This is a genomic window from Pseudomonas sp. 13B_2.1_Bac1 (genome assembly GCF_025466155.1).
Lineage (GTDB): Bacteria > Pseudomonadota > Gammaproteobacteria > Pseudomonadales > Pseudomonadaceae > Aquipseudomonas > Aquipseudomonas aylmerensis.
This window is the reverse complement of record NZ_JANLOH010000068.1, coordinates 1-57,671: the sequence shown is the minus strand read 5'-3', so window position 1 is coordinate 57,671 and position 57,671 is coordinate 1. Positions and strand designations below refer to the sequence as shown.

At 64.5% G+C, this 57,671-nt stretch carries 20 protein-coding genes (1 of these 20 running past the window's edge); 12 read left to right on the top strand and 8 right to left on the bottom strand.

The window, feature by feature from the left end:
• The 5 genes from fmdA to NTD80_RS16390 form a co-directional block, all read left to right on the top strand.
• On the top strand, positions 1-860 hold the 3' portion of the coding sequence (gene fmdA, locus NTD80_RS16410) for a formamidase (protein ID WP_262134308.1). 370 nt of this gene lie to the left of the window's left edge; only the last 860 of its 1,230 coding nucleotides appear in the window; its start codon lies beyond the left edge, outside the window; it ends in the stop codon at positions 858-860.
• A 2-nt stretch (positions 861-862) separates the two neighbouring features.
• Positions 863-1,210, top strand: coding sequence for an FmdB family zinc ribbon protein (locus NTD80_RS16405; protein ID WP_262134307.1), 348 nt, complete (start codon positions 863-865; stop codon positions 1,208-1,210).
• Between the two features lie 10 nt (positions 1,211-1,220).
• Positions 1,221-2,264 (top strand): aliphatic amidase, encoded by a 1,044-nt coding sequence (locus NTD80_RS16400; RefSeq protein WP_262134306.1) that lies wholly within the window; start codon positions 1,221-1,223, stop codon positions 2,262-2,264.
• 3 nt (positions 2,265-2,267) lie between these two features.
• The gene (locus tag NTD80_RS16395) at positions 2,268-3,227 is read left to right on the top strand and encodes an AAA family ATPase (protein WP_262134305.1); all 960 of its coding nucleotides are present in this window, start codon (positions 2,268-2,270) and stop codon (positions 3,225-3,227) included.
• 70 nt (positions 3,228-3,297) lie between these two features.
• Positions 3,298-4,653: an MATE family efflux transporter gene (locus NTD80_RS16390; protein WP_262134304.1), complete on the top strand. Its 1,356-nt coding sequence runs from the start codon at positions 3,298-3,300 to the stop codon at positions 4,651-4,653.
• On the opposite strand, the gene NTD80_RS16385 is transcribed toward NTD80_RS16390, so the two are convergent.
• Positions 4,637-5,221 (bottom strand): TetR/AcrR family transcriptional regulator, encoded by a 585-nt coding sequence (locus tag NTD80_RS16385; RefSeq protein ID WP_262134303.1) that lies wholly within the window; start codon positions 5,219-5,221, stop codon positions 4,637-4,639. The genes NTD80_RS16390 and NTD80_RS16385 overlap by 17 nt on opposite strands.
• Positions 5,222-5,363: 142 nt before the next feature.
• Here NTD80_RS16385 and NTD80_RS16380 point away from each other — a divergent pair, with 142 nt between their 5' ends.
• From NTD80_RS16380 to NTD80_RS16365, 4 genes are all read left to right on the top strand, one after another.
• Positions 5,364-6,536 (top strand): MFS transporter, encoded by a 1,173-nt coding sequence (locus tag NTD80_RS16380; RefSeq protein WP_262134302.1) that lies wholly within the window; start codon positions 5,364-5,366, stop codon positions 6,534-6,536.
• Positions 6,537-6,783: 247 nt separating this feature from the next.
• Positions 6,784-20,865 carry a non-ribosomal peptide synthase/polyketide synthase gene (locus NTD80_RS16375; protein ID WP_262134301.1) on the top strand — a complete coding sequence of 4,694 codons (14,082 nt, stop codon included), beginning with the start codon at positions 6,784-6,786 and terminating at the stop codon, positions 20,863-20,865.
• Between the two features lie 3 nt (positions 20,866-20,868).
• Entirely contained in the window at positions 20,869-28,650 is a 7,782-nt protein-coding gene (locus tag NTD80_RS16370; RefSeq protein WP_262134300.1) for a non-ribosomal peptide synthetase, read from the top strand.
• Between the two features lie 10 nt (positions 28,651-28,660).
• Positions 28,661-43,621: a non-ribosomal peptide synthase/polyketide synthase gene (locus NTD80_RS16365; RefSeq protein WP_262134299.1), complete on the top strand. Its 14,961-nt coding sequence runs from the start codon at positions 28,661-28,663 to the stop codon at positions 43,619-43,621.
• Positions 43,622-43,774: 153 nt separating this feature from the next.
• Here the strand turns inward: NTD80_RS16365 and NTD80_RS16360 are convergent, their stop codons facing one another.
• Both NTD80_RS16360 and NTD80_RS16355 read right to left on the bottom strand, forming a co-directional pair.
• Entirely contained in the window at positions 43,775-46,216 is a 2,442-nt protein-coding gene (locus tag NTD80_RS16360) for a TonB-dependent siderophore receptor (protein ID WP_262134298.1), read from the bottom strand.
• Positions 46,217-46,315: 99 nt separating this feature from the next.
• Positions 46,316-47,968: a cyclic peptide export ABC transporter gene (locus NTD80_RS16355; RefSeq protein WP_262134297.1), complete on the bottom strand. Its 1,653-nt coding sequence runs from the start codon at positions 47,966-47,968 to the stop codon at positions 46,316-46,318.
• Positions 47,969-48,167: 199 nt separating this feature from the next.
• On the opposite strand from NTD80_RS16355, the gene NTD80_RS16350 reads away from it, so the two are divergent.
• Positions 48,168-48,998 (top strand): N(5)-hydroxyornithine transformylase PvdF, encoded by an 831-nt coding sequence (locus tag NTD80_RS16350; RefSeq protein WP_106804291.1) that lies wholly within the window; start codon positions 48,168-48,170, stop codon positions 48,996-48,998.
• A gap of 488 nt (positions 48,999-49,486) precedes the next feature.
• On the opposite strand, the gene NTD80_RS16345 is transcribed toward NTD80_RS16350, so the two are convergent.
• From NTD80_RS16345 to pvdM, 3 genes are read right to left on the bottom strand one after another with little or no spacing between them, the layout of a single operon-like run.
• Positions 49,487-50,359 carry a formylglycine-generating enzyme family protein gene (locus NTD80_RS16345; protein WP_106804290.1) on the bottom strand — a complete coding sequence of 291 codons (873 nt, stop codon included), beginning with the start codon at positions 50,357-50,359 and terminating at the stop codon, positions 49,487-49,489.
• Positions 50,360-50,393: 34 nt separating this feature from the next.
• On the bottom strand, positions 50,394-51,665 hold the full coding sequence (locus tag NTD80_RS16340) for an aminotransferase class V-fold PLP-dependent enzyme (protein ID WP_262134296.1): 1,272 nt from the start codon (positions 51,663-51,665) through the stop codon (positions 50,394-50,396).
• A gap of 18 nt (positions 51,666-51,683) precedes the next feature.
• The gene (gene pvdM / locus NTD80_RS16335; protein WP_262134295.1) at positions 51,684-53,033 is read right to left on the bottom strand and encodes a pyoverdine-tailoring dipeptidase-like protein PvdM; all 1,350 of its coding nucleotides are present in this window, start codon (positions 53,031-53,033) and stop codon (positions 51,684-51,686) included.
• Positions 53,034-53,175: 142 nt separating this feature from the next.
• On the opposite strand from pvdM, the gene NTD80_RS16330 reads away from it, so the two are divergent.
• A complete protein-coding gene (locus tag NTD80_RS16330; protein ID WP_262134293.1) occupies positions 53,176-54,807 on the top strand; it encodes a PvdJ/PvdD/PvdP-like protein in 1,632 nt (543 codons plus the stop codon).
• Between the two features lie 196 nt (positions 54,808-55,003).
• On the opposite strand, the gene NTD80_RS16325 is transcribed toward NTD80_RS16330, so the two are convergent.
• Together NTD80_RS16325 and NTD80_RS16320 are read right to left on the bottom strand one after the other, a co-directional pair.
• Positions 55,004-55,675 carry a helix-turn-helix transcriptional regulator gene (locus tag NTD80_RS16325; protein WP_262134292.1) on the bottom strand — a complete coding sequence of 224 codons (672 nt, stop codon included), beginning with the start codon at positions 55,673-55,675 and terminating at the stop codon, positions 55,004-55,006.
• Between the two features lie 111 nt (positions 55,676-55,786).
• On the bottom strand, positions 55,787-57,031 hold the full coding sequence (locus NTD80_RS16320) for a methionine gamma-lyase (RefSeq protein ID WP_262134291.1): 1,245 nt from the start codon (positions 57,029-57,031) through the stop codon (positions 55,787-55,789).
• 123 nt (positions 57,032-57,154) lie between these two features.
• Here NTD80_RS16320 and NTD80_RS16315 point away from each other — a divergent pair, with 123 nt between their 5' ends.
• A complete protein-coding gene (locus NTD80_RS16315) occupies positions 57,155-57,625 on the top strand; it encodes an Lrp/AsnC family transcriptional regulator (RefSeq protein ID WP_065910374.1) in 471 nt (156 codons plus the stop codon).
• The last annotated feature ends 46 nt before the right edge of the window (positions 57,626-57,671 follow it).

Genomic DNA, 57,671 nt, shown 5'->3' with positions numbered 1-57,671 from the left:
CACAAAAAGCTATCTGGGATTTCAAGGGCATGTTCACCAGCTCGCGGCACATTCCGGGGGTGAATTTCGCCGGCCTGATCCACCCCGGCCTGATCGGCTGCCTGCCTGACCCGGTGATGCTCGCCGACTGGAACCGCCGCGAGCAGGAACTGATCGACACCAACCCGACCCGCGTGCCACCGCTGGCCAACGCACCGTTGGCCGACACCGCCCATATGGGCAAGCTCAAGGGCCAGGCCCGTGACGATGCCGCCGCCACCGGTGCTCGCACGGTGCCGCCGCGCGAGCATGGCGGTAACTGCGATATCAAGGACCTGTCACGCGGCTCGAAGATCTTCTTCCCGGTCTACGTCAACGGCGCCGGGCTGTCGGTGGGGGACTTGCACTTCAGCCAGGGCGACGGCGAAATCACCTTTTGCGGCGCCATCGAAATGGCCGGCTGGGTGCACATGAAAGTCGAGCTGATCAAGGGTGGCATGGCCAAGTACGGCATCAAGAACCCGGTCTTCAAGCCGAGCCCGATCACGCCGAACTACAAGAACTACCTGATCTTCGAAGGCATCTCGGTCGACGAGCAGGGCCAGCAGCACTACCTGGACGTCAACGTCGCCTACCGTCAGGCGTGCCTGAATGCGATCAACTACCTGACCAAGTTCGGCTACTCGCCGGCCCAGGGCTATGCGTTGCTCGGTTCGGCGCCGGTGCAGGGACACATCAGCGGCGTGGTCGACATCCCGAATGCCTGCGCGACCCTGTGGTTGCCCACGGAGATCTTCGAGTTCGATATCAACCCCAACGCCAACGGCCCGACGCGCTTCCTCGACGGCAGCATCGACCTGCCCATCGCCCCGGACCTGTAGCCATGCCGACCTACGAATACGCCTGCGACACCTGCGGCACCTTCACCCAGCTGCGGCCGATTGCCCAGCGCCACGCGCCCAGCCAGTGCCCGTACTGTGCCGGGCCCGGCGGGCAGCTGTTGGTGTCGGCGCCGGCCCTGCAAACGCTGTCGGCCAACCAACGCCAGGCCATCGCCGGCAACGAGCGCAGCGCCCACGCGCCGCAGACTGTCGGCGAATACCAGGAAAGTCGCCGGCACCCGGCGGGTTGCAGTTGCTGCGGCACCAGTAAGGCGGTGCTGCCGAGCAAGGCCAACCCGCTGGGCCTCAAGACCAAGACCGGCCCCCGGCCGTGGATGATCAGTCACTAGGAGAGTTGCAATGCGCCATGGCGACATTTCCAGCAGCCCGGACACCGTCGGTGTAGCGGTGGTGAACTACAAGATGCCGCGCCTGCACAGCAAGGCCGACGTCATCGACAACGCCAGGAAGATCGCCGACATCATTGTCGGCATAAAACAGGGCCTGCCGGGCATGGACCTGGTGGTGTTCCCGGAATACAGCACCATGGGCATCATGTACGACCACGACGAGATGATGGCCACCGCCGCAAGCATCCCCGGTGAGGAGACCGCGATTTTCTCGGCGGCGTGCCGCCAGGCCAACACCTGGGGCGTGTTCTCCCTGACCGGCGAGCGCCACGAGGAGCATCCGCACAAGGCGCCCTACAACACCCTGGTGCTGATCAATAATCTCGGCGAGATCGTGCAGCGCTATCGCAAGTGCATTCCCTGGTGCCCCATCGAGGGCTGGTATCCGGGCGATCGCACTTATGTGTGCGAAGGCCCCAAGGGCATGAAGATCAGCCTGATCATCTGCGACGACGGCAACTACCCGGAGATCTGGCGCGATTGTGCAATGAAGGGCGCGGAGTTGATCGTGCGTTGCCAGGGCTATATGTACCCGGCCAAGGAGCAACAGGTGCAGATGTCCAAGAGCATGGCCTGGGCCAACAACTGCTATGTGGCGGTGGCGAATGCGGCAGGGTTCGACGGGGTGTATTCGTACTTCGGCCACTCGGCGATCATCGGTTTCGACGGGCGCACCCTGGGCGAGTGCGGCGAGGAGGAGATGGGCATCCAGTACGCCCAGCTGTCGGTTTCGCAGATCCGCGATGCGCGGGCCAATGACCAGTCGCAGAACCACCTGTTCAAGCTGTTGCACCGTGGCTACACCGGCATGCACGCCTCGGGCGATGGCGACAAGGGCGTGGCCGACTGCCCCTTCGAGTTCTACCGCACCTGGGTGCTGGATGCGCAAAAGGCCCAGGAGAACGTGGAGAAAATCACCCGCAGCACGGTGGGTGTCGCCGAATGCCCGGTGGGGCAATTGCCCCATGGCGGTAAAGAACAGACGCAGGGGTAGGGCATGCGTTTTACCTTCGAGCCGAGCCAGGTCATGGCGTTGCTGCGCAGTCGCATCGTCGGCCAGCAGGCGGCGCTGGCCCAGGTGGAAAGCTTGCTCAAGGTGGTCAAGGCCGACATCGGCGAGCGTGACCGGCCGCTCAGCGTCAACCTGTTCATGGGGCCGACCGGTGTCGGCAAGACCGAAATCGTGCGCCTGCTGGCCCAGGCGCTGCACGGGCGCGCCGACGGTTTTTGCCGCATCGACATGCACACCCTGGCCCAGGAGCATTACGCCGCCGCACTGACTGGCGCACCGCCGGGCTATGTGGGCAGCAAGGAAGGCATCAGCCTGTTCAACAGTGAATTGATTCAGGGCACCTACAGTCGACCCGGCATCGTGCTGTTCGACGAATTGGAAAAGGCCAGCCAGGAAGTCGTGCGCAGCCTGCTCGGCATTCTCGAAAACGGCCAGCTGACCCTGGCCGGTGGCACGCGCACCCTGGACTTTCGCAACAGCTTGATCTTCATGACCAGCAACATCGGCGCGCAACAGGCGCGCCGGCATCGCCAGCGCTTTGCCCAGGGCTGGCGGCGGGTGCTGCGGGTGTTTGCGCGTGGCGAGGCGGCGGTGCTGGAAGAGGCACTGCACGGGCATTTCGAGCCGGAGTTTCTCAATCGCATCGACCGCATCCTCGTGTTCGAGCCCATCGACGCCCAGTGGTTGGAGGCTTTGCTGGACGTGGAGTTGAACAAACTCAATCAACGCCTCGCGGCGCAGCAGCGCTCATTGAGCGTGGATGCACAGGCGCGGGCGTGGTTGTGTCGCGAGCATGATGTGCGTTTTGGCGCGCGGGCATTGGCGCGCAGGCTGCGTGTCGAATTGGAGCCGGCGATTGCCGAGTGTGTATTGCGCGGCGAAGCCCGGCACCTGCATGCGACGCTTCACCAGGGTTGCCTGGTGGTTGCGTGCAGCGGCGGATAAACCACGGGAAGCTGGGATCCAATTACGGTATAACCCTCGGACGCTTTCGCTCTTCGAGGCCCCGTTTTTCATGCAAAGCCCCATGCAACGCCCGCTGTGGCAGGTCTACCTGATCTTTCTGGCACCGATGGTGCTGTCCAACTTCCTGCAGAGTTTTTCCGGCACGCTCAATGGTATCTATGTCGGGCAAATGCTCGGCACCCAGGCGCTGGCGGCGGTGTCGGGGATGTTCCCCATCGTGTTCTTCTTCATTGCCCTGGTGATCGGCCTGGGGGCGGGGGCCTCCGTATTGATCGGCCAGGCCTGGGGCGCCCAGGAAACCGGCATGGTCAAGGCGATCACCGGTGCCACCCTGACGCTGGGCGCGTTGGTGGGGCTGGTCGCGGCGGTGCTGGGCAGCCTGTTCGCCCGCCCGGCGCTGCAAGCCTTGGGCACCCCGGTGGATGTGCTCGACGATGCGGTGGGCTACGCCCAGATGATGATGTTGATCATGCCGCTGTTGCTGGTGTTCATCTTGTACACCCAGTTGTTGCGCGGGGTCAGCGACACGATCTCGCCGTTGTTGGCGCTGATGGTCTCGACCCTGGTCGGCCTGCTGCTGACACCGGCGCTGATCCGCGGCTGGATCGGTTTGCCGCCCCTCGGCATCCAGAGTGCGGTGTACGCCGGCCTGGTGGGCAACGCCGCGGCGATGCTGTTCCTGATCCTGCGCCTGCGGCATAAACATCACGTGATGGCGCCGGACCGTGAACTGCTGGCGGCCTTGCGCCTGGACCGTGCGATTTTGGCCAAGGTCCTGCGCATCGGCCTGCCTACCGGCCTGCAGATGGTGGTGTTGTCGCTGTCGGAGTTGGTCATTCTTGCCCTGGTCAACAGCCATGGCTCGCAGGCGACGGCGGCCTATGGCGCGGTGACGCAAATCGTCAACTACGTGCAGTTCCCGGCGCTGTCGATTGCCATCACTGCCTCGATCCTCGGTGCCCAGGCGATTGGCGCCGGCCGCCTGGAACGCATCGGGCCGATCTTGCGCACCGGGCTGCTGATCAACACCTGCCTCACCGGTGGCCTGATTGTGCTGGGGTATGTCCTGTCGCACTGGTTGCTCGGTTTGTTCATCACCGACGACGCGGCGCGGGCAAATGCCGAGCACCTGTTACACATCATGTTGTGGAGCATCCTGGTATTCGGTTTCCAGGCGGTGATCGGCGGGATCATGCGCGCCAGCGGCGTGGTGCTGATGCCGGTGGCCATCTCGATTTTCTGCGTGCTGTGCGTCGAGTTGCCGATGGCCTACCTGCTCAACGCCCACTTCGGGCTGGAAGGCGTGTGGATGGCGTTTCCGGTGACCTACCTGGCGATGCTGGGCTTGCAGACCGCGTATTACCGGCTGGTGTGGCGGCACAAGCAGATCAAGCGGCTGGTCTAGTCAAGCCGCGCAACAGCAGTTCCAGGCTCTGCAGGCATTCTTCAAGGCGTTCGCCCGGGTGTGCATCCCGGGCGATCCACAGCGCGGTGTTGACCAGGCTGCCATTGATCAACTGCGCCAGCGCGGCGCTCGGTGCCTGCGGGATCACACCGCTGTGCATCAAGGCGTCGAGCCGTTGACGCAGGGATTCCACACAGTGCTGCTGGGAGCCGGTGTCACCCAATACGGCCGGCGCATCCTGCAGTACGATGCGCTGGATCTCCGCGTCCTGGGCCATGCGCAAATACGCGCGGCAGCGTTCGCAAAAGCCCGACCAGGGGTCCGAAGCTTCGTCACTGAGGCGCTGCAAGTGGGCGTCCATCTCGCTGTCGAGCTGGGCAACGACCGCCGCCAACAGGCCCTTTTTATCGCCAAAGTGGTGATACAACGCCCCGCGCGTCAGGCCCGCGCGGGCGGTAAAGTCGTCCATCGAGGTATTCGCGTAGCCTTGGGTGGCGAAGGCCAGGCGCGCGCTGGCGATCAGCCGGGCGCGGGTGTCTTCGATTATTTCAGCACGGGCTCGGCTCATGGATAGGGCTCGCAATCGGCAAGTGAAGGATTGACATACGCTGCGTATGTTACGCATGCTTTGTCACATACGCACCGTATGTATTTTGCCTTGATCATTGCAGATAGCAAGTTGCAGGGCATTCAGGAAGAGGTAGAGCAGGATGGCAAACCCCTACGCCGAGTTGTTCCAGGTCCCCGGCGCCCGGGCTTTTGTACTCGCGGGCATGTTGGCGCGCATGCCGGTGTCAATGGCGGGCATCGGCCTGATCACCATGCTCTCGCAGGTGCACGGCGGCTACGGCCTGGCCGGTTCGGTGGCGGCGGTATTTGCCCTGGCCACAGCGTTTTGCGCGCCGCAGGTGTCGCGCCTGGTCGACCGCTACAGCCAGGGTCGGGTGCTGCCGGTCGCCGCGTTGATCGGTGGCGGGGCGTTGCTGCTGTTGTTGCTGTGCACCCGTTTGCAGGCGCCGAACTGGACGCTGTTCGTGTTCGCGGCCCTGGCCGGCTGCATGCCGAATATGTCGGCGATGGTGCGGGCACGCTGGACCGAGTTGTACCGCGGCCAGCCCCAGTTGCAAACCGCGTTTGCCCTGGAGTCGGTGCTTGACGAGGTGTGCTTTATCATCGGCCCGCCGATTTCGGTGGGCCTCAGTGTGGCGCTGTTCCCGGAAGCCGGGCCGTTGGTCGCGGCGCTCTTGCTGGCCGTAGGCGTCACCACGTTCGTGCTGCAGCGCGAGACCGAACCGCCGGTACACGAACACCACGATCATCACGGCCGCTGTCTGATCGCGTCGCCTTCGGTATTGATCCTTATGATCCTGCTGCTGGCCATGGGCGTGATTGTCGGCGTGGTCGATGTGGTCAGCGTGGCCTTCGCCCAACAGCAGGGCCAGCCGGCGGCGGCGAGTATCGTGCTGTCGGTGTATGCCATCGGCTCGTGCCTGGCCGGGCTGGCGTTCGGTACCCTCAAGCTCAAGGCGCCGTTGCCCCGCCAGTTCCTGTACTGCGGCGTAGCCACGGCGTTGACCACCTTGCCGTTGCTGCTGGTGACTAACATCCCCGGCCTTGCCGTGGCAATCTTCATCTCCGGTCTGTTCTTCGCCCCGACGCTGATTGTGTCCATGGCGCTGGTAGAACAAATCGTCCCCCCCAGCCGCCTCACCGAAGGCATGACCTGGCTGATCACCGGCCTGAGCATCGGCGTGGCCATCGGCGCCGCCAGCTCCGGCTGGATGATCGACCACTCCGGCGCGGCCAGTGGGTTCTGGGTGGCACTGGCGGCGGGGGCGGTGGTGCTGGGCTCAGCGGTGTTGGGATTTCGGCGGTTGGGCTGAGTATCCGCCGCTGAGTAAGTCCTCTGCCGCCTCGCGAGAGGCGGCTTCCCATTCATGTTCGGTTTGCTCTTCATCGCTGACCCATGCGTCGACCGAGCCGGTAAGGCGCTTGTAGCGCCGATCACGCCAGCCCGCATTCCCCGCGGATATCCGCCTCCCATCCCCTCGCTAATTTTTCCCTCTGCGGTTCGTTTTATAGGGACGACGTGCCTTTGTGCTTCCTGCCTATTGCTCCGGACTCCAAGAAATGAATGCTGAAGACTCCTTGAAACTTGCTCGCCGGTTTATCGGGTTGCCCCTGGAAAAGCGCCAGCTATTCCTGCAGGCACTGCAGAAAGAAGGAGTGGATTTTTCGCGGTTTCCGATTCCGTCCGGGGTCGAGGTAGAGGATCGCGATGCGCTGTCCTACGCGCAGCAACGCATGTGGTTCCTGTGGCAATTGGACCCGGCCAGCGGTGCCTACAACCTGCCGGGCGCAGTGCGGCTCAAGGGTGCGTTGAACCTGGACGCGATGCAGAAGGCGTTCGCCAGCCTGGTTGCGCGCCATGAAACCCTGCGCACGGTGTTCCAGCGCCAGGCCGATGAGCGCCTGTTGCAGGTGGCGGTGCAGCCGTCACTGGCCATCGAACAGCTGGACCTGAGCACGCTGGCCGTCGCCGAACGCGAGCAGGCCGTCAATGAGGCGGCGACCCACCAGTCGCTGCTGCCGTTCGACCTGGAGCAGGGCCCGCTGCTGCGTGTGCAATTGCTCAAGCTTGATGCGCAGGAACACGTGCTGCTGCTGACCCTGCACCACATCGTTTCCGACGGCTGGTCGATGAACGTGCTGATCGACGAGTTCATCCGCTGCTACGACGCCCATGAGCGCAACGAGGTGCCGCAGCTGCCGGCACTGCCGATCCAGTACAGCGACTATGCCCTGTGGCAACGCCGCTGGCTGGAAGCCGGGGAGCAGGCCCGCCAGTTGGAGTACTGGCAAGCGCGCCTGGGCGATGAGCACCCGGTGCTGGAACTGCCGACCGACCACGCCCGCCCGGCCATGCCCAGCTACCAGGGCACGCGGTATAACTTCGCGATTGACCCGGCGCTCGCTGCGCAGCTGCGCAGTTGTGCGCAAAAACACAACGTCACCTTGTTCATGCTGTTGCTCGGCGCGTTCAATGCGCTCCTGCATCGCTACACCGGTCAGGGCGATATCCGCGTCGGCGTGCCGATTGCCAACCGTAACCGCACCGAAGTCGAAGGGCTGATCGGCTTCTTCGTCAACACCCAGGTCCTGCGCACCGAACTCACCGGGCAAACCCGCGTCGCCGAGCTGCTGCAAGGCATCAAGGAGCATGCCCTGGGCGCCCAGGCGCATCAGGAGTTGCCTTTCGAACGCCTGGTGGAAGCCCTCAAGATCGAGCGCAGCCTGAGCCATACCCCCTTGTTCCAGGTGATGTACAACCACCAGCCGGTGGTGGCCGACATCGCCTCGGTCAGCACCGCCTCCGGCCTGGAACTGGCCTTGGTGGAGTGGCAGGGCCGCACCACCCAGTTCGACCTGACCCTCGACACCTATGAAAAGTCCGGCACCCTGCACGCCGCCTTGACCTACGCCAACGACCTGTTCGACGCGCCGTCCATCGAGCGCATGGCCCGCCACTGGACCCGCCTGTTGCAGGCGATGGTCACCGATGGCGAGCAGCGCATCGGTGAATTGCCGATGCTGGCTGCCGATGAGCAACAGGTCCTGGTGCACGCCTGGAATAACACCGCAGAAACCTACCCGACCGAGCGCGGCATCCATCAACTGATCGAAGACCAGGTGCAGGCCACCCCCGACGCGCCGGCGCTGGTGTTCGGTACGACCACGCTGACCTACGCCGAACTCGACGCCCGCGCCAACCGGCTCGCGCATGCCTTGCGCGAGCAGGGCGTCGGCCCCGATGCGTTGGTGGGGATCTGCGTCGAGCGCTCGATCGAGATGGTGGTCGGCCTGCTGGCGATTCTCAAGGCCGGCGGCGCCTACGTGCCGCTCGACCCCGAATACCCGCAGGAACGCCTGGCCTACATGATCGAAGACAGCGGCATTCAGCTGCTGCTCAGCCAGCAGCGCCTGCTGGCATCGCTGCCCGCCGCCGGTATCTGCGTGATTGCCCTGGACCAGCCTGCGCTGTGGCTCGACGGCTACAGCAGCGAATCGCCCGGCGTGGCCATCCACGCCTTGAACCTGGCCTACGTGATCTACACCTCCGGTTCCACCGGCAAGCCCAAGGGTGCCGGCAACAGCCATCGAGCGTTGGTCAACCGCCTGTGCTGGATGCAGCAGGCCTACGGGCTGGGGGCCAATGATGCGGTGTTGCAGAAAACCCCGTTCAGCTTTGACGTGTCGGTCTGGGAGTTTTTCTGGCCCCTGATGACCGGTGCGCGCCTGGTGGTGGCGGCCCCGGGTGAGCACCGCGAGCCCGCACGCTTGATCGAGACCATCGGCCGGCACGCAGTCACCACCTTGCACTTCGTGCCGTCGATGCTCCAGGCATTCATCCATGAACCGGGCGTGCAGGCCTGCACCGGTCTCAAGCGGATCGTCTGCAGCGGTGAAGCCTTACCGCTGGACGCACAGGTCCAGGTGTTCGCCAAGCTGCCGCATGCCGGTCTGTTCAACCTGTATGGCCCCACCGAAGCGGCCATCGACGTGACCCACTGGACCTGCGTCGACGAAGGCGCCGACAGCGTGCCCATCGGCCGCCCGATTGCCAACATCGGCACCTACGTACTCGACGCCCAGCTCAACCCGGTCCCTGCCGGTGTGTGCGGCGAGTTGTACCTGGGCGGCACCGGGCTGGCGCGCAGTTATCACCGGCGTCCGGCGTTGACCGCCGAGCGTTTTGTGCCGAGTCCGTTTGGCGATGGCGCACGCCTGTACCGCACCGGCGACCGTGTGTGCCAACGGGCCGATGGCGTGATTGAATACCTCGGCCGCCTCGACCATCAGGTCAAGCTGCGCGGCCTGCGCATCGAGCTGGGTGAAATCGAGACACGCCTGCTGCAACACCCTGGCGTGCGTGAGGCCGTCGTGCTGGTGCAGGGCGGCAAGCAACTGGTGGCTTACCTGGTGCTGGAAGGCGAGGCGCCCAGCGACCTCAAGGCCTGGCTGCTCGGCAGTCTGCCGGAGTACATGGTGCCGACGCATATGGTCCACCTGGCCCAGTTGCCGGTGACCGCCAACGGCAAGCTGGACCGCAAGGCGCTGCCGGTGCCGGATGCTGCCGCGCAGCAGGCTTATGCCGCCCCGGAAAATCCTGTGCAGCAAGCCCTGGCTGCCGTCTGGAGCGATGTGCTCGGGGTCGAGCATGTCGGTCTGGATGACAACTTTTTCGAGCTGGGCGGCGATTCGATCATCTCCATCCAAGTGGTCAGCCGAGCACGCCAGGCCGGGATTCGTCTCAGCCCGCGCGACCTGTTCCAGTACCAGAGTGTGCGCAGCCTGGCGTTGGTGGCGAGCGTCGAGCACGCGACGGTCATCGACCAGGGGCCCGTCAGTGGCGAGGTGATCCTCACGCCCGTGCAGCACAGCTTTTTCGAGCAGGCGATCCCGGCGCGCCAGCATTGGAACCAGTCGCTGCTGCTGACCCCGCGTGAAGCCCTGGAACCCGCGCGCGTTGAGGCGGCGTTGACCCAGGTGATCAACCATCACGATGCGCTGCGCCTGCGCTTTGTGCAGCAGGCCGAGGGCTGGCAGCAAGCCCATGCCGCGCCGATCACCGACCCGGCGCTGTGGCAATCCCGCGCTGGCGATGAAACCGAACTGGCCGCCCTCTGCGACGAGGCCCAACGCAGCCTCGACCTTGAACACGGCCCGCTGCTGCGCGCCGTGCTGGTCAGCATGGGCGACGGCACTCAGCGCCTGCTGCTGGTGATCCATCACCTGGTGGTGGACGGCGTGTCCTGGCGCATCCTGCTGGAAGACCTGCAGCACGCCTATGGCGCCGCGCCGCTGCCGGCCAAGACCAGCGCCTACCAAGTGTGGGCGCAGCAGTTGCAGGCCCATGCACAGATCCTCGATCACCAGCTACCTTACTGGCAGGCACAGACCTCGGACGCCGACTTGCCCTGCGACAACCCGCAGGGCGGCCTGCAAAACCGCCTGGGCAGCACATTCGAAATCCGCCTCAGTGCCGAACAGACGCGCCAACTCCTGCAGGACGCCCCGGCGGCCTATCGCACCCAGGTCAACGACCTGCTGCTGACAGCATTGGCGCGGGTGATCAGCCGTTGGAGCAAGCAGCCCGCTGCGCTGATCCAGCTCGAAGGGCATGGCCGTGAAGACCTCTTCGACAGCGTCGACCTGACCCGCACCGTCGGCTGGTTCACCAGCCTGTTCCCGGTGCGCCTGCAGGCGGGTGGTGAGTTGTCGAGTGCAATCAAATCGGTCAAGGAGCAACTGCGTGCGGTGCCGGATAAAGGCATTGGCTACGGCCTGTTGCGCTACCTGGGCACGCCTGCTGCGCGCGACGCCTTGTCGGCACTCGCCGTGCCGCGCATCACCTTCAACTACCTCGGCCAGTTCGACCGCCAGTTCAATGAGTCGGCGCTGTTGGTGCCGGCGCCCGAGGGCAGCGGCCAGGCCCAGGACCCTGAAGCACCGTTGGCCAACTGGCTGACCGTGGAAGGGCAGGTGTATGGCGGGGAGCTGTCGCTGCAGTGGGGGTTCAGCCGCGAAATGTTCGAAGTGGCGACTGTCGAACGCCTGGCGGAGGATTTCCAGCAGGAACTGCTGGCGCTGATCGCGCATTGCGTCGACCCACATCAGGGCGGCCTGACCCCGGCCGATGTGGGCCTGGCGCAGCTGACCCAGGGGCAACTCGACGCGTTGGCACTGCCTGCGCGTGCGGTACAGGACCTGTACCCGTTGTCGCCGATGCAACAGGGCATGCTGTTTCACAGCCTCTATCAACAGGGCGAAGACGATGTCTACGTCAGCCAGTTGCGTGCCGACGTGCAGGGGCTCGATGTGGCGCAATTCCAGCGCGCCTGGGCACAGGTGCTGGGGCGCCATGACATGCTGCGCACCGGGTTTGTCTGGCAGGACGACCAGGGCCAGGCGCTGCAGGTGGTGTATCGCCAGGTCGACATGCCGTTCGCCGAGTACGACTGGCGCGAGCGTCAGGACCTCGCCACGGCGCTGGATGAATTGGCCGCCGATCACCATCGCCAGGGCTTCGAGTTGGCGCATCCGCCGTTGCTGCGCGTGGCACTGGTGCGCAGCGCCGAGGACCGTTGGCACTTGATCTACACCAGCCATCACATCCTGATGGATGGCTGGAGCAACGCCCTGGTGCTCAACGAAGTACTGCAAGCCTGCAAGGGCCAGGCACTGCCGCCGGTGGGCGCGGCGTTTTCCCAGCATATCGCCTGGCTGCAACAACAGGACCCGGCCATCGGCGAGGCCTTCTGGCGCGAACGCCTGGCGCAGCTCGACGAACCGACGCACCTGGCGCGCAGCGTGGCCAAGACCGCAGCACCCCAAGGCAGTGAATACGCTGAAATCCTCTGTGAACTGGATGAGGCCCAGACCCGGCGCCTGGCTGATTTCGCGCGTGCCCACCAAGTGACCCTCAACACCCTGGTGCAGTCGGCGTGGCTGTTGCTGCTGCAGCGCTACACCGGTCAATCCAGCGTCGCCTGCGGTGTCACGGTATCCGGGCGTCCGGCGCAGTTGGCGAATGTCGAGCAGCAAGTCGGCCTGTTCATCAATACCTTGCCGCTGATCGCAGCGGCCAATCCGGCGCAATCCGTCAGCGACTGGGTGCGTACGGTCCAGGCGCTCAACCTGGAAATGCGCGAGCACGAGCACACGCCGCTGTTCGATATCCAGCGCTGGGCCGGGTCGGCCGGCGAAGCGCTGTTCGACACCCTGGTGGTGTTCGAGAACTTCCCCGTCGCCAAGAGCCTGGAGCAAGCGGGCGAGGGCGGCCTGCGTTTCAGTCACGTGCGTCATCAGGAACGCACCAACTACCCGCTGACCCTCACCGTGCACGGGGGGCGGCGTTTGAGCCTGCACCTGGAGTACCTGTGTGCGGACCTTGCCACCGACGCCGTGCAACACATCGCGGCATATCTGCAAGGGCTGTTGCAGCAGTTTGTCGATGCGCCCGGGCAGGCGTTGGGCGCAATCGCGCTGCTGTTGGCCGCTGAACACCAGCGCGTACTCACCGAGTGGAACCCGCCTCACGCCGCCCAACCGGCCCAGGCGAGCGTGTTGCAGCGCTTTGAACAGCAGGCGGCGACTCAGCCGCAAGCCATCGCGCTGATCCTCGATCAACAGCGCATGAGCTATGCCGAGCTGAATGCGCGCGCCAACCGCCTGGCCCATCGCCTGGTGGAACTGGGCGTGACCGCCGACACCCTGGTGGGGGTGGCGGTGGACCGCTCCCTGGACATGATCGTCGGCCTGCTGGCGGTGCTCAAGGCGGGCGGTGCCTATGTACCGCTGGACCCCAAGTACCCGGCCGAGCGCCTGCAATGCATGATCGAGGACAGCGGCCTGCAGTTGCTGCTGACCCAACAACCGCTGCTGGACCAATTGCCGATCACAGCCAACCTGAGCCTGGTTTGCCTGGAAGACCGGCGCGATTGGTTGAGCGACTACAGCGCGCAAAACCTGTTGCCACGGGCACAGCCGGCGAACCTTGCCTACGTGATGTTCACCTCCGGCTCCACGGGCCGGCCGAAAGGCGTGGGCATCGACCTGGCGTCCCTGGCGCGGCATGTGGAGGTGTTCAGCGAACTGTTTGCGCTGCAGCCGAATGACCGTGTGCTGCAGTTCGGCACCTTCAACTTCGACGGTTTCGTCGAGCAGCTGTACCCGGCGCTGTGCTGCGGGGCAGCGGTGGTGGTACGCGGTGGCGACCTGTGGGACAGCGACACCTTCTATCAACAACTGCTCGACCACGATATCTCCGTGGTCGACCTGACCACCGCCTACTGGCTGCTGCTGGTGCGTGATTTTGCCGACCGTGGCCCCCGCGACTACGGCCGTCTGCGCCAACTGCATATCGGTGGCGAAGCCATGCCGCCGGAAGGCCTCAGCGCCTGGCGCGAAGCGGGCCTGCAGCCTGTACGCCTGCTCAACACCTACGGCCCGACCGAGGCCACGGTGACCGCCACGGCACTGGACTGCGCCGCCTACGTCGATGGCCGCGAAGCCCTGCCGTCGACGATGCCGATCGGGCGGGTGCTCGATGGCCGCGCCATTTACCTGCTGGACGCCAACCTCAACCCGGTGCCGGTGGGTGTCGCGGGCGAATTGGTGATCGGTGGGCCATTGCTGGCGCGCGGTTACTTCAACCGTCCCGACCTGACGGCGCATCGCTTCATTCCCGATCCGTTCTGCACCGACGGTGGCGGGCGCCTGTACCGCACCGGCGACCTGGCGCGCTATCGAGCCGACGGCATGATCGAGTACGTGGGCCGTATCGACCACCAGGTCAAGGTGCGCGGTTTCCGTATCGAATTGAACGAAATCGAAGCGCGCCTGCTGGCCCAACCCAGCGTGCGCGAAGCATTGGTGGTTGCCGCCGATAACCAGTTGGTGGGCTACATCGTCGCCAGCCGCGCACTGGACGAGGCCCAGCAAGCCGAGTTGCTCACGCAGCTCAAGGCCACGCTGCGCGCGGAGCTGCCGGACTACATGGTGCCGGCGCACCTGCTGTTGCTCGCGCACCTGCCGCTGAGCCCCAACGGCAAGCTAGACCGCGCCGCGCTGCCCAAGCCGGATGCCAACCAGGCGCGGGTCGATTGGCTGGCACCGGTTACCGAGGTGCAGCAACAGGTCGCGGCGATCTGGGCCCAGGTGCTGGGCGCCGAGCGGGTAGGGCTCAACGATCACTTCTTCGAGAGGGGTGGGCACTCGTTGCTCGCCACGCAGATGGTGTCCCGCGTGCGGCATGGCCTGGGCATCGAGGTGGCACTCAAGAGCGTGTTCGAGCAGCCGGTGCTGGCAGATTTCGTCGCGGCACTGGGCACCCGTGCTGCCACGGCGCCGGCGATGCTGGCGGTCGGGCGTGAGCAGCCGCTGGCGCTGTCCTTCGCCCAAGAGCGCCAATGGTTCCTCTGGCAACTGGACCCGCGCAGCGCTGCCTACCACGTGCCCGCCGCCTTGCACTTGCGCGGTCGACTGGACAGTGCCGCGCTGGAAAACGCCTTCCAGGCGCTGGTGCAACGTCATGAGCCGTTGCGCACCACGTTTGTGGAGAGGGGCGAGCACACCTGGCAGGTCATTCACCCCGACCTGGCGATTGTCATCGAGCGCCAGCGCGTCGAGGCGCCGGATATCGAACACGCCGTGGCGCAGGAAATCCAGCGCCCGTTCGACCTGGTCAACGGCCCGCTGATGCGCGTCGCACTGCTGCAGATCGACGCCGAACACCATGTGCTGGTCATCACCCAGCACCACATCATCTCCGATGGCTGGTCGATGCAAGTGATGGTCGACGAACTGGTCGCGCTGTATCAGGGCCACGCCCGGTTGCCGGCCCTGGCGCTGCAGTACGCCGACTATGCCGTGTGGCAGCGCGACTGGATGGCGGGCGGGGAAACCCAGCGTCAACTCGATTACTGGTGCACGCACCTGGGTACCGAGCATCCGCTGCTGGAATTGCCCCTGGACCACCCGCGCCCAGCGGTGCAAAGCCACCGCGGTGCGCGCCAGCAGATCCATCTCGACACCCGTCTGGTCGCCGAACTGAAGGCACTCGCCCAGCGTCAGGACGTGACCCTGTTCATGTTGCTGCTCGCCTCGTTCCAGACCCTGCTGCACCGCTACAGCGGCCAGTCCGAGATCCGTGTCGGCGTGCCGATTGCCAACCGCAACCGCCTTGAAACCGAACGCCTGATCGGCTTTTTCGTCAACACCCAAGTGCTCAAGGCCGACCTGCACGGGCAGATGGGCTTTGACCAGTTGCTGGCCCAGGTCAAGCAACGCGCCCTGGACGCCCAGGCCCATCAGGACTTGCCGTTCGAACAACTGGTGGAAGCCCTGCAGCCGGAGCGCAGCCTCAGCCATAACCCGCTGTTCCAGGTGATGTTCAACCATCAGGACAACCTGCGCCAAGGCGCGGTGCAACTGCCCGGCCTGGACCTGCAACCGGTGGACTGGGCCGGTCACACCACTCAGTTCGACCTCAACCTGGAGACCGAAGAGTCCGCCGACGGCCTGTGGGCCTCCCTGACCTACGCCACCGACCTGTTCGACGCCGCGACCCTGCAGCGCATGGCCGGTCACTGGCAGAACCTGCTGCACGCCGTGGTACGCGATGCTGCTCAGGCCCTGGATGAGCTGGCGATGCTCAGTGTGCCGCAATCCCGGCAACTGCTCGAAACGTGGAATCACACCGCCGTCGAATTTGCCCGCGAGCGCTGTGTGCAGCAATTGTTCGAAGCGCACGCGCAGGCGCATCCGCAGGCCATCGCGCTGCATTTCAACGACCAAGCCCTGAGCTACGCCGCGCTCAATCGCCGCGCCAACCGCCTGGCTCATCGCCTGATCGCGGCGGGTGTCGGCCCGGACGTGTTGGTTGCCGTGCATGTGGAGCGCTCCCTGGACATGGTGGTCGGTCTGTTGGCGACCCTCAAGGCCGGTGGCGCCTATGTGCCGCTCGACCCGCAGTTCCCGGCGGATCGCCTGGCCTTCATGCTTGAGGACAGTCGCGCACGGGTGCTGCTGACCCAGTCGCACCTGATCGGGCGCCTGGCGCAACCGCAGGGCCTGCAGGTGCTGCTGGTCGACGATGTCGATGCCGACGACCACAACCCGCAGGTCAGCGTCACGCCGGAACACTTGGCGTACGTGATCTACACCTCCGGTTCCACCGGCAAACCCAAGGGCGTGATGGTGCGGCACCAGGCGCTGTGCAGCTTTACCTGCGGCATGGCTACGACGTTGGACATGGATGCGCAGGCGCGGGTGCTGTCGCTGACAACGTTCTCGTTCGACATCTTCGCCCTGGAGCTGTACGTGCCACTGACGGTCGGTGCCACGGTGCTGTTGAGCGATCAGGCGATGGCCCTCGACCCGGAGGCCATCCTCGACCTGGCGCACAGCCAGTCCGCCAACGTGCTGCAAGCCACGCCGTCGACCTGGCGCATGCTGCTGGAAAGCCCGCGTGCCGATCAGTTGCGCGGCATCAAGGCCCTGTGTGGCGGCGAAGCCCTGCCGGCCGATCTGGCCCAACGCATGCTCGACCTGCAAGGTCCGGTGTGGAACCTGTATGGCCCCACTGAAACCACGATCTGGTCAGCGGCCCATCGTTTGTCGCAGGCGCAGCCTTTTGTCGGGCGTCCCATTGCCAATACCACCTTGTTCATCCTCAACGCCGGGCTCACGCCATGCCCGTTGGGTGCATCCGGCGAACTGCTGATCGGCGGTGTCGGCCTGGCACGCGGTTACCACGCGCGGCCAGCGCTGACGGCCGAGCGCTTCGTGCCCAACCCCTACGGTGCACTGGGCGAACGCCTGTACCGTACCGGCGACCTGGCGCGCTACCGTGACGACGGCGTGGTCGAATACATCGGCCGGGTCGACCACCAGGTCAAGGTGCGCGGTTTCCGTATCGAACTCGGCGAAATCGAAGCCTGCCTGCGCGAGCAACCTGGCGTGCGCGAAGCCGTGGTGCTGGCCGACGACGACCGCTTGATCGCTTACCTGGTCAGCTCGGCGGCGCAGGCCCCGCAGGCTTACCAAGCCGCCTTGCGCGAGCGCCTGCCGGACTACATGGTGCCGGCACACCTGATGTTCCTCGACAGCCTGCCCCTGACCCCCAACGGCAAGCTCGACCGCAAGGCGTTGCCGAAAGTCGATGCCAGCCTGTGGCGCAAAGGCCATGTGGCACCGGTCTCCGAGCGCGAAAAACAGGTCGCGGCGATCTGGGCCGACGTGCTGGATGTGCCGCAGGTCGGCCTCGACGACCACTTCTTCGAGCTGGGCGGGCACTCGCTGCTGGCCACGCGGGTGGTGTCGCGGGTCCGCCAGGCGCTGGCGCTGGAAGTGGCGCTCAAGTGCCTGTTCGAACACCCCTTGCTGGGCGACTTTGTCGCGTCCCTGTGCGAAGAGCGCGTGGCTGCGCCGGCGTTGCTCAAGGCTGATCGCGACCAACCGCTGCCGCTGTCCTATGCCCAGGAGCGCCAATGGTTCCTCTGGCAACTGGACCCGCACAGCGCCGCCTACCATATCCCCAGCGCCTTGCGTTTAAAGGGCACGCTGGACCAGGCGGCACTGCAACGCAGTTTCGACACCTTGCTCGCCCGCCATGAAAGCCTGCGCACCCATCTGCGCCAGGACGCGGCGGCCACGGTGCAGGTCATCGAAGACTCGGGCCTGATCGACATCGAGCTGGCCGACACCGATGAAGCCGGGCTCAAGGCGCAGGTCGCCGCCGAGGTCGCACAGCCGTTCGACCTGCTGCGCGGGCCGTTGCTGCGGGTCAAACTGCTGCGCCTGGCCAAGGACGACCACGTGCTGGTGCTGGTGCAGCACCATATCGTCTCCGATGGCTGGTCGATGCAGCTGATGGTCGAAGAGCTGGTGCAGCTCTACGCGGCCTTCAGCCAGGGGCAGACGCCGGACCTGCCGGCGTTGCCGATCCAGTACGCCGACTACGCCGTGTGGCAGCGCCACTGGATGGAGGCCGGTGAAAAGGCGCGTCAGCTGGCGTACTGGCAAGGTTTGCTGGGCGGCGTGCAGCCGGTGCTGGAATTACCGTTCGACTACCAGCGCCCGGCCGTGCAAAGCCATCGCGGGGCGCGCCTGGAGATTGAGCTGCCGGCCGCGCTGCTGGGCGGTTTGCGCAACCTGGCGCGCGACGCCGGGGTGACCTTGCCGATGGTGTTGCTGGCGTCCTACCAGGCCTTGCTGCACCGCTACAGTGGCCAGGAAGATGTGCGCGTCGGCGTGCCGATTGCCAACCGCAACCGTTTGGAAACCGAAGGGCTGATCGGCTTCTTCGTCAACACCCAGGTGCTCAAGGCCGACATCCATGGGCAAATGAGCGTCGAGCAGTTGTTGCAGCAGGCGCGTCAGCGTTCCCTTGAGGCCCAGACCCATCAGGACCTGCCGTTCGAGCAACTGGTCGAGGCCCTGCAACCGGAGCGCAGCATGAGCCTGAGCCCGTTGTTCCAGGTGCTCTTCAACCACCGTGTGACCTCTGCCGGCCTGCATCTGCAGGGCTTGACCGACCTCGACGTCGAAGTACTCGGTTGGGATGAAGGCGTCGCCCAGTTCGACCTGGCGCTGGACATAGAAGAAAGCCAGGCCGCGCTGCGTGCGTCCCTGAGCTACGCCACCGACCTGTTCGCCCCGGCGACCATCGAACGCATGGCTGGCCACTGGCAGAACCTGTTGCAGGCGATGGTTGCCGATCAGCAGCAGACTGTCGGCCAACTCAACCTGCTGGGTGCTGATGAGCAACGGCACATCCTGCAGCTGTGGGACCAGACCGACGCCGGCTTCTCGGCCCAGCGCCTGGTTCACGAGTTGGTGGCCGATCGCGCCCGGGAAACCCCGACGGCGGTGGCGGTCAAGTTCGATGCACAAACCCTGACCTACGGCGAGCTGGATCGCCAGGCCAACCGCCTGGCCCATGCGCTGATCGCCCGTGGTGTCGGCCCGGAAGTGCGCGTGGCCATCGCCATGCCGCGCAGTGCCGAGATCATGGTGGCGTTCCTTGCAGTGATGAAAGCCGGCGGCGTGTATGTGCCGCTGGATATCGAATACCCCCGCGACCGCCTGCTGTACATGATGCAGGACAGCCGCGCGCAACTGCTGCTCACCGACAGCCGCGCGTTGCAGCAGCTGCCGATCCCGGCAGGATTGACCAGCTTGGCGATTGATCGCACTGAAGAGTGGGCGGGGTTCAGCGACACGGCGCCCGATGTGAAGCTGGACGGCGACAACCTGGCCTACGTGATCTACACCTCCGGCTCCACCGGCATGCCCAAGGGCGTGGCGGTGTCCCACGGCCCGTTGGTGGCGCACATCATCGCCACCGGCGAGCGCTATGAAACCAGCCCGGCCGATTGTGAACTGCACTTCATGTCGTTCGCCTTCGACGGCTCCCATGAAGGCTGGATGCACCCATTGATCAATGGCGCCAGTGTGTTGATTCGTGACGACAGCCTGTGGCTGCCGGAATACACCTACGCGCAGATGCATCGCCATAATGTGACCATGGCCGTGTTCCCGCCGGTGTACCTGCAACAGCTGGCCGAACATGCCGAGCGCGACGGTAATCCTCCGAAGGTCCGTGTGTACTGCTTCGGCGGTGACGCGGTGGCCCAGGCGAGCTATGACCTGGCCTGGCGCGCACTCAAGCCGACCTACCTGTTCAACGGCTACGGCCCGACGGAAACGGTGGTTACGCCACTGCTGTGGAAAGCACGCAAGGGCGACCCGTGCGGCGCGGTCTATGCACCGATTGGCACTTTGCTGGGCAATCGCAGCGGCTACGTGCTCGACGCGCAGCTCAACCTGCAACCGATCGGCGTCGCTGGTGAGCTGTACCTGGGCGGCGAGGGCGTGGCGCGCGGTTACCTGGAGCGTCCAGCACTGACCGCCGAGCGCTTCGTGCCGGACCCCTTCGGCAAGCCGGGCAGCCGCGTGTATCGCAGCGGCGACCTGACCCGCGGGCGGCCGGATGGCGTGGTGGACTACCTCGGTCGTGTCGACCATCAGGTGAAAATCCGTGGCTTCCGCATCGAACTGGGTGAAATCGAAGCGCGCCTGCGTGAGCAGGACAACGTCGGCGAAACCGTGGTGGTGGCCCAGGAGGGCCCGACCGGCAAACAGTTGGTGGCTTATGTGGTGCCGGCCGACGCCAACCTGGCCGATCAGGCCGAGTTCCGCGACAGCCTGCGCCGCGCGCTGAAAACCCGCCTGCCGGACTACATGGTGCCGACGCACTTCATGTTCCTCGCGCAAATGCCGCTGACCCCCAACGGCAAGCTCGACCGCAAGGGCCTGCCCGAGCCGGATGCAAGCCTGCTGCAACAGGCCTATGTGGCCCCCGAAACCGAGCTGGAGCAACAGATCGCCGCGATCTGGGCCGAGGTGCTACGCCTGCCGCAGGTGGGCCTGAACGACAACTTCTTCGAGGTGGGCGGCCACTCCCTGCTGGCGATCCAGATCACCTCGCGGGTCCAGGCCGAACTGGGCCTGGAAGTGCCACTGGTGGAAGTGTTCCAGACCGAAACGCTGCGTGCCTACGTACAGGCCGCCGCCACCTTCCGCGCCGGCAGTGCGGAAGATTTTGATGACCTTCGTGACTTTTTGAGCGAACTAGAGGCGATTTGACCCATGCTTTCCAACCCTAATATCGATCTGGTTTCGCGCTTTCTTCGCCTGCCTCTGGAACAGCGCCAGCAGTTTTACCAGCGCCTGCAAAGCCGTGGCATGAGTTTCGCCCAACTGCCGATTGCCTCGATCCGCGAGGACGGCCAGAAACTGCCATTGTCCTACGCCCAGGAGCGCCAGTGGTTTCTCTGGCAACTGGACCCGGACAGCGCCGCCTATCACGTGCCCGGCGCCCTGCGCCTGAGCGGCCAGTTGGACAAGGCCGCCCTGCAACGCAGCTTCGACACGCTGGTGGCGCGCCATGAAAGCCTGCGCACGCGCCTGCACCTGGACGCCGAGGAGCGTGCCCAGGAGGTGCTGGCCCACGCCGTGATCAAGATCGCTGAAAGCGCAGTCGACGAGGCCCAGCTCACGTCCCGCGTCGAAGCGGAAATCGCCCGGCCTTTCGATTTACAGCAAGGTCCATTATTACGGGTCAGCTTGCTCGCCGTGAGCGAAGACGAGCACGTGCTGGTACTGGTGCAGCACCACATCGTTTCCGATGGCTGGTCGATGGGCGTGATGGTGCAGGAGCTGATGCAGCTCTACGCCGCCTACAGCCAGGGCCAGGACTGTGTGCTGGCGCCGCTGCCGATCCAGTATGCCGACTACGCGCTGTGGCAGCGCCGCTGGATGGAGGCCGGGGAGAAGGCCCGTCAATTGGACTACTGGCGCGAACTGCTCAGCGGCGCGCAGCCGGTACTGGAATTGCCCTTCGACCAGCCGCGTCCGGCGCAACAGAGCTTTCGGGGCGCGCGCCAGGACATCGCGCTGGAGCCGGCGCTGGTTGCAGGCTTGAAAACCCTGGCCCAACGTGAAGGCGTGACGATGTTCATGTTGCTGCTGGCGTCGTTCCAGGCCTTCCTGTACCGCTACAGCGGGCAATCGGACATCCGTGTCGGCGTGCCGATTGCCAACCGCAACCGTGTCGAGACCGAGTCGCTGATCGGCTTTTTCGTCAACACCCAGGTGCTCAAGGCCGACGTCGACGGCGCCATGCCCTTTACCGCACTGCTGCAGCACACCAAGCGCCGCGCGCTGGAGGCCCAGGCTCATCAGGACTTGCCCTTCGAGCAATTGGTGGAGGCGCTGCAACCGGAACGCAGCCTGAGCCACAACCCGCTGTTCCAGGTGATGTTCAACCACCAGGCCCACTCACACACAGCAGAGCAGCAATTGCCTGGCCTGCGCGTGGCCAACCTGGAATGGGACAGCCACAGCGCCCAGTTCGACCTGAGCCTGGACACCCAGGAGAGCGGCGACGCGATCTGGGCCTCCCTGACTTACGCCACCGACCTGTTCGGCGCCGCCACCGTGGCGCGCATGGCCGAGCACTGGCTGAGCCTGCTGCGTGCCGCCGTGGCGAACAGCGCGTTGCCGGTGCAGGACCTGGCGACCCTCAGCGCCAACGAGCGCGAGCAGATGCTTGACCAGTGGAACGCCACCGCGCGCGATTATCCGCAAGGGCAGTGGGTACATCAGTTGATCGAGGCGCAGGTGCTGGTGCAGCCGGACGCACCGGCAGTGCGCTTCAACCAGCTTTCCCTGAGCTATGCCGAACTGAACCGTCGTGCCAACCGCCTGGCCCATCGCCTGATCGAAGCCGGTGTCGGCCCCGACGTGCTGGTCGGCCTGGCGGTGGAGCGCTCCATCGAAATGGTCGTTGGCCTGCTCGCGGTGCTCAAGGCCGGTGGTGCCTATGTGCCGCTGGACCCGGAGTACCCGCGTGAGCGCCTGGCCTACATGCTCGACGACAGCGGGGTGAAACTGCTGCTGACCCAGGCGCATCTGCGTGAGCAGTTGCCGATTCCCCAAGCCCTGGAAACGCTGGTGCTGGGCGAGTCCGACTTTGAGGCCTACAGCGACACCAACCCAGGCATCGCGCTGGACGGCGAAAACCTCGCCTACGTGATCTACACCTCGGGTTCCACCGGCCAGCCAAAAGGTGCCGGCAACCGTCATTCGGCATTGCTCAACCGCCTGCAGTGGATGCAGGAGGCGTATGGCCTGGAGGCCAGCGACAGCGTGCTGCAAAAGACTCCGTTCAGCTTCGACGTGTCGGTGTGGGAGTTCTTCTGGCCGCTGATGACCGGCTCGCGCCTGGTGGTTGCCGCGCCGGGGGATCATCGCGATCCGGCCCGGCTGGTCAACCTGATCAATGCCGAGCGCATCACCACGCTGCACTTTGTGCCGTCGATGCTGCAGGCATTCCTGCAGGACCCGGCGGTGTCGAGCTGCCAGAGCCTGCGGCGCATTGTGTGCAGCGGCGAAGCGTTACCGGTGGATGCGCAGCAGCAAGTCTTCGCCAAACTGCCCCAGGCCGGGCTCTACAACCTGTATGGCCCGACCGAAGCGGCTATCGACGTGACCCACTGGACCTGCATCGATGAAGAGCGCGATGCGGTGCCGATAGGCCGTCCGATTGCGAACCTCGGCTGCTACATCCTCGACAGTAACTTCGAACCCGTACCGGTTGGCGTGCTGGGTGAGCTGTACCTGGGCGGCATTGGCCTGGCGCGTGGTTATCACCGCCGTCCGGCACTCACCGCCGAGCGGTTTATCGCCCACCCGTTCATCAAGGGCGAGCGCCTGTACCGCACCGGCGACCTGGCGCGCTACCGCGCAGACGGCGTGATCGAGTATGTCGGGCGTATCGACCATCAGGTCAAGTTGCGCGGCCTGCGTATCGAGCTGGGCGAAATCGAAGCGCGCCTGCTCGAACACGAGTGGGTGCGTGAGGCTGCCGTGCTGGCCGTCGACAGCAAATACCTGGTGGGCTACCTGGTGTTGCACAGCGCCGGCGATGATTGGCGTGAAGTACTCGGTGCTCATCTGGCCCAGCACCTGCCGGACTACATGGTGCCGGCGCAGTGGGTGGTACTCGACCAGATGCCCTTGAGCCCGAACGGCAAGCTCGACCGCAAGGCCCTGCCCAAGCCCGAGGCCACGCAGCAATACGAAGCACCGCACACTGCCCTGGAGCAGCAGATTGCCGCGATCTGGGCCGAGGTGCTGGGCATCGAGCACGTGGGCTTGAACGACAACTTCTTCGAGCGCGGCGGCGACTCGATCATCTCCATTCAGGTGGTCAGCCGCGCCCGGGCGGCCGGCATTCATTTCACCGCCAAAGCGCTGTTCCAGCACCAGACCGTACGCAGCCTGGCGCGGGTGGCGCAGTTGCAGACAGCGCAGGTGATCGACCAGGGACCGGTGCAGGGCGAGACGCCGTTGCTACCTTTCCAGCAACTGTTCTTCGAGATGGAGCTTCCGGACCGCCACCACTGGAACCAGTCCTTGCTGCTGACGCCACGCCAGCAAATTCTCGCCGAACCGTTGGAAGCTGCGCTGCAAGCGCTCACCCGGCACCACGATGTGCTGCGCCTGAGCTTCAGCCAGCAGGCCGCGGGCTGGACCGCGCGGCATGATGCGCAACCTGCGACCTTGCTATGGCAGGCGAGCGTGCAGGACACCACCGAGCTGCAAGCCCTGTGCGAGCGCGCCCAGCGCAGCCTCGACCTGCAGCAGGGGCCGTTGTTGCGCGCGGTACTCGCCGAGATGGCTGACGGGTCCCAGCGCCTGTTGCTGGTCATGCACCACCTGGTGGTAGACGGTGTGTCCTGGCGGGTGTTTCTTGAAGACTTGCAAAGCCTGTATCGCCAACAGCCGTTGCCGGCCAAGACCACCTCGTTCAAGGCCTGGGCCGAGCGTCTGCAGGTCCATGCCCGCAGCGCAGCGATACAGCCGCAAAAACACTTCTGGCTGCAACAGCTCCAGGGTGTGTCGACCGACTTGCCGTGTCGGGATCCACGCGGCGCACGTCCCGGTCGCCTGGCGCAGACCGTGGTCAGCCAGCTGGACGCCGAGCACACCCGGCAATTACTGCAACAGGCGCCTACGGCCTATCGCACCCAGATCAACGACCTGCTGCTGACGGCTCTGGCGCGTGTGATCTGCCAGTGGACCGGGCAGGCTTCCAGCCTGATCCAGCTGGAAGGCCATGGCCGCGAAGACCTGTTCGACGACATCGACCTGACCCGCACCCTCGGCTGGTTCACCAGCCTGTTCCCAGTGCGCCTGACCCCAGCCGAGTCGCTTGCCACGTCGATCAAGCAGATCAAGGAGCAGCTGCGCGCGGTGCCGGACAAAGGCCTGGGCTTCGGCGCGCTGCGCTACCTGGGAGACGAGGCCACGCGCCAGGCGTTCAGTGAGTTGCCGGTGCCGCGTATCACCTTCAACTACCTGGGCCAGATCGACGGTAGCTTTGACCAGCCAGACGTATTGTTCGGGCCCGCGACGGAAAGCGCGGGTGCCGAGCAAAGCCCGGACGCGCCCCTGGGCAACTGGTTGACACTCAACGGCCAGGTGTTCGGCGGCGAGCTGCAGATGGGCTGGACCTTCAGCCCGCTGATGTTCGAGGCGTCGCAGATCGACGCCTTGAGCCAGGCGTTTACCCGCGAACTGAAAGCGTTGGTCGAGCACTGCTGCACCCCGGGCAACCGTGGCGTGACGGCTTCCGATTTCCCGTTGTCGCGCTTGAACCAGCAGCAACTTGAATCCTTGCCATTGGCCGCCGAGGCCGTTGAAGACATCTACACCTTGTCTCCCATGCAGCAAGGCATGCTGTTCCACACTCTGTACGAACAGGCTGCTGGTGATTACATCAACCAGATCCGCGTGACCGCCGAGGGCCTGGATGTGGCGCGATTTCAGCAGGCGTGGGATGCCACCGTGCAGGCTCATGACGTATTGCGCAGTGGTTTCTTCTGGGAAGGGCAGCTGGAGTGGCCATGCCAAGTGGTGTACCGCGAGGCGCGGTTGCCGATCGACGTGCTTGATTGGCGAGCGATGCCCGAGCGTGAGCTGGAGCTGCAAAACCTGGAGGAGGCCCAGCGCCGCCAGGGGTTTGACCTGACCAAGGCGCCGCTGGTGCGCCTGGTGCTGGTGCGCACCGATGAGCAACGCCATGAGCTGATCTACACCAATCACCACATCCTGATGGACGGCTGGAGCAATTCGCGGCTGTTCGGTGAAGTGCTGCAACGTTATGCCGGCGTCGCCGTGCCGCAGGCCGCCGGGCGTTACCGCGACTACATCGGCTGGCTGCAACAGCGTGACGCGCAGGCCACCGAAACCTTCTGGCGCGAACAACTGGCCGTGCTGCACACCCCGACCCGCCTGGGCAGCAGTCAGCCGCTGGCCGCGCAGGGGCATGGCGAGCATCAACTGCAGCTGGACCATGCCTTGACCGCGCGCCTGGAATCTTTCGCGCGCAGCCACAAGGTTACGCTCAATACCTTGATTCAGGCGGCGTGGCTGATCCTGTTGCAACGCCACAGCGGGCAGGCGGTGGTGTGCTTCGGCGCCACCGTGGCCGGGCGCCCGGCCGAATTGGCCGGGGTGGAGCAACAGATCGGCCTGTTCATCAACACCTTGCCGGTGATCAGCGCGGTGGAGGGCCAGCAATCGGTAGCCGACTGGCTGCAAGCGGTGCAGGCGCAGAACCTGGCCCTGCGCGAGCATGAACACACCGGCTTGTACGACATCCAGCGCTGGGCCGGGCAGGGCGGCGAGGCCTTGTTCGATAACATTCTGGTGTTCGAAAACTACCCGGTATCCAAGGCCCTGGAACAGAGCGGCGGCAGCGGCATTCGCTTCGGCACGCCGCATTCCCACGAGCAGACCAGCTTCCCGCTGACCGTGCTGGTGGACGTCGGCGACACGCTGTCAGTGCAGTTCGGCTTTGCCCGCGCGCACTTCAGTGCGGCCACGGTGCACAGCTATGCGCGCCACCTGGTCAACCTGCTGCAGGCCATGCTCCAGGGCGGGCAACAACACCTTGGCGAGCTGGCCATGCTCGACCCGGCCGAACGCCAGCAAGTCGTGCGGGACTGGAATGCCACCGCGCGCGACTATCCCCTGCAGGACTGTGTGCATCAACGGATTGAACAGCAGGTAACGCGAACGCCGGACGCTCCGGCTCTGGTATTCGCCGAGCAGCGCTTGAGCTACGCCGAACTGAACCGTCGCGCCAATCGTCTGGCCCATCGCTTGATCGAGGCGGGTGTGGGCCCGGATGTGCTGGTCGGCCTGGCCGTGGAGCGTTGCGTCGAGATGGTAGTCGGCCTGCTCGCGGTGCTCAAGGCCGGTGGCGCCTATGTGCCGCTCGACCCGGAGTACCCACGCGAGCGCCTGGCCTACATGCTGGAAGACAGTGGCGTGAAACTGCTGTTGACCCAGGCGCACTTGCGCGAGCAACTGCCGATTCCCACCAACCTGGAAACCTTGGTGCTGGGCGAGTCTGCCTTTGAAGACTACAGCGACAGCAACCCAGGCATCGTGCTGGACGGCGAAAACCTCGCGTATGTGATCTACACCTCCGGCTCCACCGGCCAGCCCAAAGGCGCCGGCAACCGTCATTCGGCCCTGGCCAACCGTCTGCACTGGATGCAGGAAGCCTATGGCCTGGACGTCAGCGACACGGTCCTGCAAAAGACCCCGTTCAGTTTCGATGTGTCGGTGTGGGAGTTCTTCTGGCCATTGATGACCGGCGCGCGCCTGGTGGTCGCGGCGCCGGGGGATCACCGCGATCCGGCCAAACTGGTCAACCTGATCAATGCCGAGCAGGTCACCACGCTGCACTTTGTGCCGTCGATGCTGCAGGCATTCCTGCAGGATCCGGCGGTTGCGACCTGCCACACCTTGCACCGTATCGTGTGCAGCGGCGAGGCGTTGCCGGTGGATGCGCAGCAGCAGGTGTTCGCCAAACTGCCGCAGGCTGGGCTCTACAATCTGTACGGCCCGACCGAGGCGGCCATCGACGTGACCCACTGGACCTGCATCGATGAAGGCCGCGATGCGGTGCCGATTGGGCGTCCGATTGCCAACCTAGGTTGCTACATCCTCGACGACAACTTCGAGCCGGCGCCGGTGGGTGTGCTCGGCGAGCTGTACTTGGGCGGCGTGGGCCTGGCGCGGGGTTACCATCGCCGTCCCGCGCTGACTGCCGAGCGCTTTATCGCGCATCCGTTTGTCGACGGCGAGCGCCTGTACCGCACCGGCGACCTGGCACGTTACCGCGAAGACGGCGTGATCGAGTACGCCGGGCGGATCGACCATCAAGTCAAGTTGCGCGGCCTGCGCATCGAGTTGGGCGAAATCGAAGCGCGCCTGCTGGAACACGACTGGGTCCGCGAGACCGCCGTACTGGCCGTCGATGGCAAATACCTGGTTGGCTACCTGGTGCTGCACAACGCCGGCGATGACTGGCGCGATGTGCTCAGCGCGCACCTGGCCCAGCACCTGCCGGACTACATGGTGCCTGCGCAGTGGATGCTGCTGGAGCAGATGCCGCTGAGCCCCAACGGCAAGCTCGACCGCAAGGCGCTGCCCAAGGCCGATGCCAACCTGCAGGCACGCGCCTACGTGGCGCCGTCCAGCGAGTTGGAGCAGCAGATCGCCGCCATCTGGGCCGAGGTGCTCGACGTGGAGCGGGTCGGCCTGAACGACAACTTCTTCGAACTGGGCGGGCATTCGCTGCTGGCGACCCAGGTGGTGGTGCGCCTGCGCGAGCAATTGCACGCCGAGTTCGATGTGAAATCGATCTTCACCACCCCGACCCTGGCCGATTTCAGCGCCTACGTGGCGGCTCAGCAGACAAATAATTCGCCGGTGCAGGACGCATTGGCTAAATCCTTGGAGGCCCTCAAACGTCTATCAGCAGAAGATTTGGATAAATTGATTTCCTGAGGGGCGTGGCGTGCAAGCATTAATCGAGTCGGTAGGTTCACTTTCTGCGCAACAGAAGAAAGCGTTGGCGGTAATGCTCAAGCAGCAAGGCATCAACCTGTTTGAGATTGCCCCGGTTTTCAAGCGCCAGGAAGGCGAGCCGCTTCGACTCTCTTATGCGCAGGAGCGGCAGTGGTTTCTGTGGCAGCTGGAGCCGCAGAGCACCGCCTATCACGTACCCCGGGCGTTGCGCCTGACCGGCCACCTCGACGTGGCCGCGTTGCAGCGCAGCTTTGACGCGCTGGTCAAGCGCCATGAGAGCCTGCGCACGCATTTGCAGGAGGACGGCGACAGCGCCTTGCAGGTCATCGCCGACCAGGTGCGGGTCGACATTGCGCTGGTCGATGCCCAGGAGTCAGAACTCAAGGCGCTGGTCGAGGCCGAGATCGACCAGCCGTTCGATTTGCAGCAAGGCCCGCTGTTGCGGGTCAAGCTGCTGCGCCTGGCGCCGCAGGAACACGTGCTGGTGCTGGTGCAGCATCACATCGTCTCCGATGGCTGGTCGATGCAGGTGATGGTCGACGAACTGGTGCAGCTGTACGCCGCCCACGTGCAGGGCCACGACCCGCAACTGCCGGCCTTGCCGATCCAGTATGCCGACTACGCGCTGTGGCAACGCAGCTGGATGGAAGCCGGCGAGCGCGAGCGTCAATTGGGCTATTGGCAAGGCCTGCTCGGCGGTGAACAGCCGGTGCTGGAAATGCCCATGGACCGCCCACGGCCGGCGGTGCAGAGCTACCGGGGGGCGCGCCTCGACCTGACGCTGGAAGCCTCGCTGGTCGCGGGTCTCAAGACCCTGGCACAGCGCGAAGGGGTGACCCTGTTCATGCTGTTGCTGGCGTCGTTCCAGGCGGTGCTGCATCGCTATACCGGCCAGAACGACATCCGCATCGGCGTGCCGGTGGCCAACCGCAATCGGGTGGAAACCGAGCGCCTGATCGGCTTTTTCGTCAACACGCAAATCCTCAAGGCCGATATCGACGGCCAGATGACCTTCCGCGACCTGCTGCAGCAAACCCGGCAGCGCGCCGTCGACGCCCAGGCCCATCAGGACTTGCCGTTCGAGCAGTTGGTGGAAGCCCTGCAGCCGGAACGCAGCCTGAGCTACAACCCGTTGTTCCAGGTGATGTTCAATCACCAGACCGATAGCCAGCGCGGTGGTGGCAGCGTCACGGGCCTGCAGGTGCAAGGGTTGGAGTGGGACAGCAAGACCGCACAATTCGACCTCAACCTCGACACCCAGGAATCGGCCGATGGCATCCAGGCCTCGCTGACCTACGCCACCGACCTGTTCGACGCGCCGAGCCTTGAGCGTTTCCTCGCTCATTGGCACCGGTTGCTGCAAGCGGTGGCCAAGGATTGCAGTGGCCGTGTCGGTGAACTGCCGTTGCTGGACGATGACCAGTGGCAGCAATTGGTACACGGCTGGAACCACACGCACAAAACCTTCGCCCACGACGTGGGCGTGCACCGCCTGCTGGAAGCCCAGGCCCAGGCGCGGCCTGATGCCACGGCACTGGTGTGCAACGGCCAGGCGCTCAGCTACGGCGAGTTGAACCGGCGCGCCAACGGCCTGGCCCATCGCCTGCGCGCAGCGGGTGTGGGCCCTGACGTGCTGGTGGCGGTGGCGCTGGACCGTTCGGTCGAGATGGTGCTGGCATTGCTCGCCACGCTCAAGGCCGGCGGCGCCTACGTACCGCTCGATCCACAGTTCCCGGCCGACCGCCTGGCCTTCATGCTCGAAGACAGCCGTGCCCGCGTGTTGCTGACCGCTGGCGAACTGCACACGCGGCTGCCGCTGGCCGCCGACCAGCACGTGCTGTTCATGGACGCGCAGGAAGATGCGCGCTACAGCCACGCCAACCCTGACGTCGAGCTGACCGGCGAGCACCTGGCCTATGTGATTTACACCTCCGGCTCCACCGGCAAGCCCAAGGGCGTGATGGTGCGCCATGGCGCGCTGAGCAGTTTCACCCACGGCATGGCCGAGACCCTGGCCATCGGCGCCGACGCGCGCCTGTTGTCGTTGACCACGTTCTCGTTCGACATCTTTGCCCTGGAACTCTACGTGCCGCTGGCAGTAGGCGCGACCGTGGTGCTGGCCGACAAGGATGTGTCGCTGGACCCCGAGGCGATCCTCGACCGGGTGCAGCGCGAGGCAATCAACGTGGTGCAGGCCACGCCATCAACCTGGCGCATGCTCCTGGACAGCGAGCGCCGCACCTTGCTGCACGGGGTCAAGTGCCTGTGCGGCGGCGAGGCGCTGCCGGCCGACCTGGCCGAGCGCATGCTGGCCCAGCAGGGTACGGTGTGGAACCTGTACGGCCCGACCGAAACCACCATCTGGTCGGCCGCCCATAAGCTGGTCGAGCCGCTGCCGTTTGTCGGTCGGCCAATCGCCAATACCGCCTTGTTCATTCTCAACGCCGACCTCACTCCGTGCCCGGTCGGCGCTGCCGGCGAACTTTTGATCGGCGGGGTCGGCCTGGCCCGCGGTTACCACGGCCGGGCGGCGATGACTGCCGAGCGCTTCGTGCCGAACCCCTTTGCCGGCAACGGCGAACGCCTGTATCGCAGCGGTGACCTGGCGCGCTATCGCGCGGATGGCGTGGTCGAGTACATCGGCCGCGTCGATCATCAGGTCAAGGTGCGCGGTTTCCGGATCGAGCTGGGCGAGATTGAGGCGTGCCTGCGCGAGCAGAGCCGCATTCGCGAAGCGGTTGTGGTAGCCGAGAACGACCAGTTGCTGGCCTACCTGGTGACCGACACCCCGACGCCTGAGGCCGATCAAGGCGCGTTGCGCGAGCGGTGCAAGGTCGCGTTGCGTGAGGTACTGCCGGACTACATGGTGCCGGCACACATGCAATTCCTGCTGCGCCTGCCGCTGACACCCAATGGCAAGCTGGACCGCAAGGCGCTGCCGAAACCGGACGCCAGCCTGCTGCAAAAACGCTATGTGGCGCCGGTCAGCGAGCGCGAGAGCCAGGTCGCGGCCATTTGGGCGGACGTATTGGGCACGCCGCAGGTGGGCCTGGAAGACCACTTCTTCGAACTCGGTGGGCACTCGCTGCTGGCGACCCGCGTGGTGTCGCGTGTCCGCCAGGCGCTGGGGATCGAGGTGGCGCTCAAAAGCCTGTTCGAACAACCGGTGCTGGGCGCCTTCGTGCGTGGGCTGGGGGAGGCGGGCGCCGAGGTGGCGCAGATCACGCGGGCCGATCGTGAACGGCCGTTGCCGTTGTCGTATGCCCAGGAGCGCCAGTGGTTCCTCTGGCAGTTGGAACCCGACAGCGCGGCCTATCACATTCCCGCCGCGCTGCGCCTGCTGGGCACACTCGACCACGGGGCCTTGCAACGGGCTTTCGATACGCTGGTGCAGCGCCATGAAACGCTGCGCACAGTGTTTTTCGCCGATGTGCAGCAGACCGTTCAACGTGTGCTCGAACAAGCCAGCCCGGTTATCGAGCACCGGCGCCTGGGTTCGGCCACCGCCGCTGAATTGCAAAGGTTGGTAGAGACAGAAATCGCCCGGCCCTTCGACCTGCAGGCCGGCCCGTTGCTGCGTATCACCCTGCTGCAACTGAGCGAGCGCGAACATGTGCTGGTGCTGGTGCAGCATCACATTGTGTCGGATGCCTGGTCGATGCAGGTCATGGTCGATGAGCTGGTGAGTCTCTACGCCGGTTACAGCCAGGGCCTTGACCCGCAGCTGCCGACACTGCCGATTCAATACGCCGACTACGCGCAGTGGCAGCGCAGTTGGATGGAGGCGGGCGAGAAACAACGCCAGCTGGCCTACTGGCGCGCCCGCCTGGGCGATGTGCAGCCGGTGCTGGAGTTGCCGCTGGATCGTCCGCGCCCAGCCCTGCAGCGCTATGACGGTGCGCGCCTGGATCTGCGTGTCGAGCCCGGCGTGGTCGAGGGCCTGCGCGCCCTGGCACAGCGCGAAGGCGTGACGATGTTCATGGTGCTGCTCGCGTCCTTCCAGGCCTTGTTGTACCGCTACACCGGCCAGGCGGATATCCGTGTCGGTGTACCTATCGCCAACCGCAACCGCCTGGAAACCGAGCAATTGATCGGCTTCTTCGTCAACACCCAGGTGCTCAGGGCCGAGATCGACGGGCACATGACCTTTGCCCAGCTGTTGCAACAGGTCAAGGAACAGGCGCTGGGCGCGCAAGACCACCAGGACCTGCCGTTCGAGCAATTGGTCGAGGCCCTGCAACCCGAGCGCAGCCTGAGCCACAACCCGCTGTTCCAGGTGATGTTCAACCACCAGTCGGATGCCCAGGCCAATCGCGCCGGGCAACACGTGCCGGGCCTGCAGGTGCAGGGGCTGGAATGGGACAGCCACACCGCCCATTTCGACCTGAGCCTGGACACCGAGGAGTCCGCCGATGGCCTGTTGGCCTCGCTGACCTACGCCACCGCGTTGTTCGACGCGAGCACCTTGCAGCGCTTCGCCGGGCACTGGCAGAACCTGCTCAAGAGCGTGGCTGGCGCTGCCCGACAGTGTGTCGCCGACCTGCCGATCCTGGGCCGCAGCGAACAGGCGCAGATGCTTTATGAGTGGAACCCGCCGCAACCGGCGCGGGCCGCCCACGGCAGCGTAGTGAGCAAATTCGAGCAGCAGGTGGCCAGCCGGCCCGAGGCGGTCGCGTTGATCATGGATCAGCGGCGCATGGATTACGCCGACCTCAACCGGCGCGCCAACCGCCTGGCGCACCGGCTGATCGAGCAGGGCGTGGGCGCCGACAGCCTGGTCGGCGTGGCCGTGGACCGCTCGCTGGAAATGATCGTCGCGCTGCTGGCCGTGCTCAAGGCCGGTGGCGCCTATGTGCCGCTGGACCCGCAATACCCACGCGATCGTCTGCAATGCATGATCGAAGACAGCGGCTTGCAGCTGTTGCTGACCCAGCAGCCCTTGCTGGAGCGCTTGCCGATCACCGCGGACCTCACGTTGATCTGCCTGGAGTCCGACCCGGAATGGCTGGCCGAGTACCCGTCGAGCAATCCACCGGCGCGTGCGTTCGCCTCCAACCTGGCCTACCTGATGTTCACCTCCGGTTCGACCGGGCGGCCCAAGGGTGTCGGGATTGACCAGGCCTCCCTGGCGCGGCACGTCGAGGTGTTTATCGATGTGTTCGACCTGACTGCCGCCGACCGTGTACTGCAGTTCGGTACGTTCAACTTCGACGGTTTCGTCGAGCAACTCTACCCGGCGCTGTGCTGCGGCGCTGGCGTGGTGGTGCGGGGCGGCGAGCTGTGGGACAGCGACACCTTCTACACGCAACTGATCGAACATGAGATCTCGGTGGTCGACCTGACCACCGCGTATTGGCACCTGATCGCCCGTGACTTTGCCGAGCGTGGCGTACGTGATTACGCACGTCTGCGCCAGGTGCATGCGGGGGGCGAGGCCATGCCGCCGGAAGGGCTGGCGTCGTGGCGCGAGGCCGGGCTGGGCCATGTCCGCCTGCTCAACACCTACGGTCCTACCGAGGCGACCGTTACGGTTACGGCGCTGGATTGCGCGGGCTATGTGGATGGCAGCGAAGCCGTGACGCAAATGATGCCGATTGGTCGTGTGCTTGAGGGGCGCGCCATCTATCTGCTGGATGCCAGCCTCAACCCGGTCCCAGTGGGCGTGGCCGGTGAGCTGGTGATTGGCGGACCGCTGCTGGCGCGCGGGTATTTCAATCGCGCCGCCTTGAGCGCCGAGCGCTTTATTCCCGACCCTTTCGACCCCGCAGGTGGCGGTCGCCTGTACCGCACCGGTGACCTGGCGCGTTATCGTGCCGATGGTGTGATCGAGTACATCGGGCGCATCGACCATCAGGTCAAGGTGCGTGGTTTCCGTATCGAACTCGGCGAGATCGAGTCCCGCCTGCTGGCACAGGAGGGCGTGCGCGAAGCCTTGGTGATTGCGGCCGACCAGCAGCTCATCGCCTATGTGGTCACGCCGCAGGCGGCGTCCGAGCAGAATGCGCTGCGTGAGCAGATTCGCAGCGCATTGCGCGATGAACTGCCGGACTACATGGTACCGGCGCATTTCATGTTCCTGCAGGCCTTGCCACTGAGCCCCAACGGCAAGCTCGACCGCCAGGCCTTGCCGCGCCCGGAGGCAAGCCACGCGGCGCCGCATTGGGTGGCGCCGGTCACCGTGCTTGAGCAGCAGGTCGCGGCAATCTGGGCGGATATCCTCGGTGCCGAACGCATTGGCCTTACCGACCACTTCTTCGAACGAGGCGGCCATTCGTTGCTGGCCATGCAAGTGGCGTCGCGCCTGCGGCATAACCTGGGGATCGAGTTGCCGCTGCGCGTGCTGTTCGAGCAACCGCGCCTGGACGGCTTTGTCGCAGCCCTGCATACCGAAGGCAAGCGGGGCGGGTCGACCGCGCCAGCGCTGGTGCCGGCGTCGCGAGAGCTGCCGCTGGTGTTGTCCTACGCCCAGGAGCGCCAGTGGTTCCTGTGGCTGCTGGACCCCGACAGCGCCGCCTACCATGTGCCCAGTGCCTTGCGCCTCAAGGGCCAATTGGACCTCGACGCGCTGCAACGCAGCTTCGATAGCCTGGTGGCGCGGCATGCCAGCCTGCGCACGCATTTGCAGCAGGACGACGCGCAAACGCTCCAGGTGATTGCGCCGCAGGCCAGGGTTGAGATCACCGTGGTGCAAAGCGATGAGGCCAGTCTCAAGGCCCAGGTGGAAGCTGAAATAGCCCGTCCATTCAACTTGCTCGCCGGCCCGTTGCTCAGGACCCGCTTGCTGCGCCTGAGTGAGAACGAGCATGTGTTGGTGCTGGTGCAGCACCATATCGTCTCCGACGGTTGGTCGATGCAGATCATGGTCGATGAGCTGGTGCAGTTGTACAGCGCCTACAGCCAGGGCCAGGCACTGCAATTGCCGGCCTTGCCGATCCAGTACGCGGATTACGCCCGGTGGCAGCGCGAGTGGATGGACGCGGGTGAAAAAGCCCGGCAGTTGGCCTACTGGCAAGGTTTGCTGGGCGGCGAGCAACCGGTATTGGAACTGCCGTTCGACCATCAGCGCCCAGCCGAGCAAAGCCATCGCGGTGCGCGTCTGTTTGTGCAATTGCCGTGCGCACTGGTCGCGGACCTCAAGGGCCTGGCGCAACGCGAAGGCGTGACCGTGTTCATGCTGTTGCTGGCCTCGTTCCAGGCGCTGATGCACCGCTACAGTGGCCAGGAAGACGTGCGCGTCGGCGTGCCGATTGCCAACCGCAACCGGGTCGAAACCGAGCGGCTGATCGGCTTCTTCGTCAACACCCAGGTGCTCAAGGCCGATATCGATGAGCAGACTACGGTCACGCAGCTATTGCAGCAGGCGCGCCAGCGGGCGCTGGAGGCCCAGGATCACCAGGACCTGCCGTTCGAACAGTTGGTGGAGGCGTTGCAGCCCGAACGCAGCCTGAGCCTCAACCCGCTGTTCCAGGTGATGTTCAACCACCAGACCGAAGTACGCCTGGGCGGCAGCGAACATCAATTATCGGCACTGCGCGTCGAAGGGCTGGAGTGGGAAAGTCACACGGCCCATTTCGACCTCGACCTGGATGTGCACGAGGGCACCGACAGTCTTTGGGCGACCCTGGGTTACGCCACCGACCTGTTCAATGCCTCGACCATCGAGCGCATGGCGCGTCACTGGCAGAACCTGTTGCAAGGGATGGTCGAGGATCAACGGCAGAGTATCGGCCAGTTGAACCTGCTCGACCCGGATGAGCGCCAACAGATCCTGCAACTGTGGGACCGCGCGGGTTCCGGCTTCTCGGCCCAGCGCCTGGTGCACGAATTGGTCGCCGAGCGTGCGCGGGAAAATCCTGCGGCGGTGGCGGTCAAGTTCGACGCGCAAACCCTGAGCTATGGCGAGCTGGATCGCCAGGCCAACCGCCTCGCTCATGCGCTGATCGCCCGTGGTGTCGGCCCGGAAGTGCGCGTGGCCATCGCCATGCCGCGCAGTGCCGAAATCATGGTGGCGTTCCTCGCGGTAATGAAAGCGGGCGGCGTGTATGTGCCGCTGGATATCGAATACCCACGTGACCGCCTGCTGTACATGATGCAGGACAGCCGCGCCAAATTGCTGCTGACCCATACGGCGGTGCAGCAGCAATTGCCGCTGGCCGAAGGGCTCGACACGCTGGCCATCGACCGTACCGAAGCGTGGAGCGGCTGCAGCGATGTTGCACCGCAGGTGATGCTGGACGGTGACAACCTCGCCTACGTGATCTACACCTCCGGCTCCACCGGCATGCCCAAGGGCGTGGCGGTGTCCCACGGCCCGTTGGTGGCGCACATCATCGCCACCGGCGAACGCTATGAAACCAGCCCGGCCGATTGCGAACTGCACTTCATGTCGTTCGCCTTCGACGGCTCCCACGAAGGCTGGATGCACCCGTTGATCAACGGCGCCAGCGTGCTGATCCGCGATGACAGCCTGTGGCTGCCCGAGTACACCTACGAACAGATGCACCGTCACAACGTGACCATGGCCGTGTTCCCGCCGGTGTACCTGCAACAGCTGGCCGAACATGCCGAGCGCGACGGTAATCCACCGGCGGTGCGTGTGTACTGCTTCGGCGGTGACGCGGTGGCGCAGGCGAGCTACGACCTGGCCTGGCGTGCGCTCAAGCCGACCTACCTGTTCAACGGCTATGGCCCGACTGAAACCGTGGTTACGCCACTGCTGTGGAAAGCACGCAAAGGCGACCCGTGCGGCGCCGTCTACGCACCGATTGGCACCTTGCTGGGCAACCGCAGCGGCTACGTGCTCGACGCGCAGCTCAACCTGCAACCGATCGGCGTCGCCGGTGAGTTGTACCTGGGCGGCGAGGGCGTGGCGCGCGGTTACCTGGAGCGTCCAGCACTGACCGCCGAGCGCTTCGTGCCGGACCCCTTCGGCAAGCCGGGCAGCCGCGTGTATCGCAGCGGCGACCTGACCCGCGGGCGTCCGGATGGCGTGGTGGACTACCTCGGTCGTGTCGACCATCAAGTGAAAATCCGCGGTTTCCGCATCGAACTGGGCGAAATCGAAGCGCGCCTGCGTGAGCAGGACAATGTCGGCGAAACCGTGGTGGTGGCCCAGGAAGGCCCGACCGGCAAACAGTTGGTGGCTTATGTGGTGCCGGCCGAAGCCAACCTGGCCGACCAGGCCGAGTTCCGCGACAACCTGCGTCGCGCCCTGAAAACCCGCCTGCCGGACTACATGGTGCCGACCTACTTCATGTTCCTCGCGCAGATGCCGCTGACCCCCAATGGCAAGCTCGACCGCAAGGGCCTGCCGCAACCGGATGCGAGCCTGCTGCAACAAGCCTATGTGGCACCGCAGAGTGAGTTGGAGCAGCAGCTCGCGACGATCTGGGCGGATGTGCTGCGCCTGCCGCAAGTGGGCCTGAACGACAACTTCTTCGAGCTGGGTGGCGACTCGATCATCTCGATCCAGGTGGTCAGCCGTGCGCGTCAGGCCGGTATCCGCTTCACGCCCAAAGACCTGTTCCAGCACCAGACTGTGCAGAGCCTGGCCGGTGTCGCGCGCCAGGGCGTCGAAGGGCTGACGATCAGCCAGGCTGCATTGAGCGGCGAGACGCTGCTGTTGCCGATCCAGCAGGCCTTCTTCGCCGACGACATTGCCGAACGTCATCACTGGAACCAGTCGGTGGTGCTGCAACCCCATGCGCGTCTCGACGCGGCAACCTTGACCCAGGCCCTGCAGGCGTTGCTCGTGCATCACGATGCCTTGCGCTCGCAGTTCCTCGCAGGCGCTGATGGCTGGCAGGGTGTGTATCGCGGCGCCGAGCAGCATCAGGCCGATGCCGTACTGTGGCAAACCGCACTGCGCGGTGTTGACGAGCTGGCGGCGCTCGGCGAAGAAGCCCAGCGCAGCCTGGACCTTGGCCAAGGCCCGTTGATGCGCGCAGTGCTGGTCGAGCTGGACGATAGCTCGCAGCGCCTGTTGCTGGTCATCCACCACCTGGTGGTGGACGGCGTGTCATGGCGGATTCTGCTGGAAGACCTGCAAACGGCCTATCGCCAGGTTGACCGTGGTGTACCGGTGGCATTGCCGGCCAAGACCAGTTCGACCCGCGACTGGGCGCAACGTCTGCAGCAATACGCTCAAGGTGACGCGCTGACGCAAGAGCTGGCGTGGTGGCAGACCCAACTGCATGGCGTCGAGGCCGATCTGCCGGGCGCCCAGCCGGGTGCCAGCCTGAGCAACCGGCATGCCGCCAGTGCGACCACGCACCTGGATGCCACGCACACCCGTCGGCTGTTGCAGGACGCACCGGCGGCCTATCGCACGCAGATCAACGACCTGCTGTTGACCGCGCTGGCCCGTGTGGTCGGACGCTGGACCGGCCACGCCTCGACCCTGATCCGCCTCGAAGGACATGGCCGCGAAGACCTGTTCGAAGACATCGACCTGACCCGCACCGTAGGCTGGTTCACCAGTCTCTACCCGGTAAAACTGACCCCGGCGCTGAGCCTGGCGGGTTCGGTGAAAGGCATCAAGGAGCAGCTGCGCGGCATTCCCGACAAGGGGATCGGCTTTGGCGCCTTGCGTTACCTGGGGCCGCCGCAAGTGCGTGAAACCCTGGCGCACCTGCCGCAGCCACGCATCACCTTCAACTACCTCGGCCAGTTTGATGCCAGCTTCGAAAGCAGTGACGAGCAGGGCCTGTTCACGCCTTCCGGTGATGCGGCCGGGGCCGATCAAAGCCCCGAAGCGTCGCTGGGCAACTGGTTGGAAATCAATGGTCAGGTGTATGGCGGCGAGTTGAACCTGAGCTGGAGTTTCAGCCAGGAAATGTTCGACCCGGCGAGCATCCAGCAGTTGGCCGACGACTATGCCGCTGAGCTCAAGGCTGTGATCGAGCATTGCTGCCAGCCCGAAAACAGCGGCGCGACGCCGTCGGACTTCCCCTTGGCGCACTTGAGCCAGGCGCAGTTGGATGGCCTGGCGCTGCCGTTGAGTCGCGTCGAGGACATTTACCCGTTGTCGCCCATGCAGCAAGGCATGCTGTTTCAATCCTTGTACGGCCACGGCTCCGGCGACTACATCAACCAGTTGCGCGTCGATGTGCAAGGGCTGGATGTTGCACGGTTCGCGGCGGCCTGGCAGGTGGCCCTGGAACACCATGACATCCTGCGTACGGCATTCCTCTGGCAGACCGAGCTGGAGCAGCCGTTGCAGGTGGTCTACAAGACGGTACAAGTGCCGTTGATCGAGCACGATTGGCAGCACCGCCCGGACCGCGCCGAGGCGCTCGATGCGTTGGCCGAATCCGCGCGCACCGAAGGTTTTGTGCTGGAGCAGGCGCCTCTGGTGAGCCTGGTGGTGGTGCGCACTGGTGCCGACAGTCACCATCTTATCTACACCAATCACCACATCCTGATGGATGGCTGGAGCGCCTCGCAGCTGTTTGGCGAAGTCATGCAGCAGTATGCCGGCGAGTCGCTGCGTGCACCGAACGGGCGCTATCGCGACTACATCGCCTGGCTGCAGGCGCAGGATCCAGTCATCAGCGAAACCTTCTGGAAGGCCCAATTGGCGGGGCTGCAGGAGCCGACGCGGCTGTCGCGCGGGATCCAGCGCGAGCAAGACCTGGCCCAGGTCAACGGGGTTCACCGGTCGGTACTCGCACCGGCGGCGACCGAGCAGCTCAAGGCGTTTGCCCAACGCTACAAAGTTACCCTCAATACCCTGGTGCAAAGCGCCTGGCTGCTGCTCTTGCAACGCCACACCGGCCTCGACACCGTGGCATTTGGTGCGACGGTGGCCGGACGTCCGGCCGAGTTGCCGGGGATTGAGCAGCAGGTCGGCCTGTTCATCAACACGCTGCCGGTGGTGGCGACGCCCAGCCCGCAGTTGAGCGTGGAGACCTGGTTGCAGACCGTGCAGACGCAAAACCTGCGCCTGCGCGAACAAGAACACACGCCACTCTTCGATATCCAGCGTTGGGCGGGCCTCGGTGGTGAAGCGTTGTTCGACAGCATCCTGGTGTTCGAGAACTACCCGGTGTCTGCAGCGCTGGAGCAGGGCTCCCCGGCCGGCTTGCGCTTCGGCGCGATGGACAGCCTGGAGCAGACCCATTACCCCTTGACCGTGTTGCTGGCCATGGGCGACAGCCTGGCCGTGGAGTTCAACTACGACCGCGCCGCGTTCGACGCACAGGCGATCGTCCACCTGGCCGAGCACTTCCAGCAGCTGTTGCAGGCCCTGACCCTGCCGCAGGTGCAGCGCCTGGCGGACCTGCCATCGCTGCCGGACGCGCAGCGCACGCTGATCGTCGAGGATTGGAATGCGACGGCGCGCGAGTACCCGTTGCAACGCACGGTGCATCAGCTGATCGAGGACCAGGTCGCGCTGACACCGCAGGCTCCGGCCCTGGCCTATGGGGCACAGCGCCTGAGTTACGCCGAGTTGAACCGACGCGCCAATCGCCTGGCCCATCGTTTGCTGGAAGCCGGCGTGGGCCCGGACGTACTGGTCGGCCTGGCGGTGGAGCGTTCCATCGAGATGGTGGTCGGCTTGCTCGCGGTGCTCAAGGCCGGTGGCGCCTATGTGCCGCTCGACCCGGAATACCCGCGTGAGCGCCTGGCCTACATGCTCGAAGACAGCGGGGTGAAACTGCTGTTGACCCAAGCCCATCTGCGTGAGCAGTTGCCGGTCCCTCAAGGCCTGGAAACGCTGATATTGGGTGACGCCGGGTTCGAAGACTACAGCGACGCCAACCCCGGGATCGTGCTGGACGGCGAAAACCTCGCCTACGTGATCTACACATCAGGCTCCACCGGCCAGCCGAAGGGCGCCGGCAACCGTCATGTGGCGCTGACCAACCGCTTGTGCTGGATGCAGGAGGCTTACGCGCTGGATGCCGGCGATACCGTGTTGCAGAAAACCCCGTTCAGTTTTGACGTGTCGGTGTGGGAGTTCTTCTGGCCACTGATGACCGGCGCACGCCTGGTGGTCGCGGCGCCAGGTGATCATCGTGATCCGGCCAGGCTGGTCAGCCTGATCAACGCCGAGCAGGTCACCACCCTGCATTTCGTACCGTCGATGCTGCAAGCGTTCCTGCAGGATGCCAACGTGGCGTCCTGCACCAGCCTGCAGCGCATTGTCTGCAGTGGCGAGGCGTTGCCCGTCGATGCGCAGCAGCAAGTCTTCGCCAAGCTGCCTCATGCCGGGCTCTACAACTTGTACGGCCCGACTGAAGCCGCCATCGACGTGACTCACTGGACGTGCGTCGAGGAAGGTCGCGACGCGGTGCCTATCGGCAAGCCGATTGCCAACCTCGGCTGCTACATCCTCGACGACAACTTCGAGCCGGTCCCGGCCGGCGTACTCGGCGAGCTGTTCCTCGGCGGCGTTGGCCTGGCGCGGGGTTATCACCGTCGCCCGGGCTTGACTGCCGAGCGCTTTATCGCTCATCCGTTCATCGCGGGTGAGCGCCTGTACCGTACCGGCGACCTGGCCCGCTATCGCCCTGATGGGGTGATCGAATACGCCGGGCGTATCGACCATCAGGTCAAGCTGCGCGGCTTGCGCATTGAGCTTGGCGAAATCGAAGCGCGGCTGCTGGAGCACGCCTCGGTGCGTGAGGCAGCGGTGCTGGCGGTGGACGCCAAGCACCTGGTCGGTTACCTGGTCTTGCAGGAGCAGGGTGAACACTGGCGTGAAATCCTCAGTGCACACCTGGCCGTTCATTTGCCGGATTACATGGTGCCGGCGCAATGGCTGGTGCTGGAACAGATGCCCCTGAGTCCCAACGGCAAGTTGGACCGCAAGGCCCTGCCGAAGCCGGACACACAGGCAAGCCAGCGTTTTGAAGCGCCACAGACCGCGTTGGAACACACGGTCGCGCACCTCTGGCGAGAGGTGCTCGGCGTCGAGCAGGTGGGTGTCCATGACAACTTCTTCGAACTTGGCGGCCACTCGCTGTTGGTCTTGATGCTCAAGGAGCGGATTCGCAAGGCCAGCGGCATCGGCCTTTCGGTCAGCCAGTTGATGCTCAACCCGACCGTGCGTGCCCAGGTTGCTTGCCTGGAAGGCACTGCGCGCCGATCGCTGCTGGTGCCGCTCAACAGCCGCACCGAGGGCACGCCGCTCTACCTGTTCCACCCCAGCTACGGTTCAGTGCATTGCTACAAGGCTATTGCCCTGGCGCTGCGCGATCAGCGGCCGGTGGTCGGTGTGATCTGCCGTGCATTGGCCGAGGAGGGCGCGCAAGTGCCGTCCTGGGCCACGATGGTCGAGGACTACACCGCACAGTTGCTGGAGGCTCAACCCGAAGGCGCCTTCCGTCTTGGTGGCTGGTCATTGGGCGGCAACCTGGCGGTCGAAGTGGCCCATGGCCTGGAGCAGGCGGGTCGGCAGGTGGAGTTTGTCGGCTGGATCGATTCCTCGCCACCGCGCTGGCTCACGCAGTACTGGGACGCGGCAGTCGTCAGCGATGACAGCGAGATCTCGGACAACGGACGACGCGTGGCATTACTCGGGGTGATGTTCCCGGCCTCTGCAGAGGCGATCCACAGCGCTTGGGAAGGCTTGCAGGCCACCCACACCGCTGAAGACCAGCAATGGGCAGGCTTCGTCGAATGGGCCGAGGCCTCCCTGGGCCAAGCGTTCCAGGACATCAAGCAGGAACTGTTGGGCGGCAATGAGGCACAGGTCTCCTGGGAGGTCGACCGCGCGTTGTTCAAGCGCATGGAACAGGCGGACTTCAAGCCGCTCAAGGCGCCGGTCAGTTGCTGGTGGGCGGCCAAGAGCCGTGCTGGCCAGCACAAGGCATTGATTGAGGCGAGCATGCAGCGAGTGATCGGCGCGGCGTGTGTGGTGCGCTCGGAGGTGATCGAGGTGGACCATGAGCGCATCATTGACAACGCCGGGTTCGTACGCAGCTTTGTAGCCGCCATGGAGTGACCGTCGCCTGACCAGACAGCCCCAGCCCACGTGATGTGCGCTGGGGCTTTTTGATGCGCGGGCGGCAACGGCAGCCAAGACGAACCACTCGCCAAAAAAAACACCCTGTGCAGGGTGCCTGCACAGGGTGTTGGGGGATTGCCTAGGCGGGGGTCAGAAGTCCCAGCGGGTCGACAGCATCACGTTGCGGGGGTCGCCGGAGTAAGACGAGGTGTAGAACCCGATGTTGGTGTAATAGCGTTTGTCGAACACGTTGTTGACGTTGATCGTGGCCGAGAGGTTTTTGCTGATCTGGTAGCGCGCCATCGCGTCCACCAGCCAGTACGGGTCTTGGGAAAACCGCTGGGTCACATCCTTGCCGCGGTTGTAGACATCCTGCCAGACCTCACCCTGCCAGCGCGCGCCGCCGCCGAGGGTCAGCTTGTCGAGGGCGCCGGTCAGCTTGTAGCTGGTATAGAAGTTCAACTGGTCCTGAGGCTCAAAGGTGGAGAATTTCTTGCCGTCGTCATCGCGGATCACCTTGTGGGTGTAGCCCGCCTGCACCTGCCAGCCTGGCGCCAATTCGCCGGAGATCTCGGCTTCATAACCCTTGGTCTTGGCCTTGATGCCCATGTAGGCCCACTCGACGGGCGAGTTGGCCGGCATATTGTTGTTGTACTCGGTGTCTTCCTCGGCCCGATTCGATTCATGAATCTCGAAGTAGGCGAGGCTGGCGTTCAAGCGGCCGTCATAGAACTCGCCCTTCAGACCCAACTCGTAGTTCTCGCCCTCGTCAGGCTCGACCATTTTGTTGTTGCGGTCGGGCCGCAGCATCTGCGGCATGAAGATCGAGGTGTAGCTTGCGTACACCGAGAAATTCTTGTTGAGGTCGTACACCATGCCGGCATAAGGGATGACCTTGCCGGTTTCCCGCGAGTCGTTGGTGCCGGTCAGCCGGTAGTCGGCCAGGCGCGAACCGAGCAACAGCGACAGGTCGTCGGTGAGGCTCAGGCGAGTCGAGAAGTAGACGGCCGCCTGGCGGGTGATGTCGTCTTTCTCGTGGGCCGGGCCCCATTGCGGTTCGAGGCTGTCACCGTCCCACTCATAGAGCGGGAAATTATTGCCGTCCCTGTACGTTGCTTCGTAGCCGAAATAGTCGTTGCCTTGCCAGTGCGAGCGCGAGACCGAGGAGCCGACGACCAGTTGATGCTCCCGTCCACCCAGGCTGAACGGCCCGGAGAGGTAGAAATCACCGTTGTTGCTGATGGTCTTGCCGGTGTACTTGGAGGCATAGACCGACGCCCGGTCGCTGGAATTCAGCATGGGCGATGCGTAACCCAGCGGCGCGTTGTAGCCATTGAGCTGGTTGCTGTAGTTGGCCTTGGCGATCCAGCCGTTATCCAGGGCGTGTTCCAGGGTGGCGAACACACTGCGGCTGTATTGCCCCCAGCTGCTCCATTTCGGGCCGTTGTTGTAGCCGCGGTTGAAGCTGATCTCGTTACCGTTACCATCGAACAGCGAACGGCTGCCCGACCAGCTGGAGCCTTTCGGGTCGTTGTTCTGGTAGTCGGCGCCGACGGTCAGCAGGGTGTCGGGCGTCAGGTCGAATTCGAGGATGCCGTAGTAGACATCCGTCTTGCGTTCATAGTGGTCCATGAACGAATGCCGGTCCTGATGCACCGCCACGGCGCGCCCGCGTACGTTGCCGCTGTCGGTCAGCGGGCCGCTCACGTCCAGCTCCGAGCGGTAGTTGTCCCACGAGCCGGCACCCAGGCTGACATGGCCCTTGAACTCGGCAGTGGGTTTCTTGCGCACCAGGTTGATGGTACCGCCAGGGCCGCCTGCGCCGGTCATCAGGCCGGTAGTCCCCTTGAGCACTTCGACGCGGTCGTAGATCGCCATGTCGCTGAGGGTCTGGCCGGCCGAGTAGCCGTCGTTGCGCGTGGTCGGCACGCCGTCGTACTGGAAGTTCTGGATCGGGAATCCGCGTGCGTAGTAGTTGGTGCGCTCGCTGTCGAAGGTCGACACGGTGATGCCCGGTGTGTGACGCATCACGTCGTCAATGCCGTTGAGGCCGAAGTCGTCCATGGTCTGGCGGGTGACCACGGAAATCGACTGGGGCGTTTCCCGTGGTGTCAGTACCATCTTGGTGGCAGTGGCGATGGTGCCCGGCGTATAGGAGCCGCTGTCCTCAGTGATGGTGCCGAGCTGGTTGGCGTTGATCTGGGTGGCCCCCAGCTCCACGGCGCCCGTGCCCGAGCTTGGCGCGTTGATGATCATCGAGCTGCCTTGCAGGCTGTAACTCACGCCTGTCCCCCCCAGGAGGCGCTCGATTGCTCGTACCGGGTCCATTTTGCCGCTGACCGCCGTGCTGTGTTTGTTCTGCACGGTTTCCGGGCTGTACAGGATTTGCAGGTTGGTCTGTTGACCGAACACCTGCAGCGCAGTACTCAGTGGTTGCGCCGGAATGTTCAATTCGAATTCTTCCGCCTGCACATAACCTGCTACGGGCAGGCTGATCGCCAGCGCCAGGGCGTTGGGCAGAACGTTGAATTTCAAAGCCCGCCGCATGGAAAGTGCGGTGCTCAATGGGCTGAGGGCAAGCCGTACGGGCATGGTGTGTTTCTCTTTTTAAGTGTTGGCAGATAGGTGGTTAATGCGGTTAATTCTCATTGCTGCATATGAGACGTTCCCACTCGCATAAACCGGAAAAATTTATGCGGGCTCCAGTTCTGCCACGACTTTCCCTGCGCTCAAGCGCACCAACTGATCGGCGATATCGAAATAACGATCGTCATGGCTGATCACGATGATGGTCTTGCCCAGGCGCTTGAGGTCCGGCAGCAGCTCGGTGTAGAACACGCGGCGGAACGCCGGGTCCTGGTCCGCGGCCCATTCGTCGAACACCAGCACCGGGCGTTCTTCGAGCCAGGCATTCACCAGTGCCAGGCGCTTGCGCTGGCCGGTGGAGAGGTCGGTGGTGCTGAACACGCCGTCCTTGACGCTGACCTTGTGCGCGATTTCCAGGCGCTCCAGGTACTTGGCGGCGCTGTCCAGCGACTGGGTGGCGCTGCCCTGGACCAGGTCATCGAACAGGTAGTAATCGGCGAATACCGTGGTGAACAACTGGCGGTAATCGTCGCGTGCCGGGTCGGTCACGGTGTCGCCGTTTAGGCGGATTTCGCCGGCGTGGGGTTGATAGAGGCCCAGCAGCAGCTTGATCAGGGTGGTCTTGCCGCAGCCGTTTTCGCCAACGATAAACACGATATCGCCCTGCTTGATGCTCAGGTTGATCGGCCCCAGGTGAAACGGCTGGCTACCTTCCACCGGCGGCGGGCTGTAGGTCACACCGCGCAGCTCAAGGCTGTTGACCACCGGGCTCGGGGCTTCGCTGCCGTCCATCAACAAATGGGGCTCGGGGGACGAGAAGCGCTCGGACAGTTCGGTGATCCGCGCAAACGCAATGCGCGCCTTGCCGATGATCGGCAGGTAACCCACCACATGTTCCAGCGGGCCTTTCATGTACAGCAGCACCAGCACGAAGCCGGTGATCACCGCAGGGTCCGGGTTGGGGTTGTAGGCCTGCATCGCCAGGGCCAGGCCGATGACCACGAAGAACAGCATCGAGCCAAAGGTCTTGGCGACGATATAAATGTTCACCGAGCGCACCTGGATATCGCTGATGCGGTCGGCGGTCTCCTGGATGCGGTGGGTGTTCATGCGGTAGCGCCGTGGCCGGTGGATGCGCAGCTCCTTGGCACCCGAGGCGATCGCCGAATAGTAGCGTTGCAGTTCGTCTTCCTGGTCGCGGGCTTCGTCGAAGCCACGGATGCCCTTGGCGCCGGCGATGAATTGCACGCTGCTGCCGATGATGATCGCCACGACCATCATCAGGAACATCGGCACCGACAGGTACGCCAGGTAGCCCAGGCAGCCCAGGGTCACGGTGGTCGCGATGGCCAGCGGGGTGAAGGCGAAGGAAAAATCGCTGATGGTGTCGACGTCATGGGTCAATACCGGAATCAGCCGGTGCGAGCGGTACTGTTCGATCTGCTCGATGGGCGCCGACAGCACCTTCTCGCCGAGGTCCTTGCGCAGCGCGGCAATGATGCGTTGGCCGACGTAGTTGGTGCCGATATCCGAGACAATCGAGCTGGTCAGCGCCAGCAGGCACAGCGCGGCAAACGTCAGAATCACGCCGTGCGTCATGCCGGTGGCGGAGTGCAGGGCGTTATTGATGGTCGCCAGCAGCAACGTGATGGCCAGGCCGCCGGCCATGCCCAGGGCGACGGAGACCGTCACGATGGTGCGAAAAGGCCTGAGCAATGCGAGCAAACCCTTGAAGGCGCCGCGCTTGGGGTCGGTCATAAGTACTTCCCGGAAAGTGAATAGAGGGGGCTGGGCACACAGACCCTTACCCATGACAAACGAAGGATTGGCGCGACTATTTAGCTCGGCGTGCCCGGCGGGGACGGCGGCGGATAAATTGCCCGGCGCCTGGTTCGTTCTTGTTGAGTAGGCGCACGCGTATGGGCGCGTGCCTGATCTATCCAGCGAGAGCGAAACAATGACGAAAAAGAATCTGGTGTACGTGTGGTCCCTGCGCAATGCCGCCGCCGACAAGGCCGGGCAGCCTGTGGCCTACAAGGACCATGAGCGCTACATGAAGTCGGTGCTGGAGTTTCTGGTGGGGTCGCTCAACGACACGCCGCTGGGCGAGGCCTACAACCTGGTAGGCGTGGTGTACGACGATGACGAGCAGAACCCGCGTGACCAGCAGCTGGTCAGCGACTACGGCTTTGCCTACCAGCCGGGCCGCCAGTGGCTGTACCCGGCCGACCTGCGGGTGCAGGGGCGCCTGGTCAACGATCTGCTGCTGAGCGTGCCGTCCACCTACCGCCGCCTGCCACGCGGCAGCGCCGAGCACATCGCCGGCAAGCAGGATTTCGAACGCCGCCTGCATGACACGTTGGTGGAGTTGAAGGCCGATATCGTGGTGCTCGATGGGCTACTGGTGATCCTCGATGAACTGGTGCGCCCGGGTGCGCCGTTTGCGCGTCGGATCATGAACATTCATCCGGGGATTACCCGCATCGAGTCGCCGTACGAGCGTCGTGGCGCCTACGCCACCTGGAATGCCCTCTACGGCGCGCGCGGGTTGACTGTCACGGACTGGGTCACCAAGGCCACCACCCCGTCCGAGCCGCTGTACCTGACGGGTGCGTCGTTCCACTACGTGGACAATGGCATCGACTCCGGCGAAGTGTTCCACGACGTGCTCAAGACCGAGATTGCGCCGGACGACACCATCCTCGAACTGCGCTGGAACAACTTCAACAACAGCCTATTCCCGGCGTTGCATGAAGGATTGGAGTTGTTGGCGCAGAAGGGTATCTAAAGCGGACACGGTGCCAACTGTGGGAGCGGGCTTGCTCGCGAAGGCGGTGTGTCAGTCGCTGAAGAGGGTGGCTGATCTACCGCCTTCGCGGGCAAGCCCGCTCCCACATTTGACATGTATCCAAGGCTGGAATGGGGTTTGCCACCCGCCAATGCCAGTGCAGCACCTTGGCCGTCAGCCCTAACACCGATCAAAACTGTGGGAGCGGGCTTGCCCGCGAAAGCGGTGTGTCAGTGGCTGAAGAGGTTGGCTGATCTACCGCCTTCGCGAGCAAGCCCGCTCCCACATTTGGGGTGTATTTCAAGGTAGGAGCTGGGTTGTGCCTTCAGCTCAAATGCTGGTGCAGCACCCCGAATCCCAAGCCCAAACAGCAATCAAAACTGTGGGAGCGGGCTTGCCCGCGAAAGCGGTGTGCCAGTCGCTGAAGAGGGTGGCTGATCCACCGCCTTCGCGAGCAAGCCCGCTCCCACACTGGATCTCCTGTGTTGTCAGAGATCGCGCACTACCCGAAAACCGATCCAGTCTCCGCGCGTCTGCGGGAAAATGTTGTTGCGGTTGCCCGAGCGCGAGAACACGGGCGCCTCGCCCCAGTCATTGCCGCGAATCTGGTAACCCTCGCAGTTCGGCTCCATCCATGCACTGCCATCGGTCGGCGCGCCGATGTAGTTGGGGTGCTCGCAGTCGGCAACCCGTTCGTATACGTTGCCGTGCATGTCGTACATGCCGAATGCATTCGGCGGGTAGCTGCCCACCGGCGAAGAATAGCTGTAGCCATCTGCCGGGCCGTAGGTGTTGGCGTGCTCGGCAATGCTGTAGCCCTTGCCTTCATCGAACGGGAAGGGGAAGGGCCCGGTGGAGCCGGCGCGGGCGGCGTATTCACGCTGGGCTTCGCTGACCATGTGGTATTGATGGCCGGTCTTTTTCGATAGCCAGGCCACGTAGTGCTTAATGTCGTCCATGTCCATACACACCGCCGGTTGGCGCGGGCCCTGCGGGTAGCGTGGCTTGCTGGCGATACATTCGCGGCCGGGGCGGGTGTCGCCATCGGCGATCTTCACCCCGGTCTGGCGGATATAGCTGTCCCATTCGCCGGCGGTGATATGGAAGCGGCTCATGGCGAAGGGCTTGGCGAAGGTCACGTCGTGCATCGGGCCTTCATCCGGCTCGCGGCCGACTTCATCTTCCGGCGTGCCCATGGTGAAGGTGCCGGCGGGCAGTACCACCATTTCCGGGCAGTCCTTGCAGTCCTTGAATACTTTGCCGGGTTGCGGCGTGGCGGCCTGGGCCAGGTTGGGCAGCAGCGTAGCGCACAGGGCGGTGAGCGCCAGGGCGCCCAGGGGCTTGAGTCGGGATGGATTCATGTGGGCATCTCGTTCAAAGGAAAAAGGGCGGGCCTCACGCCTGCTGGTTCAGTAGGGTCATGAAGCGCTGGATCTCTTCGCTGGAATTGAGCAGGCCCGGGGCGGTACGGATCACCGGGCCGACATCACGGTCCACCGCGTCGATGACCACACGGTTTTTCATCATGTAGGCCGCCACGGCATCACTGTCCTGGCCCTTGACCCGAAAGAAGGTAAAGCCGGCCGACAGCTCGGGGCTGCGTGGGGTAACCAGTTCGATCTTCGGGTGCGTTAGCAGTTGATCTTTCAATTCGCTGTTCAGCGCATGGATGCGCGCCTGCACCTGCGCCTTGCCCAGTTGCAAGTGCAGCTTGAAGGCCTCGTCCGCTGCCCAGCGATGCTCGAAGGCGTGGAAGCCACCAGGGGTCATGATGGTGGCGAAGTCCTTGTCCTCGGAGAAGGTCGGCACCATCGGCGTCACGTACTTGTTCTCGGGGTCGCGGGCGCACACCAGGCCGGTGCCGCGCGGCCCGAACATCCACTTGTGGGTGCCGGCGATGAAGAAGTCGCAGTGCATGTCCGGGAAATCGAGGTTCTCCACGCCGAACCCATGCACACCGTCGACGATATAGAGGATGCGGTCCTTGTCATCACGCTGGCGGTTGTGTTCCTCGACCAGCTTGCCGATCTCGCCGATGGGCAGCTTCACGCCGCTGCCGGACTGTACCCAGGTCATGCCGAGCACGCGGGTGTTGGGGCGGATATTGCGTTGGATATTGCCCAGCACTTCATCGGCGGACACCCGGTGGGCATCGTCGAACAGGCGAATCTTGCGGACCTGGGTCTGTTCCTTGCGTACGCGAAAATCCAGGCTGAACTCGGTGGCGTAATGCTCGTGCACCGTGGTCAGGATCTCCTGGTCGGCGCGCACCTTGATCCCGCCATAGATCATCGCCAGGCCTTCGGAGGTGCTGCCGGTGAGGGCGATCTGCGCGGGCGTGGCTTTCAGGTAGCGGCCGGCCCATTCGCGGACCTGGCCTTCGCGCTTCCAGGTCTCCTGCAGGTCCCAGTCCATCGCCAGGCCCGGGTTGCGGTCGATCTGTGCGCGGTAACGTTCAATGGCCTCGCGCACCGGCCTGGGGTGCGAGGCCACCAGGAAGTTGGAAAAGTGCAGGTAGCTCGGGTCCTGGTTGAACAGTTGCTTGAATCCCGTCCATGGGTCGTTCGTGCTGTCGGCAGCCATTGCCTGGGGGAGCAGGGCGGTGCCCAGCGGCAGGCTCGCGGCGAAAACACCGGCCTGCTTGAGAAAAGTACGGCGGTCGGTCATGGACATACTTCTAGGTGATTAGCGGTTGGCCAAGGGTTTGGCAGCTTTTTGGACCTGGTCCCACACGCGCAGGAAGTTGCCTCCCCACAGCTTGGCGATATCGGCTTCGGAATACCCACGCTGAATCAGTTCGGCGGTGACGTTGCGCACTTCCCCAACGTTGTTCCAGTCCTGGATGCCGCCGCCGTCGTTGAAGTCCGACGCCAGGCCGACGTGATCGATACCGATCTTGCGCACGGTGTAGTCGATGGCGTCACCCAGGTCCTTGAGGGTGGCCTTGGGCTCTTCGTCGAGGATCGCGTACAGCGCGCCGGCGTACTCGCCGAACTTGTGTTCGGGCCAGGCGGCGATGATCGCGTCGCCCGGCATCAAGGCCACGGCCAGGTTGGGCAGCGGTGGCAGGTCGAAACGGGCGCGCAGGGCGTTGAGCTTGTCCTGGGTCGGCTGGCTCAGCGGGCGCAGGTAAGCGGAGAAACCCACGATCTGCACCACGCCGCCGCTCTGCTTGATCAGTTGCAGTTCCTTGTCGCTGAGGTTGCGCGGGATATCCACCGCCGCGCGTGGCGCCGAGTGCGATGCCACCATCGGCGTACGGCTCAACTGCGCCACCTGCTCCAGGGCCTTGGTCGACATCTGCGACACGTCGATGATCACGCCGAGGTCATTCAGGCGGTGCACCGCTTGCTTGCCGATGTCCGAGAGGCCGTCGAGGGCGTCCACCGAGTCATTGAAAAACGGCAGCGGGCGCGACGAGTCGGACCAGGCGTTGTTGCCCACATAGCTGAAGCCGAACATGCGCATGCCGCGTGCAGCCCACAGGTCCAGCTGGTTGAGATCGTTGCCCAGCGGGTAGGCGTTGAGCATGCTGATGAAGATCGCGAACTTGCCCTCGCCATGCAGGCGCCGGAAGTCGTCCGGGGTGTAGGCGATGCCGACCTGGTTGGGGTAGTCGCGGACCATGCCACTGATGATTTTGTAGCGCACTTCCTGTTCATTGCGCGCGGCTTCGACAAAACCGTCGGTGGGTTTGTGCGGTGCGTTGGGGCCGTTCCAGATTTCCGGCCAGCCGAAGATCGTCAGGGCGGCACCGGACAGGCGTCCGCGTGCGGCCTTGGCCAGGTCGAACTGGCCACTGCCGTCTTTGTCGGCCTCGTTGCCGGCGGTGCCGAAATCCACCGGCACGGTGATATGGCTGTCGAACGACAGCAGCCGGTCCTGCATTTCATTCGCCTGCTTGATGACCTCCAGCGGATAGCCGGCATTGCCCTTGAACCAGTGATCCCAGACCAGGAAACCGGCCCCGGCGCCGATGGCCAGTGCCAGCGGCAGGCCGATATACAGCGCCTTTTTCGAACGTGGTTTTGTCATTGCCATCTCAGTCAGTTGAGGCCTTCGCTATCAGGGAAGAACGAGTGATGGGCGCGCAAATTTAGGCGCCGCCGACAGCGCGGTAAATTTCCCTGGGCTGCAAACGTTCTAGCTCTGATAAAGCCGTTTCCTAAGGTAGACAATGACCATCTCTCGACGTGGGTTCATCGCCGGCCTGGCGCTCACCGGCGCCGCTGTGCCGGCGGCCTTTTATGCCCATCGCGAGCTGACGCGCGAAGAAGAATTCCCCATCACCCCCGGCGAAGCCACGGTGGCGCTGGCCGATACTGCCGGCCAGCACCTGGCCAACACCTTGCGTGGCGTGTGGAGCCTGCGCCTGGAAGGTCGCGACGCCGGCCTCAAGGGCCTGCCGCTGCAAGGCCTGGAGCTGCTGCTCGACATTGCCCCGCGTGGCCGCGGCGTGCGTGGCTACCTGGACACTGCCGCTAACCTGCGCGCTGAAGGCGAGCCACGCTACCGTGTACTCGGTGACTTGGTGAGCGGCGAGAGCGCCTTGCTCTATTGGCGCCTGATCGACCGTCATTCCGCCGACGGCAGGCCCGCCTATGAATTCAAGATGACCCTCGACCAGGTCTGGGCGGACTTTGCCAACGCCGGCAGCAGCACCCTCAGCGGGCAGATCCTCGACCTGGATCGCCCGCTGGCATTGACCGAGCGCGACAACCGCTTTATTGCCCACAAGCACTGGTTTCCCGAAGCACGCCAGCGTATCGGCCTCAACCCGACGCTGCTCGCCTGGCTGATCGCGCCCGAGCACCGCCTGTTTCACCAGCTGTGGCACGCCACCCGGGACCAGTGGCACAAGCTCTCCGAAGAAAAGCGCGAGGCCCTGCGCGGCATCGGCTGGCAACCCGGCCCACGGGGCAAGGAACGTGACGCGCGTGGCAAGCACAAGGACCGCAACGGCTCGGGCATCGACTTCTTCTTCATGCATCGGCACATGCTCGGCACCGCGCGCTCAATGCAGGATTTGCCCTCATGGCCGCAATTCCCCGCGCCGCAACCGCCCCTTGAGCGCGATCGCCTGGGCTTCCTGCGGTACTTCGACAACCACGATGGCTTCGCCCTGCCGCCCACCTGGTGGGCCGCGGATGACAGCGATTACACCCAGTGGGTCAGCGACATCAAGGCCGCCGAGACCTATCACAGCAATTTCCAGGTCTGGGAATCCCAGTACCGCGACCCGCGTTACCTGGCCAGGTTGAGCCTCGGCCAGTTGGGCTCGGAGATGGAGCTGGGCCTGCATGACTGGCTGCACATGCGCTGGGCCTCGGTGCCCCGTGACCCTTCCAACGGTGCGCCCGTGCCCCTGGCCCGCGACCCGGCAGACTTCGCCCCGCGCTGGTATGCGGCGGAAAACGACTTCCTCGGCGACCCGTTTTCGTCCCACGTGAACCCGGTGTTCTGGCACTTCCACGGCTGGATCGACGACCGCATCGAAGACTGGTTCCGCGCCCATGAGCGTTTCAATCCCGGCGAGGTCAGCCGCATGCAGGTCAACGGCGTGGCCTGGTTTGCGCCGGGGCGCTGGGTCGAAGTCGCTGACCCGTGGCTGGGCCCGGACACCCATGGCTGCAGCACCACGCCGGGACTGCAGATGGGCAAGTCGATGGAGATGGATCCGGAGACCATGAAGCTCGCGCTGCGCATCACCTTCGGTGCCGAGGACGATGCGCTGCTGGGTTTTTTCAAGCGCGTGCCGAAGCGGCCCTGGTATGCGCGGCATTTAAAGGTCAAGGCGCGCGAAGCCTGACCCTTGTCGCTGCCTGACACCGCGCCATTGCTGGCGCGCCTGCGCGTTAAAACCACACCGCTGTTCAGCCCGATCCCAGGGCTGGCGCCGGAATGCGGCGCGGCTGGATCCGATCGAGGCGTTGGCGCGCGATTGAGTGCCCGAGGTGGCGGTGATCTGTGGCGGGCAGGGCAAGCCTGCTCGCCCCAGAGGGTGCCTAAGGGGCTGTTTCATCCTTGGTGGCATACATCCACCGCAACAACGAGTGCCGCCCGCTGATCCCCAGCTTGATCGCCGCGCGTTTGAGGTAGCTCTCGATGGTGTTGACCTTCAACGCCAGCTGCTCGGCCAGTTCCGGTGCCGTGCGCCCGGCCAGCAGGCCCACGCACACTTCCAGCTCACGGTTGGACAAGGTCAATCCCGACTGCACCAGCCGCTCTTCGATGCGCCGGCGCAGGGTGTCGATGCCCTGGTTCTGCGCGGGCACCGGGTGGCTGTCCTGGCGGCACGGGTGGAGCGCGGTGATGTGTTTTTCGACCATGGGCAGCAGTAGTGTGGAGAAGTCCTGCAGCATGCTGCGTTCCTGCGGCGAAAAGCTTTCGGATTGGTGCGAGCGGTACACCGAGAGCACGTAGCGCACGTCGTCCTTGTGGCGGGTAAGGTGCAATTGTGCAGCCGGTTGTTCCACGCCCAGAGTCGCCACGGAGTCGGTATAGACCGGGCTGATCTGGCGACGGGTGTGGCCTTCGTGACTGACGCGCAGTTGGGTGATATGGGTGGCGTCCACTGCCAGTTGGGTGAGGATCAGGTCATGCAGCATGCGTGGGAAATGGCGACTGCCGGTGCTTGCGATGACCTTGCCTATATGTGGGAACAGGTGTGAGTTCATCAGTTCGTCCATGAGTTTCGGGTGCAGGACGTATGCTAGTACAGCCTGACGGGGTGATGGGGATCCAATCCGCAAAAAGCCGCATTAGACCCCCTACAGCCCGCGTAAGCCCTATCTCACAGACTGCGACGCCAACACCGGCTGCCGGGGCAGGGCGCGGGTGCATTTGGCCAGGGCCTGCTGCACGTCCGCCAGCAGGTCGGCAACATCCTCCAGGCCGACCGACAGGCGCACCAGCCCTTCGCTGATGCCATGGTGCGCGCGCTGCTCGGGGGTGTAGGTGGAATGGGTCATGCTCGCCGGATGCTGGGCCAGTGACTCGGCGTCGCCGAGGCTGACCGCGCGGGTGAACACCTTCAGCGCATTCATGAAGCGCCGGCCGGTGTCGATCCCGCCCTTGAGCTCGAAGGCGATCATGCCGCCGGACATTTTCATTTGCTGCTGCGCCAGTGCGTATTGTGGGAAACAGCGCAGGCCCGGGTAGGTCACCGACTCCACGGCCGGGTGTGCCTGCAGGGCTTCGGCCAGCGACTGGGCGTTGCTGCAATGACGGTCCATGCGCAGGGCCAGGGTCTTGAGGCCACGCATCAGCAAGGCCGCGTCCTGCGGCGACATCACCGCACCGGTCAGGTCCTTGAGGCCTTGCAGGCGGATGCGCTGGGCCAGGGCCTGGCTGCTCACGGCGATACCGGCGGTGATATCGCCGTGGCCGCTGAGGTACTTGGTGGCCGAGTGCACGACCACGTCGGCGCCGAGGTCGAGCGGGCGTTGCAGGTAGGGCGTGCAGTAGGTGTTGTCGACCACCACGGTGATATCGCCATGTTGATGGGCGAGGGCGGCCACGGCGGCGATATCCACCAGTTGCAGGTTGGGGTTGGCCGGGGTCTCGCAATAGATCATGCGTGTGGCCGGGCTGATTGCCGCTTGCAGGGCGGCCAAGTCAGTCAGGTCGACGTGCCGCACCTTGATGCCGAACTCGCCGATGCCGTGATGCAGCAGGGCGAAGGTGCAGCCGTAGACGGTCTGGCCGACGATCACCTCGTCACCGGGGCGCAGCAGGGTCCAGAACGTCGCGGCAATCGCACCCATGCCCGAGCTGAAGGCCACTGCCGCCTCGCCGTTTTCCAGGCTGGCCATGCGTGCTTCCAGGAGTGCCAGGGTCGGGTTGGAAATACGCGTATAGAAGTACCCATTGGCTTCGCCGGCAAAACACGCGGCGCCGTATTCGGCGGTGGGAAAGGCGAACGTCGCCGACAGATAAATCGGCGGGACAAGCGCGCCGTGGTGGTCCTTGGGGTCGTAGCCGTGGTGGATGGCGCGGGTGGAAAAGCCGAATGCATTGTGTTTATTGTTCATGTCGGACGCTCCTTATTTCCTACAATGCTATGCTCATAACCAAAGATGAACATTGCAAAGTTTGCTGCCAAATCCCGCGTACCGGGATGAAAACCCGATAAAAACAACAATCAGAGGCAAGATATGCCCGTGAGTCTCGATCGTACCGACAAGGCCCTTTTAAACGCGCTGCAAGGCAATGCGCGCCTCACCGTAGCCGAACTGGCCGAGCGGGTGTCCCTCACCACCTCGCCCTGCTGGCGCCGCGTGCGCAACCTCGAAGAGAGCGGCGTGATCAGTGGTTACCAGGCGATCCTGTCACCCAAGGCACTGGGGTATGGCGTGACGGCGTTTGTCAGCATCATGATGGACAGCCACACCCAGGAAATTGCCCGCGCGTTTGAACAGCGGCTGCTTGAAATCCCGGAAATCGTGGCGTGTCATAACGTGTCGGGGCGGTATGACTTTTTGCTTGAAGTGGTGGCCAGGGACCTTGAATCGTTCGGGGAGTTTGCGCGGGAGGTGTTGCAGACGCTGCCTTGTGTGAAGGAGATTTATTCGAGTTTTTCCTACAAGTCGGTGCGGGCTTTGCGGGTTATTCCGTTGCCGGGGTGACGGCTCGGGCCTGGTTACGATCTTTTATTTGGGTCACGGCTGCTAT

Bases quoted from the DNA above. Each gene is read 5' to 3' on its own strand.
- NTD80_RS16405 (WP_262134307.1), top strand. From the start codon at position 863: ATGCCGACCTACGAATACGCCTGCGACACCTGCGGCACCTTCACCCAG.
- NTD80_RS16400 (WP_262134306.1), top strand. From the start codon at position 1,221: ATGCGCCATGGCGACATTTCCAGCAGCCCGGACACCGTCGGTGTAGCG.
- NTD80_RS16395 (WP_262134305.1), top strand. From the start codon at position 2,268: ATGCGTTTTACCTTCGAGCCGAGCCAGGTCATGGCGTTGCTGCGCAGT.
- NTD80_RS16390 (WP_262134304.1), top strand. From the start codon at position 3,298: ATGCAAAGCCCCATGCAACGCCCGCTGTGGCAGGTCTACCTGATCTTT.
- NTD80_RS16385 (WP_262134303.1), bottom strand. From the start codon at position 5,221: ATGAGCCGAGCCCGTGCTGAAATAATCGAAGACACCCGCGCCCGGCTG.
- NTD80_RS16380 (WP_262134302.1), top strand. From the start codon at position 5,364: ATGGCAAACCCCTACGCCGAGTTGTTCCAGGTCCCCGGCGCCCGGGCT.
- NTD80_RS16375 (WP_262134301.1), top strand. From the start codon at position 6,784: ATGAATGCTGAAGACTCCTTGAAACTTGCTCGCCGGTTTATCGGGTTG.
- NTD80_RS16370 (WP_262134300.1), top strand. From the start codon at position 20,869: ATGCTTTCCAACCCTAATATCGATCTGGTTTCGCGCTTTCTTCGCCTG.
- NTD80_RS16360 (WP_262134298.1), bottom strand. From the start codon at position 46,216: ATGCCCGTACGGCTTGCCCTCAGCCCATTGAGCACCGCACTTTCCATG.
- NTD80_RS16355 (WP_262134297.1), bottom strand. From the start codon at position 47,968: ATGACCGACCCCAAGCGCGGCGCCTTCAAGGGTTTGCTCGCATTGCTC.
- NTD80_RS16350 (WP_106804291.1), top strand. From the start codon at position 48,168: ATGACGAAAAAGAATCTGGTGTACGTGTGGTCCCTGCGCAATGCCGCC.
- NTD80_RS16345 (WP_106804290.1), bottom strand. From the start codon at position 50,359: ATGAATCCATCCCGACTCAAGCCCCTGGGCGCCCTGGCGCTCACCGCC.
- NTD80_RS16340 (WP_262134296.1), bottom strand. From the start codon at position 51,665: ATGACCGACCGCCGTACTTTTCTCAAGCAGGCCGGTGTTTTCGCCGCG.
- pvdM (WP_262134295.1), bottom strand. From the start codon at position 53,033: ATGACAAAACCACGTTCGAAAAAGGCGCTGTATATCGGCCTGCCGCTG.
- NTD80_RS16330 (WP_262134293.1), top strand. From the start codon at position 53,176: ATGACCATCTCTCGACGTGGGTTCATCGCCGGCCTGGCGCTCACCGGC.
- NTD80_RS16325 (WP_262134292.1), bottom strand. From the start codon at position 55,675: ATGAACTCACACCTGTTCCCACATATAGGCAAGGTCATCGCAAGCACC.
- NTD80_RS16320 (WP_262134291.1), bottom strand. From the start codon at position 57,031: ATGAACAATAAACACAATGCATTCGGCTTTTCCACCCGCGCCATCCAC.
- NTD80_RS16315 (WP_065910374.1), top strand. From the start codon at position 57,155: ATGCCCGTGAGTCTCGATCGTACCGACAAGGCCCTTTTAAACGCGCTG.